At 64.5% G+C, this 57,671-nt stretch carries 36 protein-coding genes and 7 pseudogenes (2 of these 43 cut by a window edge); 22 read left to right on the top strand and 21 right to left on the bottom strand.

Annotated features, from left to right (window positions below; translation table 11 throughout):
- A protein-coding gene (locus ACFX59_RS06305; protein ID WP_387430691.1) for a penicillin acylase family protein crosses the window boundary here: on the bottom strand, nt 1-2,052 show its 5' portion. 285 nt of this gene lie to the left of the window's left edge; 2,052 of the gene's 2,337 nt are visible here — the first part of the coding sequence; the start codon lies at nt 2,050-2,052; the stop codon falls past the left edge of the window.
- A 293-nt stretch (nt 2,053-2,345) separates the two neighbouring features.
- Here ACFX59_RS06305 and ACFX59_RS06310 point away from each other — a divergent pair, with 293 nt between their 5' ends.
- From ACFX59_RS06310 to ACFX59_RS06320, 3 genes are all read left to right on the top strand, one after another.
- Nucleotides 2,346-5,279 (top strand): TonB-dependent receptor plug domain-containing protein, encoded by a 2,934-nt coding sequence (locus ACFX59_RS06310; RefSeq protein ID WP_387430693.1) that lies wholly within the window; start codon nt 2,346-2,348, stop codon nt 5,277-5,279.
- A gap of 150 nt (nt 5,280-5,429) precedes the next feature.
- Nucleotides 5,430-7,697 (top strand): penicillin acylase family protein, encoded by a 2,268-nt coding sequence (locus ACFX59_RS06315; RefSeq protein ID WP_387430695.1) that lies wholly within the window; start codon nt 5,430-5,432, stop codon nt 7,695-7,697.
- The gene (locus ACFX59_RS06320; RefSeq protein WP_387430697.1) at nt 7,694-8,854 is read left to right on the top strand and encodes a serine hydrolase domain-containing protein; all 1,161 of its coding nucleotides are present in this window, start codon (nt 7,694-7,696) and stop codon (nt 8,852-8,854) included. The genes ACFX59_RS06315 and ACFX59_RS06320 overlap by 4 nt, the downstream gene beginning before the upstream one ends.
- Nucleotides 8,855-9,034: 180 nt before the next feature.
- On the opposite strand, the pseudogene ACFX59_RS06325 reads toward ACFX59_RS06320, so the two are convergent.
- Nucleotides 9,035-9,440 (bottom strand): annotated as a pseudogene (locus ACFX59_RS06325) (transposase); the annotation flags it as partial.
- 473 nt (nt 9,441-9,913) lie between these two features.
- Here ACFX59_RS06325 and ACFX59_RS06330 point away from each other — a divergent pair.
- Genes ACFX59_RS06330 through ACFX59_RS06350 form a run of 5 tightly spaced genes read left to right on the top strand, consistent with a single transcriptional unit; the run spans nt 9,914 to nt 16,044 of the window.
- Nucleotides 9,914-10,921 (top strand): hypothetical protein, encoded by a 1,008-nt coding sequence (locus ACFX59_RS06330; protein WP_387430699.1) that lies wholly within the window; start codon nt 9,914-9,916, stop codon nt 10,919-10,921.
- Nucleotides 10,909-12,792 carry a glycosyltransferase family 2 protein gene (locus ACFX59_RS06335; protein WP_387430701.1) on the top strand — a complete coding sequence of 628 codons (1,884 nt, stop codon included), beginning with the start codon at nt 10,909-10,911 and terminating at the stop codon, nt 12,790-12,792. Before ACFX59_RS06330 ends, ACFX59_RS06335 begins: the two co-directional genes overlap by 13 nt.
- Nucleotides 12,789-14,291 (top strand): hypothetical protein, encoded by a 1,503-nt coding sequence (locus ACFX59_RS06340; RefSeq protein WP_387430703.1) that lies wholly within the window; start codon nt 12,789-12,791, stop codon nt 14,289-14,291. The genes ACFX59_RS06335 and ACFX59_RS06340 overlap by 4 nt, the downstream gene beginning before the upstream one ends.
- Nucleotides 14,288-15,241 (top strand): PleD family two-component system response regulator, encoded by a 954-nt coding sequence (locus ACFX59_RS06345; protein WP_387430705.1) that lies wholly within the window; start codon nt 14,288-14,290, stop codon nt 15,239-15,241. The genes ACFX59_RS06340 and ACFX59_RS06345 overlap by 4 nt, the downstream gene beginning before the upstream one ends.
- On the top strand, nt 15,241-16,044 hold the full coding sequence (locus ACFX59_RS06350) for a hypothetical protein (RefSeq protein ID WP_387430707.1): 804 nt from the start codon (nt 15,241-15,243) through the stop codon (nt 16,042-16,044). Before ACFX59_RS06345 ends, ACFX59_RS06350 begins: the two co-directional genes overlap by 1 nt.
- Nucleotides 16,045-16,301: 257 nt before the next feature.
- Here ACFX59_RS06350 and ACFX59_RS06355 read toward each other — a convergent pair whose 3' ends face one another.
- The 5 genes from ACFX59_RS06355 to ACFX59_RS06375 all read right to left on the bottom strand — a co-directional run bounded on the left by ACFX59_RS06355 (nt 16,302) and on the right by ACFX59_RS06375 (nt 22,457).
- A complete protein-coding gene (locus ACFX59_RS06355) occupies nt 16,302-16,745 on the bottom strand; it encodes a sulfatase-like hydrolase/transferase (RefSeq protein ID WP_387430709.1) in 444 nt (147 codons plus the stop codon).
- A gap of 67 nt (nt 16,746-16,812) precedes the next feature.
- The gene (locus ACFX59_RS06360) at nt 16,813-19,110 is read right to left on the bottom strand and encodes a TonB-dependent receptor (RefSeq protein ID WP_387430711.1); all 2,298 of its coding nucleotides are present in this window, start codon (nt 19,108-19,110) and stop codon (nt 16,813-16,815) included.
- A gap of 87 nt (nt 19,111-19,197) precedes the next feature.
- The gene (locus ACFX59_RS06365) at nt 19,198-20,430 is read right to left on the bottom strand and encodes an MFS transporter (protein WP_387430713.1); all 1,233 of its coding nucleotides are present in this window, start codon (nt 20,428-20,430) and stop codon (nt 19,198-19,200) included.
- A 66-nt stretch (nt 20,431-20,496) separates the two neighbouring features.
- Complete coding sequence (locus ACFX59_RS06370) at nt 20,497-21,567, bottom strand: LLM class flavin-dependent oxidoreductase (RefSeq protein WP_387430715.1); 1,071 nt, start codon at nt 21,565-21,567, stop codon at nt 20,497-20,499.
- Nucleotides 21,564-22,457: an aldo/keto reductase family oxidoreductase gene (locus ACFX59_RS06375; protein ID WP_387430717.1), complete on the bottom strand. Its 894-nt coding sequence runs from the start codon at nt 22,455-22,457 to the stop codon at nt 21,564-21,566. Before ACFX59_RS06375 ends, ACFX59_RS06370 begins: the two co-directional genes overlap by 4 nt.
- Before the next feature lie 31 nt (nt 22,458-22,488).
- Here ACFX59_RS06375 and ACFX59_RS06380 point away from each other — a divergent pair, with 31 nt between their 5' ends.
- Nucleotides 22,489-23,619, top strand: coding sequence for a Gfo/Idh/MocA family protein (locus ACFX59_RS06380; RefSeq protein ID WP_387430719.1), 1,131 nt, complete (start codon nt 22,489-22,491; stop codon nt 23,617-23,619).
- Nucleotides 23,620-23,657: 38 nt separating this feature from the next.
- Here ACFX59_RS06380 and ACFX59_RS06385 read toward each other — a convergent pair whose 3' ends face one another.
- Complete coding sequence (locus tag ACFX59_RS06385) at nt 23,658-24,536, bottom strand: LysR family transcriptional regulator (RefSeq protein ID WP_387430721.1); 879 nt, start codon at nt 24,534-24,536, stop codon at nt 23,658-23,660.
- Between the two features lie 194 nt (nt 24,537-24,730).
- Here ACFX59_RS06385 and ACFX59_RS06390 point away from each other — a divergent pair, with 194 nt between their 5' ends.
- Nucleotides 24,731-25,426, top strand: coding sequence for a type 1 glutamine amidotransferase domain-containing protein (locus ACFX59_RS06390; protein ID WP_387430723.1), 696 nt, complete (start codon nt 24,731-24,733; stop codon nt 25,424-25,426).
- A 2-nt stretch (nt 25,427-25,428) separates the two neighbouring features.
- Nucleotides 25,429-25,872 (top strand): annotated as a pseudogene (locus ACFX59_RS06395) (VOC family protein); the annotation flags it as partial.
- A gap of 192 nt (nt 25,873-26,064) precedes the next feature.
- On the opposite strand, the gene ACFX59_RS06400 reads toward ACFX59_RS06395, so the two are convergent.
- Entirely contained in the window at nt 26,065-27,042 is a 978-nt protein-coding gene (locus ACFX59_RS06400) for a FecR family protein (RefSeq protein ID WP_387430725.1), read from the bottom strand.
- Nucleotides 27,039-27,581, bottom strand: coding sequence for an RNA polymerase sigma factor (locus ACFX59_RS06405; RefSeq protein ID WP_387430727.1), 543 nt, complete (start codon nt 27,579-27,581; stop codon nt 27,039-27,041). Before ACFX59_RS06405 ends, ACFX59_RS06400 begins: the two co-directional genes overlap by 4 nt.
- Before the next feature lie 168 nt (nt 27,582-27,749).
- Here ACFX59_RS06405 and ACFX59_RS06410 point away from each other — a divergent pair, with 168 nt between their 5' ends.
- Nucleotides 27,750-31,148: a TonB-dependent receptor gene (locus ACFX59_RS06410; RefSeq protein WP_387430729.1), complete on the top strand. Its 3,399-nt coding sequence runs from the start codon at nt 27,750-27,752 to the stop codon at nt 31,146-31,148.
- A complete protein-coding gene (gene ggt / locus ACFX59_RS06415; RefSeq protein WP_387430731.1) occupies nt 31,148-32,884 on the top strand; it encodes a gamma-glutamyltransferase in 1,737 nt (578 codons plus the stop codon). The genes ACFX59_RS06410 and ggt overlap by 1 nt, the downstream gene beginning before the upstream one ends.
- Nucleotides 32,885-32,995: 111 nt before the next feature.
- Here the strand turns inward: ggt and ACFX59_RS06420 are convergent.
- The 6 genes and pseudogenes from ACFX59_RS06420 to ACFX59_RS06445 all read right to left on the bottom strand — a co-directional run.
- Nucleotides 32,996-33,200: pseudogene (locus tag ACFX59_RS06420) on the bottom strand (integrase); the annotation flags it as partial.
- Nucleotides 33,193-33,600, bottom strand: a pseudogene (locus ACFX59_RS06425) (transposase); the annotation flags it as partial. The pseudogenes ACFX59_RS06420 and ACFX59_RS06425, both read right to left, overlap by 8 nt.
- Before the next feature lie 45 nt (nt 33,601-33,645).
- Nucleotides 33,646-33,891 (bottom strand): hypothetical protein, encoded by a 246-nt coding sequence (locus tag ACFX59_RS06430; protein ID WP_387430733.1) that lies wholly within the window; start codon nt 33,889-33,891, stop codon nt 33,646-33,648.
- Nucleotides 33,892-33,915: 24 nt separating this feature from the next.
- Nucleotides 33,916-34,710, bottom strand: coding sequence for a copper resistance protein B (locus ACFX59_RS06435; protein WP_387430735.1), 795 nt, complete (start codon nt 34,708-34,710; stop codon nt 33,916-33,918).
- 89 nt (nt 34,711-34,799) lie between these two features.
- On the bottom strand, nt 34,800-36,584 hold the full coding sequence (locus tag ACFX59_RS06440; RefSeq protein WP_387430737.1) for a copper resistance system multicopper oxidase: 1,785 nt from the start codon (nt 36,582-36,584) through the stop codon (nt 34,800-34,802).
- Between the two features lie 74 nt (nt 36,585-36,658).
- The gene (locus tag ACFX59_RS06445) at nt 36,659-37,060 is read right to left on the bottom strand and encodes a hypothetical protein (protein WP_387430739.1); all 402 of its coding nucleotides are present in this window, start codon (nt 37,058-37,060) and stop codon (nt 36,659-36,661) included.
- Between the two features lie 372 nt (nt 37,061-37,432).
- Here ACFX59_RS06445 and ACFX59_RS06450 point away from each other — a divergent pair, with 372 nt between their 5' ends.
- The 6 genes from ACFX59_RS06450 (at nt 37,433) to ACFX59_RS06475 (ending at nt 46,545) form a co-directional block, all read left to right on the top strand.
- Nucleotides 37,433-37,888, top strand: a complete 456-nt coding sequence (locus ACFX59_RS06450) for a heavy metal-responsive transcriptional regulator (RefSeq protein ID WP_387430741.1) — start codon at nt 37,433-37,435, stop codon at nt 37,886-37,888.
- 13 nt (nt 37,889-37,901) lie between these two features.
- Nucleotides 37,902-40,331 (top strand): heavy metal translocating P-type ATPase, encoded by a 2,430-nt coding sequence (locus ACFX59_RS06455; RefSeq protein WP_387430743.1) that lies wholly within the window; start codon nt 37,902-37,904, stop codon nt 40,329-40,331.
- A 31-nt stretch (nt 40,332-40,362) separates the two neighbouring features.
- Complete coding sequence (locus tag ACFX59_RS06460; protein ID WP_307098198.1) at nt 40,363-40,575, top strand: heavy-metal-associated domain-containing protein; 213 nt, start codon at nt 40,363-40,365, stop codon at nt 40,573-40,575.
- A gap of 105 nt (nt 40,576-40,680) precedes the next feature.
- Nucleotides 40,681-42,483: an ABC transporter ATP-binding protein/permease gene (locus tag ACFX59_RS06465; RefSeq protein WP_387430745.1), complete on the top strand. Its 1,803-nt coding sequence runs from the start codon at nt 40,681-40,683 to the stop codon at nt 42,481-42,483.
- A gap of 62 nt (nt 42,484-42,545) precedes the next feature.
- Nucleotides 42,546-45,194: a TonB-dependent receptor domain-containing protein gene (locus ACFX59_RS06470; protein ID WP_387430747.1), complete on the top strand. Its 2,649-nt coding sequence runs from the start codon at nt 42,546-42,548 to the stop codon at nt 45,192-45,194.
- A gap of 76 nt (nt 45,195-45,270) precedes the next feature.
- On the top strand, nt 45,271-46,545 hold the full coding sequence (locus tag ACFX59_RS06475) for a S41 family peptidase (RefSeq protein ID WP_387430749.1): 1,275 nt from the start codon (nt 45,271-45,273) through the stop codon (nt 46,543-46,545).
- A 10-nt stretch (nt 46,546-46,555) separates the two neighbouring features.
- On the opposite strand, the gene ACFX59_RS06480 is transcribed toward ACFX59_RS06475, so the two are convergent.
- Nucleotides 46,556-47,365 (bottom strand): IS5 family transposase, encoded by an 810-nt coding sequence (locus ACFX59_RS06480; protein WP_387430751.1) that lies wholly within the window; start codon nt 47,363-47,365, stop codon nt 46,556-46,558.
- A gap of 108 nt (nt 47,366-47,473) precedes the next feature.
- Here ACFX59_RS06480 and ACFX59_RS06485 point away from each other — a divergent pair.
- Nucleotides 47,474-48,254: pseudogene (locus ACFX59_RS06485) on the top strand (IS5 family transposase).
- A 91-nt stretch (nt 48,255-48,345) separates the two neighbouring features.
- Nucleotides 48,346-49,354, top strand: a pseudogene (locus tag ACFX59_RS06490) (IS110 family transposase).
- 509 nt (nt 49,355-49,863) lie between these two features.
- Here the strand turns inward: ACFX59_RS06490 and ACFX59_RS06495 are convergent.
- From ACFX59_RS06495 to ACFX59_RS06505, 3 genes are all read right to left on the bottom strand, one after another.
- Nucleotides 49,864-52,692 (bottom strand): TonB-dependent receptor plug domain-containing protein, encoded by a 2,829-nt coding sequence (locus ACFX59_RS06495; RefSeq protein WP_387430753.1) that lies wholly within the window; start codon nt 52,690-52,692, stop codon nt 49,864-49,866.
- 155 nt (nt 52,693-52,847) lie between these two features.
- Nucleotides 52,848-54,554: a DUF885 family protein gene (locus tag ACFX59_RS06500; RefSeq protein WP_387430755.1), complete on the bottom strand. Its 1,707-nt coding sequence runs from the start codon at nt 54,552-54,554 to the stop codon at nt 52,848-52,850.
- A 154-nt stretch (nt 54,555-54,708) separates the two neighbouring features.
- On the bottom strand, nt 54,709-56,298 hold the full coding sequence (locus ACFX59_RS06505; protein ID WP_387430757.1) for a DUF5597 domain-containing protein: 1,590 nt from the start codon (nt 56,296-56,298) through the stop codon (nt 54,709-54,711).
- A 322-nt stretch (nt 56,299-56,620) separates the two neighbouring features.
- Between ACFX59_RS06505 and ACFX59_RS06510 the strand changes: the two are divergent.
- Nucleotides 56,621-57,110 (top strand): annotated as a pseudogene (locus ACFX59_RS06510) (IS5 family transposase); the annotation flags it as partial.
- A gap of 232 nt (nt 57,111-57,342) precedes the next feature.
- Here ACFX59_RS06510 and ACFX59_RS06515 read toward each other — a convergent pair.
- The coding region annotated (locus tag ACFX59_RS06515) for a DDE-type integrase/transposase/recombinase (protein WP_387430759.1) crosses the window boundary (this coding region is incomplete at its 5' end): on the bottom strand, nt 57,343-57,671 show 329 of its 481 nt. 152 nt of the annotated region lie beyond the right edge of the window.

Raw genomic sequence — 57,671 nt, forward strand, 5'->3', positions numbered from 1 at the left:
GGAGCCGCCCACCTCGATCGCGGGGAAGGCCGCCGCGATCGCCGGAAGCCGCGCAAGCGGATGCGTGATCCGGACCCGATGCAGCATATCCCACCGCCAAGCCTTGGGATCGGGCCCCAGCAGCTTGCCCGCTTCCGTCCAGCCGACGGCGAGCGACTCTTCAATTAGGTCGGGCCGGCCAGCGGCCACACGCAGTAGTTCGGGCGGCTCGATCGCGGAAATCAGGCTGCGCGCGTTTTCTGGGACCAGCGCGCCCAGCATCCGCACATTCAGCGCGCGCAGCACGATCTCGTACAGTGCCGCCGCCCCGCTCGCACCGTCGATCCGCGTATCCCAGCGCGCCAGCATCGCGACCGCCGCCGCCGCTCCGGGCGAAGGCTGGCGCGGTAACATCGCCTGGAAGCGCCGGGCGAGCGACGACGATGTGTCATGCTGCAGCGCCACGCTGTCGGCCAGGCTGTGCCGGGTCTGCTTCGACAGTATGTCGGCAATGCGATCATAGCGTGCGGGATCGCGGAACGAGAAGGCCGGACTCCTTTCGATCGGCCAGCCTGGCGGCAAGTTGTTCTGGTTTGCGGAGGCGAACCAGCCCGCAGCGGGATCGAACACACCGGGCAAGGCGCGGAAATCGCGCATCCCCACCCAGTCGTATTGGCCATCGCCCGGCACCGGCAGCAGGCCATTGCCGCGCTTGCGCTTCGGCCAAAAGCCGATGGCCTGCCACGCATGATGCCCGCGCACATCGGCATAATGGAAATTGGTGGGCGACGGGTGCAGCTTGAACGCCTCGCGCAACCCCGCCCAGTCCTCCGCCAGGTTGATGGCCACCATCGAAAACGCACCCGATCCGCCCGGCTGCATTCCGACCGAGGCGATCGCAGTCGCGCGCGAACGGGCCGGATCGTGCGACACCACCGGCCCCTGCACCGCGTAACGGAGCACCGCCCGGTGCGGCGGCGCGTCCTTCACGGGAATGTCGATCACCTCCCGCTCGAACCGCTTCCAGCCGCCGTCATGGCGGTAACGCTCCGGATCGTCCGGATGGAGCTCCAGCACGAACAGGTCTTGCTGGTCGATATGGAAATTCGTGCGACCGAAGGCGAAGCGGTCGGTATGGCCCTGCATGATGCCCGCCAGCCCCGGCGCCCCGCCGCCGATTACGTCCAGGCCGGGCGCGGTGAGATGGGCGACGTGGCGCGGCCCGAACCCGCCAATGCCCAGATGCGGGTCATTGGCCAGGATCGGACGCCCCGTTGCGGTACGGCTTCCCGCCACCGTCCAGGCGTTCGACCCGGCATTGGTGGCGCTCAACATCTCGTCCCGCTCTCGGGTCGGCGTCTCTCGTCCGAACGGCAGCGGCCCAAGTTGCAACACCCCCATGTCCGCCTCGCTGACCTGTGCCGGGTCCAGTCCCTCCGGCACGGTCATCGCGATCGCGGGGCGCAGCGGGGCCACCAGCCGGTCGAGGTCGAGCTGCCCCATTGCCGCCAGCATGGCGCGGCGAATCTCGTCATCGACATTGCCGACCGAGCCGCCCCGCGCCACCACCAGATCGCGCAATTCCCAACGCATCGGCATCACGCCCAGAATGCGATATTCCAGCGGCAGCAATGTCGGATCGCGCTCCACTTCGGCGATCCGGGCATTGATCCCCGCGACATAGCCCCGCACGCAGTCCAGGACCGGCGACGGGATGCGGGCCAGCTCCGCATCGAGATCGCCGCGATAATGGAACAGCTGCGCCTTGGCGTCATACGTCGCGAACGCCGCGCCGAACGCCTCGGCCATCCGCCCCATTTCCCGGCGATGGGCGAAGTCGATCTGGAACAGCCGGTCACGCGCAACGACATAGCCCTGACCGAAAAAGGCGTCCGCCTTGGTCTGCGCGCGGATATGCGGGATGCCCCAGCCATCGTCCACGATCTCGATCGGTCGCGACAGGCCGGGGACCGTCGCATAGGCGGTCGAGCCGACCGGCCGGGCGATCCCTCGCCAGGGCGCAAGCGCACCTAACGCGGTGGCGCCGAGCAGGAATGTACGGCGAGAGACCATGGCTTCCCCCTTCTCGAACCATGCGGTGTGTCGGATCATCCCGTGGCGCACCCCCGCAAACTCGGTGATGCCCCCTGTCGACAGGACGGCCGGTTCCAGACCATAGGGCGGCCCGACGCGCGTGCAATGCCGCCATAATCCAAGGCTATGGCCCACCCAACGATCGGTAGTCGGACGACCCTTGACCTGGGTCGCGTCTCGCCTGCACCATTCCGGAAGCACGGATCAGCGAAAAGATCATGACCGGCCGCAGGGAGATCACGCTCCAAAGATCGTGAATAGGGGGATTGCATATGACCGACGGATCTCGGCGCCGTCTGATGAGCGCCGGTACGGGCCTGACAGCCTTGTCGATGGCGCTTGCCTTCCCCGCCTTTGCCCAGACGACGCCGTCCCCGCCTGACATCAACGGGACGCAAATCGACCCGGACGACATCACCGTCACCGGCACGCGGATCATCCGCAACGGTTTCCAATCGCCGACGCCGCTGACCGTGGCAACGCAAGAGGATATCCTCAACACTTCACCGACGAACAACATTGCCGATTTCGTCAACCAGTTGCCCGCGCTGGCAGGTTCCACCCGCCCCTCCAATTCGCGGCTGGCGATCAGTTCGGGCCTGGCAGGCATCAACGCGCTCAACCTGCGCGGACTGGGCGAGATCCGCACGCTGGTGCTGCTCGATGGGCGGCGGACGGTGTCGTCCAGCGTTACCGGTCTGGTCGACGTCAACACCTTCCCCCAGGCCTTGGTAAAGAGTGTCGAGATCGTCACGGGTGGCGCATCGGCGGCCTATGGATCGGACGCGGTCGCCGGGGTCGTCAACTTCGTGCTCGACAAGAAATATCAGGGCATCAAGATCCTGGCCGACAGCGGGATCACCGAACGGGGCGATGGTGCTAATTACTCATTCAGCGCCGCCGTCGGGACGCCCTTTGGCCGCGATGATCGCGGTCATCTGCTGCTGAGCGGCGAATGGGCGCATCGCGACGGCATCTTCCGGGTCGACCGCGCATGGAACGCGCGCGGCGTGGTCCGGATCACCAATCCCAATTACACCAACACCAATGGCCAGCCGCAATATCTGATCCGCCAGCCGGTCGGCGTTTCCAACACGACCCCCGGTGGCATCATCCTGAATTCCAGCGGCGGCGTGGCGAACCGGCTACGCGGCCTCTATTTCGGGCAAGGCGGCGCAGCGAGCCAGTATCAATATGGCGCGCTCAGCTTCCCGGCACCGGGCGGAGCCACCGCCCCTTCGCTGACCCAGGGCGGGGACTGGCGCGTCAACGATCAGGGCCGCAATATCGGCCTGGATGCGGACGACGACCGCCGGGGCGCATTCGGCCGGTTGAGCTACGAAGTCGCCAATGGCGTGACGCTGTTCGCCGAGGCATCGTACAACTGGCAAAAGACGCTGTTCAACGCCGGGCCGCAATCGACGACCGGCATCACCCTCACGGCGGCCAATCCCTATCTGCAGGCCGCCCTGGCCAATGCGGTGTCCGCCGGGCTCATCACCCCGGCGGAGCGGTCCGCCGTCACCTCGGTGACGGTCGGCAGCACCGCCGTCGACCTCCCCTACCGGAAGAACAACAGCAGCCGCGACGTTCAGCGTTACGCGATCGGCGGCGAGGGTGAGTTTCAGGCATTCGGCCACACGGCCTTCTGGAACATCTACGGCCAATATGGCGAAACGAATGCGCATGAACAGCTGCGCGACATCATGAACACCGCCAACATGGCCGCAGCGACCGACGCGGTCGCCGCACCGGCGGGCAATGCGCTGGGTGTGGCAGCGGGCACGATCGTATGCCGATCCTCGCTGACCGCGCCGACCAATGGCTGCGTGCCGCTCAACCGGCTGGGCATCGGCGTCGCGAATCCGGCCGCGATCGACTATGTCCTGGGCGATCCCTATCGCGACCAGAAACTGAAACAGACCGTCGCCGGTGCCAATCTGTCGATGACCCCGTTCGCAACCTGGGCGGGCGACGTCAGCGTCGCGGTAGGCGGCGAATATCGCCGGGAGTCGGTATCCGGCTTCGTGCCCAGCCAATATCAGACCGGCTGGTCCGTGGGCAATTTCCTGCCCACCTTCGGCAGCTATCACGTCAAGGAAGCCTATCTCGAAACGGTGGTCCCGCTGGGCCTCGGCCTGGAGTTCAACGGCGCGGTTCGCGGGACCGACTATTCCACCTCGGGTTACGTCACCACCTGGAAGCTCGGCGCGACGTGGCAGCCCATCCCGGACATCCGCTTCCGCGCCACCCGTTCACGCGACATCCGGGCCCCCAATCTCAGCGAACTGTTCGCATCGGGCACGTCGCGGACCAATACGCTGACCGATCCCGCGACCGGGCGAACCACCGTCACCTTCCGCGAAATCACGACGGGCAACCCCAATCTGCGCCCCGAAAAGGCCGATTCGATCTCGATCGGCGTCGTGCTCCAGCCCCGCTTCCTTCCCGGCTTCTCGGCCTCGGTCGACGGCTTCGACATCAAGCTGAGAGACGCGATCGGGCAATTCTTCGCACAGGACATCATCAATCGCTGCTATGAGGGGCGCAAGGACTTCTGTGCCGCCTATGGCCCCGATCCCTCGGGCGACCGGGAGTTGTTCTTCCGGGCCAGCCCGTTCAACTTCGCGCGACAATGGGTGCGTGGCATCGACTTCGACGCCAACTACCGCGTGCCGCTGAGCGACCTCGTCCGTCAAGCCCCCGGCGCGGTGACGCTTCACGGGCTGGCGACGCGATATATCCACAACATCACCGACAGCGGCGTGCCGAACGTGGTGCCGGTCGACATCGTCGGCCAACTGAACGGCACCAGTCCGCCCAAATGGATCTATCGCTTCAACCTGGCCTATGACGATGACGGCTTCTCGGTCACCGGCACGGCGCGCGGGGTGAGCAGCGGGACCTATGGCAACAACTACATAGTCTGCAATGGCAACTGCCCGACCGGGCGCCCCGCCGCGACCGTTTCGCAATTCCCGACGATCGACGACAATTCCATCTCGGGCGCGATGTATCTCGACCTGAACCTGACCGCCAAGATCAAGACGCATAGCGGCGGTCGCGCCGAGCTGTTCCTGAACATCACGAACCTGCTGGATCGCGATCCCATCCTGTTGCCGGAAACCGGGCTTGCGGCGAACAGCACCTATTCAGACCTGCTCGGCCGCGCTTTCCGGTTCGGCATCCGGTTCCAGACCCGCTGAGCCGCCGCAGCGGGGCGTTCACGGCGGCGGGACCGCCGTGATCCGTCCCCGCCGCCCCCCTCCTGTCCGGCGCCGCCATCAGGCCGGCAGGGTGGGCGGCGCGACGACGGCACGAAGCGACCCTGCCCAATCCAGGAAAGGAGGCAAGCCGTGCCGCTGCGGGCATCCGTAACCATCGCCGACGACGAATGGGGCGTGCCGCATATTCGCGCCTCCTCGATCCCCGATGCTTATTTCGGTCAGGGCTATGTCGTCGCCCGCGACCGGCTGTTCCAGATCGATCTCCAGCTGCGGCGCGATCTGGGACGGCTGGCGGAGGCGTTCGGCGGGCGGTTCGTGCCCCATGACCATGCCGCGCGCCTGCTCCTCTATCGCGGCGACGTCGAGAGCGAACTGGCGGGGCTTCCGCCGGAAGTTGTCGCTTGCGCCCGCGCTTATGTCGACGGGATCAACGCCCGCATTGCCGAGCTGGAGCGCGATCCCTCTCTATTGCCGCCGGAATATGACGTGCTGAAGCTGCAACCACTGCGGTGGGACATTGCCGACCTGGTCCGCGTCCGCCGTGGCGACATAGGCAGCGTTACCGACGAAATCCGGCGGGCCCGGCTCGCAACGCTTGGCCTGCTAGACCTCGACACGCTGGTCGCACCGCTGGCCGGGGACCGCACGCCCCAGCTACCCGAGGGGCTCGATCTGGCAGCCGTCTCTCAGGCCGATCTGGGTATCTTGGGCGAGACCGAAGGGCCGCTGCCCCGGAGCGGCACCTTGCCTGCCGGTTACGACCCAGTCGAGGACCGCCTCGACCGCGACGCGCATGGCAGCAGTGCTTGGACAATCTCGTCTGCGCGGTCGGCCACCGGTCGCCCGATCCTGGCCAATGATCCGCATCTCGGTATCGGAGGCTTTTCCCCACGTCATCTTGCCCATCTCACCGCCCCGGGTTTCGACGTGATCGGCGCGGGGAGCCCCGGCATGCCCGGCATCATGCAGGGCCATACCGGCCATTATGCGTTTGGGCGGACCAATTCGCATATCGATCAGGAGGATCTGTACGTCCTGGAGCTGAGCCCGGACGATCCCGAATGCTATCGCCATCGGGGCCAGTGGAAGCGGTTCGCAAGGGCGACCGAAGCGATCCGAGTGAAGGACGCCGATGACGTGGTGGTGACGCTCCGCCATGCCGAACACGGGCCGGTGCTGCTCCACGATCCATCCCGCCTGCGTGCCACGGCCATGGCGTCGGCCTCGCTGCTTCCCGGTGCCAACATGACCTTTGCCATCATCGCGCTCAACCTGGCAGGAAACTGGGACGAAATCGCCGAGGCCGCCCGGCTGCACGTGGCGCCGACCAACTTCCATTATGCCGATATCGACGGCAACACGGGCTGGCGGTTACTGGGCCATGTTCCGATCCGTAACCAAGCTGACGGCCTGCTGCCGGTGCCGGGCGACGGACGCCATGACTGGCAGGGTATTCTTCCCGCCGAGCAGATGCCGACGCTTCTCAATCCGGCGCAGGGCTGGTTCGCGTCGGCCAACCAGTTCAATCTTCCACCGGAATGGTCGTCGACCAAGGGAATGACGAGCTTCACCTGGAACGCGCCTTATCGCTACGACCGGATCGCGCAGGTGCTCGGTGACGCCGACTGTCATTCCGTCGCCGATAGCGTGGCGTTACAGCATGACGATCTCTCGCTGCCCGCGCAGGCCCTTCTGCCGTTGCTGCCGAAGGCGCTCGACGGCATGGCGGCGCGGGCGGCAGCCATGCTCTGCGACTGGGATGCCCGGCTGGGTGCGGACAGCGCCGCCGCCGCTTTGTTCGAAATGCTGTGGATCGAACTCGGCAAAGCCTGCCTCGCCGCGATCGTGCCCGACAGGGCGCGCGAGTTGGTGACATCGATCGATCCGCGACCCATGCTCGCGCTGCTGACTCATCCCGATACGCGCCTCGGCCCCGACCCTGAGGCGGCGCGCGACGCTCTGCTGGCGAAGGCGCTCGGCCGGGCTTGGGAGACGGCGGCGGAGGCGCTGGGCGCCCATCCGGCCGCTTGGCGTTGGGGTGACATTCACCGCGTCGTCCTTCGCCATCCCCTGTCCGGCTTGCCCGCGATCGACGCCGCGCTACCCGTCATCGAGGGCGGCCGGTCAGGGGGCGACACCTTCACCGTGATGGCGCGCGGCTATGTCGGCACCCGCGACTATCACGTCAGCCACGGCGCGAGCGTCCTGATGGTCTGCGATGTCGGCGATTGGGATCGGAGCTGTATCCTGACCCTGCCCGGCCAGTCGATCGATCCGCGCTCACCGCATTACCGCGACGGCTATGCGACGTGGGTGGCCGGTCGCGCACGCCCCTTTCCATTTGGCAGGAAGGCGGTCGACGCACATATTCGCCATGTGACGGAGCTTCACCCATGACGATCGACCGGCGGCGCTTCGTGCAGGGGATGACCGTGGGGGCAATATTCGTCCCGGCTATCGTCGCCGAGGCACGGGCGCCACGCTTCACCGGAGCCTTTGATGAAATCCAATCCTGGGTCGGCAAGGCCTTTCCAGGCGCGGTCGTCGCGATCGGTCTCCATGGTCGGCTGGTGGCGCTGCGCAACTTCGGGCGGATGTCGTCCGCGCCCGATGCGCCGCCCATGCCCCGCAACGCGATCTTCGATCTCGCCTCGCTGACCAAGGTCGTCGGCACGACGACCGCGGCCGAGTTGCTCTATGACCGGGGGCTGCTGGACCTCGACCGGCCGGTGATCGACTATCTGCCGACCTTCGCCGGTACGCCCGGGCATGAGCGGATTTCTGTGCGTCACCTGCTGGGTCACAGCTCGGGCTTGTTCACCACCGATCTTCTCTGGCAGCATAGCCGCAACCGGCAGGAGCTGCTCGCCCTGATCGATCATATGCCGGTGGCATGGACGCCCGGTTCGCACTATCAGTATCGCGACGAGAACATGATCCTGATGGGCGAGATCGTCGCGCGCCTATCGGGCAAGCCGCTCGACCGCTTCCTGCACGACACTGTGTTCGGACCGCTGGGGATGAAGGATACCGGCTTCAACCCTTCCTCTCGCAACCTAGCCAGGATCGTGCCCACCGAGCAGGACAAGATATTCCGGCACCGATTGATCCGGGGCGAGGTGCATGACGAAAATGCCTATGTGCTGGACGGGGTCTCCGGGCATGCTGGGCTGTTCTCCACCGCGCGGGACCTCGCAAAGCTGGCGGAACTCTATCTTCGTAACGGCAAGGGCCTGTTGAAGCCGTCCACCATCGCCGCCTTCACCACTCGCCAGGCCGAACCGCAGGGCACTTCGCGCGCTTTGGGATGGGACATGCCCGATGCCTCCGGTAGCTTTGCCGGGCCGCGCGCCTTATCCGACGCGCTGATCCATACCGGCTTTACCGGCACGTCCATCTATATCGACCGCAAGCGCGATGCCTTCATCATTCTGTTGACCAATCGCGTGAACCCCACCCGCGACAACAAGCGCATCGGCGAAGCGCGGATCGCGATCCACACCGCTATCCTGGCGGCGATCGATGGACTGGCCCCACAGCGCCACGACGGTTGATCCCGGACGATCGCTCAGCGCATGATGTGCGACATGTGCGATCGCATTTGCTGAGATCATCGGAAGCGGGCGACGTTGCGAACCTCCCCGGCCAATATGCCTTTCAGAGGGAGGCCCCCGAGGCATGAGGTTCCCTCGGTGTCTCATCCAGTCTGAGGGGGAACATCCGGCGTTTATTCGGCGAAAATTTTGGCCGCCTTTCCGATACAGCGGGTAAGCACGTTCGTGGTTCGCGCCCCATCCCTCCCTGCTCGGCAGGATGCGCGGCTGCCGCCGTGGGACGCCCGAACATGCGAGACGGTCCCGCGCCCGTCCGGCCATCAGAGCTTTGTTGTCAGAACATTCTGCGAGATATGCCTGTCGAAACTCAGGTCCGCGACGGCTGTTTCAGCGTCCGGTTCTCCTCCTCGCGTTACCTCACGCGTCGCAACCCACCAGCCTCGAGCCCGCCGTACCCCTTTTTCCAGCGATAGAATGTCTGCTCGGAAATCCCCATCGGGCGGATGACCTTGATCACCGGCGTGCTGGTCTCCGCCCGGTTCAGCGCAAAAGTGATCTGCTCTTCCGTGTACCGCGACTTCTTCAGGTCCCAGGTCCTTGGCCGCAGACTTCAAAGGACTGGCAAAGTCTTGCTCAGATCGGGCTGAAAAACTAACGGCATGTCAAAGCGTTGACCCATACCTCTCGGCTCAGCGTCGCGGGCCGATCTTGACCTGCCGCACCGCTTCTCGGGTGGGATGAATTAAAGCGTCATTCCCGTGACAAACCCGTCCCATCATGCATTCTTCCATTTTAAGGAATGTATCAGACCGCGATTTCATGAGATCATATCCAGCGATCAAGGAAAATCGTCTTTAGCCAGTCACTTGGCAATTACGGTGCATCCCAACTGCGCGCGGTCACGGAAAGGATAACCCAATAAGCAGAATTTAACTAACATATGACATTGACGCGCATATGGTTTCCGCATCGCCATTTTGTAGCGCGAGCATCGCTTCGACCCGCTCCGGATCGGGCAACCTCCACGCGCCCGTTCGCCCGCTGCCTTGATCGAAACCCATGTGGACCGCTCTCCATCTTGCGCTGCTGGCGGGTGCCGCCACGCCGTCCGGGGCGACGGAATCCGCGCGCACAGTGATCCGGCGCGACGTGATCGATCTGCGGGACTTGCCCGCGCGCTCCCGATTGTCGGCTCTGACCGTCGACCTGCATGGTCGAGCGGGCAGCGGCGCCCGGCAGCCCTGGGTGTCCATGGCCGTCAACGGCGTTGTGATCGCGCGGACATGGCTGGGGCGTCAGGACAGCGTCACGCTGCGCGCCGATGTGGACGAACGCCTGCTGTCGATGCGCAGCCTGGTCGAAGTGGCCGCCTATGTGCCGCAATGCGAGACGCCCTATTGCCGCGCTCTGGCCGCATCGGTGCGCGTCGTCGGCCCAGTGCGCCAGGACTATGATGCCGCCCGCGCCGACGCCACCTTCGCGCATCTTGCCAGCCGCTATCGGGCCGGCCTGACCCTTTTGCAGGGACCGGACGTCGATCCGGCATTTGGCGGCCTGGTCCGCAATGCCCTGGCCCCCAGGACCCGTCCGTTCGCGGAAGGCGGGGGGCTGGTCTATGTCTCGCGACAGCAGCCGCCCGATTTCATCGCCCCGATACGCTTCGATCTCGGCCCGGTGAGCCTCATCCGTCAGGATGGCGTCACGGTCATCCCGCCGGACAAGCTGGACAGGCTGACCGTGGTGCAGGTGCTGCGGACCGGCGACCACCCGGTGATCTGGGTGCGCCCAGGCCGGGACGTGCCGCGCAAGCTGGATCTGGACAGCGGCGACATCGGTATTTTCGGACCATCGGGAAGGCTGATGGCCTTTTCCTATGCCAGCGACGCGCGGACTCTCCATCCCGCTTATGGCCCCGGCGTCGATGCCGACGGATCGCAGCGGACGAAACGGATCTGGCGCTGGCTCCTCCTGATCGGCTGGGCAGCGGCCAGCGTCGGTCTGGGCCTGGTCTATCGCCGCCTGCCCCGGCGCGTGACGGCGACGGAGGCCCCGGCATGGGCTGCCTGACGATCGGCGATTCCTGGACCGCCGACTTCCTGGTCGAAAACGGCTTCCTCTCGCTCGCGCAATTCGACGAAGCGCTCGACCTGATGGAGCAATGGGACCGGTCGCTGTCCGACGTGGTCATGTCGCGTCGCTGGATGACGCCGCAGGACTTTCATCGCGCGGCGGCGCGGCGCTTCGGCATGACCTTCGTCAACCTTCAGACCGATCCTCCCGACGAGACGCTGCTGATCGAGGCGGAAGTCGAGGATTACATGCGCGAACTGACGATGCCGTGGCGGGTGCAGGATGGGCGCATGGTCGTCGTCACCGCCCATCTGGGCCCGGAATCGGTCCTGTACGCGCGGCGTCGCTGGGGTTCCAATATCGACATGGTCGTCACGGCCAAGTTCGATGTCCTGTGGTCCCTACAAAAGGTCTTCAGCGCCCGCCATTCGCACCGGGCAGTCCACGAACTGGCGGATGCCGATCCGGAAATGTCGGCCCGTACCGTGTTCACCAGGGCGCAGCTGCTGGTCGTCTGGGCCGGGTTGACCCTGTTGTGCCTGGGCCTGGGTTTTGTGCCCACCCCGACCCTGATCGTCGTCAACACGATCACCAGCGCCTTCTATCTGGGCAATTTCGTGTTTCGCGGCGTCCTCGTCTGGGCGGGCGGACGGCGCAGCCACGATCGCCATCGCGCCTTGGCGATGGAGGCGCGACTGCTGCGCGACGAGGATCTGCCGGTCTACACCGTGCTCGTCCCCATGTTCCGCGAGCCGGAGGTGCTGCCGATCCTGGCCGGCGCGCTGCGCAAGCTCGACTATCCGCTGGGCAAGCTCGATATCAAGATCGTCCTGGAAGAAGGCGACGACGAGACGATCGACGCGGCCAAGCGACTGGGGCTGGAGGGCATTTTCGAGATCGTGCGGGTGCCGCCGTCACAGCCGCAGACCAAGCCCAAGGCATGCAACTATGCCCTGCGCTTCGCGCGCGGCGAATATCTGGTCATCTTCGATGCCGAGGACAAGCCGGAACCCGACCAGTTGCGCAAGGTCGTCGCCGCGTTTCGCCGGTCGTCGCCCGACGTCGCCTGCATCCAGTGCCGCCTGAACTATTTCAACGCGTCGGAGAACTGGCTGACGCGGATGTTCACGCTCGACTATTCCCTGTGGTTCGATCTGATGCTGCCCGGGCTCGAGCGGCTGGGTATCCCGATCCCGCTGGGGGGCACGTCGAACCATTTCAAGATCGAGGTCCTGCGCGAGCTTCATGCATGGGATCCCTTCAACGTCACCGAAGACGCCGATCTGGGAATCCGCATGACCCAGAAAGGGTATCGGGTCGGCCTGGTCGATTCGACGACCTATGAAGAAGCCAATGTCTCGCACGCCAATTGGGTGCGGCAGCGCTCGCGCTGGATGAAGGGCTATATGCAGACGTGCCTGGTTCACACCCGGCGCCCGTTGCACCTGATGAAGACCGTCGGTCCGCTGGGGACGCTCGGCTTTGTCAGCTTCCTGGGCGGGACGGTCCTTTCCGGCCTGCTCAATCCCATTTTCTGGGCGGTCTTCCTCTTCTGGGCGGTGACCCAGACGGGGGGCTTCGACATCGTCTTCCCGCCGATGCTGCTCTACACCAGCATGCTGAACCTGCTGATCGGGAACGGCATGTTCATCTACCTGATGATGCTCGCGCCGTTCCGGCGACGCTGGGTCCAGCTGGCGCCCTATGCGCTGACCGTCATGTGGTATTGGGTGCTGCTGTCCATCGCCGCCTGGAAAGGGGCGTGGCAGCTCGTCACCCGGCCCTTCTACTGGGAGAAGACCCAGCACGGCCTGTCCAAATTCACCGCGGCCGAAGTCTCCAGCGCGCTGGAGGAACAGGCGGCATGAGCGGCGTTTCGCTGGCCGGAACCTCGTCGGGGGGCGGGCGCTGGCGATGGTCGGTGCCAGCCGGCATCGGGATCGCGCCGTCGGCGCTTCTCGCCATTCTGGTCGCCCTGGCGGGCTACCGCCTGGCCGCGCAGATCAGCGAACTGGGATTGTGGCACGACGGCACCGCCGAACTGGCGGGACGAGCGGTCCTGTCGGCCGCGGGCCAGTCCGATCCCACCGCGCTCCTCACCAGCTATCCGCCCCTGCCCTATTTACTGCTGATATTGGGCGAGATGCTGGGGCGGCCGCTCGGACTCGATCCGGTCGCGCTGGTCGACGCGGTGCTGCTGGGCGGCCTGGCGGCACGATATGGGGGATCGCTGGCGGAAAGGGGGGCGTCGACCGGCGCCATCATGCTCCTCGTCCTGCTGCTGGCGCTGCACCCCCTGTCGATCTCGGCCCTCACGCAAGGGCCGCAGGCCTTGCTGCTCCTATGGGGCGGCTGGGTGCTGGGGCGCAGCATGATGGATACCCGCACGATCACCGGCATCAACGAGACGATCGCGCTGTCGCTGGCGCTGCCGATGCTCGCCATGACCAGCGCGCAGGGTGCGGCGATCACGATCGGGGCCATCCCCTTCCTGATCTTCGCGGTGCCCCGCGACCTGGCGGAGCGGCATTATCTCGGCACCTATCTGGTGCTGCTGTTCCCGCTGGTCCTGTCCGTCCTGTCGCTGTTCGCGCTGTTCGTCATCATCCTCCACGCCCCGCTGGCGGTCATCATCGGGGATATCTATCACGCAGTGCGCGGCGGCACGCCCCCTGGCTGGGCGATCGCGGCGCTGGCACCGATCGCCACGGCCGCCGTGGCGACCATCGCCGTCCTGCTGTCGACGATGCGGACCGCGCCGCGAGCCCTGCGTGAAAGCGTTGCGGCCGGGCTGGCCAGCCTGATGCTTGCGTCGATCCTCGTCGTGGCGACCGGGATTGCCCGTCATCCTGGGGAAGTCCTGGTCCCTGCCCTGGGCTTTGCCGCCGGGGTTTCTACCCGCTGGCCGGTGGAAAAGCTGTCGCAGGCGGGCCTGCTGATCCTGGCCGGGGCGCTGGTCTCCGCCCCGGTGATCCTTGGCGCCGATGTCAAGGCGAACGGGCTTGTCGCGCAGGCGCTGGCGGGGCGGACCGGCGCGATATCGGCCGATCGTGCGCTGGGCCGCTATCTGGTGGGGCATCGGGACGTCATGATCGACGCCTTGGCCCACCCGGCGGTGGTGGCCGCGCGCGGCAGCGCCGAAGGCCTGCTGACCGATAGATCCCCCGCATTCGGCGTATCGGTGCTCGCGCACCGCGTTTTGACGCCCGCCGTGGCGGTTCGCGCACATCGCCCCGGCGAGAGCGACGACGCCATCAGCCGCAGCATGCCCAACCTGTTCGAGCAGGGGCCGCCCGGCTACCGGCTCGCCTTCGATCAAGGCGGCTGGCGGGTATGGGCACGCCCAGAAAGGTCGAAAATTCCATGAACAGCGCTCGCATTCTGTTGGTCGACGACAGTGCGGAGGCCCGCGACGCGGGTATGCTCGCACTGGCGACGGGAGGATTTGCACGGGTGGAGGGCGCCAGCGACGCCAATCACGCCTATGACCTGCTGGGCATCGACGATGGTCCCGCCCCCCCTGCCTTCGACTGCATCCTGCTAGACATCCTGATGCCGGGCGTCGACGGCATAGAGGCCTGCGCCGCCATCCGGTCCTCGGGCCGGTATCGCGACGTGCCGATCATCATGGTCAGCGGCCAGAACGACGTATCATCGCTCAACCAGTCCTTTGTCGCCGGGGCAAACGACTATGTCACCAAGCCGTTCAGGCCGATCGACCTTCTCGCCCGGACCCGCGCCGCGCTGCGTTTCAAGCGGGAGATCGATCGCCGACGCGCACGGGAAAAGGCCCTGCGCGACAAGACCATGGTGCAGGAGGAATTGCGCGGTTTTCTCCCCGACATGTTGATCGCCAACCGATCGCTTCTCGATGCCGAACTCCGTCTTGCCGCCGACAATGGCGTGGATACGACGCTGTGTGCGCTGCAGGTTCGGGCGCTCGATCCCTATCGCCTGGAACATGGGGCGGCTGCGGCGACACGGCTGATGCGCCAATTGTCGATGGCATTGTGCGACGTGGCCGCACCGATGGGCGCGGTGCTCGGCCTGTTCGACGACGGGCTGTTCCTGTCCATCGCCCCCAATGTCGATCCTGCGGGCATGGTGGCATTTGGCGAGGCCGCGCTGACACGGATCGACGCGATGAAGCTCCCCCATGGCGCGTCGGCCCGCGACCTTCACGTCGCGCTGGATGCCGTGGTCGATATGGCCAGCGGCGACCGGCTGCTGCTGCTGCCCGGCGAGATGATTACGCTGCTCGAACAACAGCAGCGGCGCAGACCCTTCCTCCCCCTCCCCGATATGGACGTCCTCTGATGAAATATGCCACCCGCTCCATCCTGGCCGTCGCCATCGCGTCCGTCGCGCTCGTCCATGCCACGGCGGCCGAGGCATCGGCCTGGACGTTGCCCAAGGGCAAGGGACAGGTCCTGGTGACCGGCGTCTATTCGCACAGCGACCGGGGCTTCGACGCGAACGGCCGGACCATCGACATCCCCGATTACGACAAGCAGGAAGTCTATGTGCTGGGTGAATATGGCGTCACCGACGATCTGACGCTGATCGCCGCGCCGAGTTTCCGGCATGTCGGCATCCAGGGGGCGACCGACGACACCACCGGGCTGGGTTATACCGAGCTCGGGGGTCGTTACCGTATAGCGAGCGGATCGCGCTGGGTCGGCTCGCTCCAGGCGACGGCACGAATTCCGGGAACGCGGCGCCGCGATTCCCTGGCCCAGGTCGGCAGCACCGACGCCGAATTCGACGTGCGGGCGCTGGGCGGCGCGAGTTTCACGATCGGGCGCATGTCCGGCTTCATCGACCTGGCGGGCGGCTATCGCGTGCGGGCGGGAGATCCCCCCAGCGAGTTCCGGGCCGACGCGACCCTGGGCATCCGCCCGGTCAAGCGCGTCCTGCTCTATACATCCGTGTCAAACAGCTGGTCCGACGGGGCCGGCAAGGGCATCTTCAAGGCATATCGCTATCACAATGCCTTCCTGAACGCCGCCTATGACCTGAACGATCGCTGGTCGCTTCAGCTCGGCGGACTGGCGACGGTCGGCGGGAAAAACGCCCTGCGCGAGCGCGGGGGCACCGGCGGCCTGTGGTTCCGGTTCTGAACGCCTTGCCCGCGCACCCCTTGCAACCGGCCGATGCTCGTCCCCTTCAAAGTCTGAACATTCCAAAACAGGGGGTATCAGGGCCGATCGGCGTAGTGCTGGCGGATGCTTGACGCCCGATCGGCTCTCCGGGCACGATGGGGCCGGGGGGCGCTTCGGGGGTAGGCGTCAAGGTGGGGCAGGACGGGGGCCAAGGCGGCAAGCGTCTGGACGGGTGGAAATCGATCGCGGCCTATTCAATTGCGATTGGACCACGGTCATGCGCTGGGCGCGGGAGCGCGACTTGCCGGTGCGGCGGATACCGGGTGGGAAACAGGGCTCGGTCTTCTGTTTCGAACAGGAACTGGCGGCCTGGGCACTTCATCAGGACGATGACGAGGATCGCGGCGAAGCGGCGACCGTCCCGAGAGATGTCTCTGCCTCGCCCCTACCCCCGCCCCCAGTCGAAGATTTCGCAATAGCCCGGTTGGGGCGACGGCCCGGCTGGGCGAACACAGCGCGTTGGAGACGAACGCGCGCGGGAAACGCGTCCCCTCGCGCGCCAGCCGGTCGAGCATGGGCGTGTCACCGAAATGCCGCGCCTTCCTGAAGCCCATGGCGTCGTAGCGATGGTCATCGGTCAGCACGACCAGGATGTCGCGCGGCCTGACGCCCGGCACACGCGGTAGGCGGCGCGGCTCCAGTGCGGCGCCCGCCGCCATCGAATAGAGGCGAACGCACCGCCGGTCCCGGCGAGCAGTACCCCGCGCCGCGTCATGTCCCCGTTCATTAGAAGTCCTTCCGCAGCAGAAGGCCCGCGTAACGCCGGTCGTCGCGCGGCACGAAGCGGACGGTCCCGCCAAATGTGCCGTTGCTCAGGAAGCTGGCATAGGAGGTGTTGGCGATGTTCTTCACATAGGCGCGAAGCTGCCATCCATCGCCGGGCCGGATCAGCGCCACGCTGGCGTTCCAGATGGCAAAGGCGGGCTGGACAGTGTTGGGGGTCTCGGCCAGCGAATATTGCACCTTGCTGCTGAACGACACGTCGCTCTGCAGCTCAAGCGACAGCGCATCCGACAGGGCGAAGCGATAGGCCGCATTCTCGAACAGGCGAACGCGCGGTGCGAAGGGCAGCGGCTGGCCATTGATGTTGCAGCTGACCGGCGCGCCGACCGGGCAGTTGAAGTTGCGGACGGTGGCGTCGGTGAATGCCCCCGACAGATCGACGGTGAAGCCCCGGGCCGGGCGCAGCGTCACGTCCGCCTCGACTCCGCGCGACCGGACCGATCCGGCGTTGATCAGCCGCGTGACCGGCGCGCCGCCAACCGAGTCCGTAAAGTTCGCCTGATAGCCGTCGAAATCGGTCGTATAGACCGCCAGTGCATAGCTGAGCGCGCGGTTGGCGGTGCTGCCCTTGATCCCGGCCTCATAGGAGTTCGACGTTTCAGGGTTCAACGGCACTTCGTCGAGCAGGGTCGTCGCATTGAGCGAACGCATGTTGAAATAGACGTTGTAGGCCGGGCCCTTATAGCCGCGCGAATAGGTGAAATAGGTCTGGGCATGGTCGCCCAGATCGAGTTGAAGCCCGAGGCGGTAGCTGTCGCCACGCGCATCGGTGCGGCCCGTCGCATTGTGATAGGCGCGAACGCCGGGCCGGTCGAGCGACGCCGCGCCGCTGTTCGTCGGGTCGTTGGTCGAGGTGCGGACATGGTAGAAGTCGAGCGTGTCCCAGGTCGAACGATAGCCCGCGATTCCCCGGAAATGCGGGGTGAAGTTGATGTTCGCCTCGCCGAACAGCGCGTAATTGTGATTGGTGATGCCGTAATTGGCGATGCCGGTGGTGTTGGTACGTGTCGTGCCCGACAGCGTGGTCAGTGCCCGCTGGTATCGCTCGTCGGTCCGCGCGCGCAGATAATAGGCCCCCAGCACATAATCGATCAGCCCGCCCTTGGGCGAGGTCAGCCGAAGCTCCTGCGAGAATTGGCGGCTGTTGACCGTGCCGTCATCTACTCCCGACGGAAAAGCGGCCGTCAGCTGGGCGAGACCATCATAATCCTGCCGCTGCTGGTTCAACCATTGCCGCCAGGCGGTGATCGAGGTGACGTGATAGTCGCCCAGCGTCAGTTCGCCGGTCAGCGAGCCGCCATAATTCTCGTCGCGGACGTTGGTGTCGATATCGGTCGCCAGCCGCCGGTTGGACGATGACGCGACGATCCCCTGCCCGGCCAGCGCGGTAGCCAGGGCGGTGGAGTCCGTGATCGCATTCGTCGGATAGGCGATCTGCCGGGTCGAGCTATAGACCGCCGCCACCGTCTCGCGGGTGTTCAGATAGTCGCCGATCGCGGTGATCTTCAGCGCGTCGAAAGGCGTCACCACCAACTTGCCGCGCGCGCCGTAACGGCGCGAGCCATTGGCATCATGACCGGTTGCGACATTGCGAAGATTGCCGTCGAAATCGCTGTAGAGGCCGCCGATCAGCGCCTGGACCTTGCCCGGCACGATCGCGCCCGAGACTCCCGCCTTGATACGATACTCCTGATCGGTCGTTGCTCCGGCCTCGCCAAAGGCGTGGAATTCGTCGGTCGGGTTGCGCGTGACGATGTTGACCACGCCCGCCGACGCATTCTTACCGAACAGGGTGCCCTGCGGCCCGCGCAATACCTCGATCCGCTCGACCTCGCCCAGGTCGAGCGTCGATTGGCCCGGACGGGTCAGCACCACACCATCGAGCACGGTCGATACAGACGGCTCGACGCCGGGCGAGGTCGTGATTGTGCCGATCCCGCGGATAAAGACGGTGCGATCCTTGTTGGACGCGCCGCTGCGGAAGCCGACCGATGGGATCGAGGCTGCGATCCGTTCGAGATTGTTGAGCTGCCGCTCCGCCAGCGTACCGCCCTCCAGCGCGGTGATCGCGATCGGAACTTGTTGCAGCGTCTCATTGCGATAACGCGCGGTCACGACCACCTCGCCGTCAGCGGGCTTTGTGTTGGTTTTAGCGGTGGGCGCATCCTGTGCGGCGGCGGACGTGGCAATGAGGGTAAAAGCGGTGCCGACAAGCAGCACGGACAGGCGTCGATCGATCATCTGGTCCCCTTTCAGATCGACGCGGAAGCTAATGTCCACTTATTACATGGGAAATAAAGAAGCACCTCACCCGTTAGCAGCGTGGCTTTAGCCCCCGGCCTCGATCGGCCTGAGCCGGGGTAACAGCAATTGCACCCAACCAAGCGCTGCCAGATAGGCCACCGCCGCGAACAACAGCAGCGGCAAATAGCCCAGTCCCGCCGCCAGGATCAGCCCAGCGATCTTGGCGATCGCCACCCCGCCCATATTGCCGCAGAACGACCCGAACGACGTCACCCGACCGACCCGGTGCTGGGGCACGATATCGGCGATCATCGCGAAGATGTTGGTGGAAAAGGCCTGATGCCCGGCCAGCGCCAGCGCCATCAGCGATACCGCGACCGGATAGCTATGCGTCAGCAGTGCCAGTGGGATCGGGACGACGGCCAGTGCACCGCCAAACAGCACGGCCTTGCGCGCCGCATTCATCGACCAGCCACGCCCGAGCAGCCGCGTCGGCACCGCTCCGCCGATCAGCGAGCCGATCGCTGCGCCACCATAGGCCAGCGCCAGCGGCACACCGAGCGCGACGCCCGACAGCCCGAATTGCCGATGAAAGAAGTCGGGCAACCAGAAGAGCAACAGCCACCAAGTCGCATCGGACAACAGCTTGGCCCCCGCCACCGCCCAGGTCCGCCGGTCGCGCAGCAGCGGCGCGTCGGGTAACGGCGGCGCGGCGTCGGCCAGCTTGGGCGCGGCAAAGACGATCCCTCGCGCCGCTATCAACCAGGTCAAGGCCCAGCCCAGCCCGACCAGCCCGACCGCGATGAACGTACCCCGCCAGCCGAATGTCAGGCCGAGGACCGGAATGGCCAGCGGCGCCAGGATCGCGCCCAGGCTGTTGGCGGCATTGCCCGCACCGAACCCGGCGGACCGCCAGCGCGGCGGCAGGACGGCCGCGACCGTCTTGATGCCCGTGGGCGTCCCCATCGACTCGGTCGCGCCCAGGGCCACGCGCACCGCGATGAACGCGCCCATCGACCGCGCCCAGCCATGGAGCAAGGCCGCGACGCTCCACGCCGCCACCCCGATCGGATTGGCCCAGCGCACGCCCAGCCGATCCACGATCCAGCCGCTAAACAGGAAACCGACCGCCGCGCCGCCCTGAAACCAGGCGGCCAGCGTGCCGTATTCGTCATCGCTCCAGCCAAGATCGGCGGCGATCACCGGCTTCAGCACCGCGATGACCTGCCGGTCAACGAGGTTCAGAACACCGGCCGTGATGACCAAAGCAAATAACAGCCCGCGATGGCGCGCGCTCAATTCCCCGACATGTCTCATGCCCGCATCATGGCGAGGCGCCGGGCACGGCGGCGAGACAGTTTCTCTATCGCGCCGCCAAGCCGCTCACAATGTCAGCGGGGCATGATCGATCCGTGGGAGGACATGGCGGGCGAACAGGTCCGCCTCCGCCGCATGCGGATAGCCCGACAGGATGAACGCATCGATGCCCGCTTCGCGGTAGGCCTGTAGCTTGGCGAGAACCTGATCGGGATCCCCCACGATCGCCGCACCGCACCCCGAACGCGCCCGACCGATGCCGGTCCACAGATTGGCCTCGACATAGCCGTCGCCGCTCCCCTCACGCAATTCGGCCTGGCGGCGAACGCCCGCCGATTGCGAATCCAGCGAGCGCGACCGGATCGCCGCGCCGGTGGCATCATCCAGCTTGGACAGCAGCCGGTCGGCGGCGGCGCGCGCCTCCGCCTCGGTTTCGCGAACCACGACATGGACACGGTAGCCGAAGCGCAAGCTCCGGCCGCGCCGGGCGGCCCGCGCGCGCAGGTCGGCGACGATGCCGCGCACGCCCTCCATCGTGTCGGGCCACATCAGATAGACGTCGGCGCCCTCGGCCGCCGCCTCACGCGCGGCCTCCGACAGGCCGCCAAAATAAAATGGAGGGCACCGCCCCGATACGGTCGTCACGCGCTGCGGGTCGAGCTTCAGCTTCCAGAACTCGCCGTCATGATCCAGCGGCTTTCCGTCGAGCAGGGTACGCAGGATGTGCATCGCCTCGACCGTGCGGGCGTAGCGGGGCGCGCTGTCCAGCGTCTCGCCGGGCAGGTCGCTGGATATGATGTTGACGGTCAGCCGCCCGCCCAGCATCCGGTCGATCGTCGCGATCTGGCGCGCCAGTTGCGGTGGCCAGCTTTCGCCGATCCGCACCGCCATCAACAACCGCATCCGCCGGAGCAGCGGCGCGATCCCGGCGGCAAAGGCGGTGGTGTCGATGCCCAGCGCATAGCCCGACGGCAGCAGGCAATTGTCATAGCCCGCCGTCTCCGCCTGCAACACGATGTCGCGGCAATGCTCCCAGCTGGAGCGCAACGCCGGATCGGGCACGCCCAGAAACTCGTAATCGTCGTCGCACAACGCCGAGAACCAGCTGATCTCGCATGGGCCAAGCGTATCGGTCATGGCAGGCGCTCTCCCATTCCGGCCTGAAGCACGGCATACCATTCGGCGCGGGTCCACTCCACGCGGTACACCTCGGCCGCCGCGCGGATACGGTCGGGATTTTGCGATCCGATGATCGGGATGATCCGCGCCGGATGCGCCATGGTCCAGGCCAGCGCCGCCGTCGCGGCATCGACGCCCCAACGCCGGCCATGCTCGGCCAGCAGCGCCCCCGCCGGATGATCTCCCGCAACCAGCCGTCCGCCCGCCAGCGGCGACCAGGCGAGCACCGCCATGTCCCGCGCCATCGCCTGATCCAGCGTACCGTCGAACAGCGGCGCCGAATGCAGCGGCGAAAATTCGGGCTGGGTGGTCAGGATCGGCAGGCCCAGAAATGCGGAGAGCGCATCGACCTCGGCCGGGCTGTGGTTCGACACGCCGATCCCGGCGACCTTGCCCGCCTCCACCATGCGGGTCAGCGCGGTGGCGACCTCCTGCGGATGGCTCAGGAAATCGCGACGATGGATCTGGTACAGCTCGACCCGCTCGACGCCCAGGCGCGTGAGCGACGCGTCCAGCGCCCCGGCCAGATACGTCGCGCTCGAGTCATAGGGAAAGCCCGGCCAGATGCCGCCCTTGGTCGCGATCACCATCCGCTCACGCAATTCGGGCGCCTCGGCGAGCACCCGTCCCAATAGCGCCTCGGACGATCCGAACCCGCCATCGTCGACGCCGTAGATATCAGCGGTGTCGAAAAGGGTGATCCCGGCATCAAGCGCCGCCTCGACACGGGCACGCGCCGAGGAGACATCCTCGCCGGTAAAACGCCACATGCCCCAAGCTATCGGGGACACAAGGATTGCACTCTTGCCGAGCGGCCGTGCTTCGCGGGAAAGGCGGATGGTCGTCATCGGGCGTCGGAATGGCATAGGGACACGGGCAATGGTAGCCGCAATTCGATACGGGATCGTCGGAACGGGCATGATGGGCGTCGAGCATCTGCGCAACATCGCGCTGGTGCCGGGGGCGCAGATCGTGGCGATCGCCGACCCGGTGCCGCAATCGCTCGACTGGGCCCGCGACGCGTTGGGGTCCGCAGCGGCGAACGTCACCGCCTATGACAGCGTCGAGGCCTTTGCCCGCGACGCGCGTGTCGACGCGGTCGTCGTTGCGTCCCCCAATCACACTCACCGCACGGTGCTGGAACCGCTGTTCGACATGGATGCGGCGATCCTGTGCGAAAAGCCGCTTGCCACCACCCTCGCCGATGCCCGCTGGATCGTCGAGCGCGCCGCCGGTCATGCCCGGCCGTTCTGGACCGGCATGGAATATCGCTTCATGCCCCCCGCCGCCGCCTTTATCGATGCCATCCATGGCGGGCGCGTCGGCCGGTTGCAGATGCTATCGATCCGCGAGCACCGCTTTCCCTTCCTGCCCAAGGTCGGCGACTGGAACCGCTTCGCAGCCAATACCGGCGGCACGATGGTCGAGAAATGCTGCCACTTCTTCGACCTGATGCGGTTGATCGTCCGGGCGGAACCGGTGCGCGTCTATTGCTCGGGCGCGATGGACGTGAACCATCTCGACGAACGGTATGACGGCCGCACACCCGACATCATCGACAACAGCTTCACCACCATCGATTTCGCCAATGGCGTGCGCGCGATGCTCGATCTGTCGATGTTCGCAGACGGTGCCGAGCATCAGGAGGAAATGAGCGCGACCGGCGACACGGCCCGCCTCGACGTCCTGATCCCGCCCGGCGAACTGGTCTACAGCCCGCGCGTCGGCTTCGGCGGAGACAAACGCGTCGAGCGCACCCGCATCGCGATCGACCCGACGGCCCATGCCGCAGGCAGCCATGAGGGCGCGACCTATTACCAGCACCTCGCCTTTGCCGATGCGGTGCGCGGCGAGGGCCCCGTCCAGGTGTCCGCGGAGGATGGTCTTCGCGCGGTGGCGATGGGCGTCGCAGCGGAAATCAGCGCCCGCGAACACCGCGTGGTCGAGATGCGTGAGGTCGAGGAGATCGTACAGTGTCGTGACCTCGGCTTGCTTGGCCGCTTACCGTGACCGCATCGGGCGCTTGGACCCAAGGTCGGCCGGAGCGGTCATGCCTGCAATGCTCCGATCAGGGCATCGCGGGCTAATGCCACGCGTGGGTGGCGCAAGGAGGATTTGGCCCAGACAAGATAGTATGGGTTGGTCGGCACGCGAACAGGCGCTTCAATTTCGACAAGGGTGCAGGCCGTGCGCTCGGCGCTGGTGAGATAACCGGGCAGCACCGTCCAACCCAGTCCTGCGCATAGACCCGAGCGCAGGACGCGCAGATCAGGTGCGGTCAGGGCCGGAAGCGTTGCTACTTCAATCTGGTTCGCCTCCAGCCAGTTGCGCACCAATGGCCGGTCGAGGTCATAGGCCAGATAGGGCACCGTATTAAGCGCCTCACGCAGCGGCATGCGCGCAATCCGCTCGGCTATGGCGGGTGCGGCCACGGCGCGCAGGTCTTCCTTGCCGATCTCCTGATAGGCGAGCCGCGCGTCTTCGGGCTGGGATGCGGTGATGCCGAGGTGCACTTTATCGTCGAGCAGCATGGCATAAAGCGCATCGCGCCCACCGATATGCAGGCGCAGATCAAGCCCGGCGCCGAGCAACGGCCCGAGCCTTGGCGTGATCATTTCACCGAGAAGGTCGGATGGCGCGGCGATGTGGACCGTGCCCGAAATGCGAACCGACCGCGCGCGCGCCGATGCCAATGCGGCTTCGGCCTTATCGAGGCTGCCGCCAATCGAAGCGGCGAAATCGTCCGCGATCGCCGTGGGACGGACACCGCGCGAATGGCGATCGAAAAGCGGATGGCCAAGTTGCGCCTCGAGTGAGGCGATGTGCTGAGAAACCGCAGGCTGCGTGATGCCGAGCGCGCGCGCCGCGTCGCTCAGCGACCGACGGCGATAAACTTCGATGAAAGTGCGCATCTGTGGGAGGGACATTGCGTTTCCATAAATTGATTTATGTATGGTGGCCATTCCCGTTGGGTTTCATGATGAGCGATCAGGCCTATTTGATCGAGCATCGACGCGACAGACGGATAACTGAGGCTGCATTCTGACAGGCGTTGGTCCGAGCCATCGTTGCAACGGCATCGTCACTCGCCCCCGATCCGGCACGCAAAGGAGCCAAACCGATGACACGCATTCTCATGATCGCCACGTCCGCCGACCGCATGACGCCCGGCACCGAGCCGACCGGCGTCTGGCTCGAAGAACTGACCACGCCCTACTACGGCTTCCGCGATGCGGGCGCCGACGTGACCCTGGCCTCAATCAAGGGTGGCGCGATCCCGGTCGACCAGCGCAGCGTCAACGCCGATGGCGAGAATGATGCGTCGGTCGAGCGCTATCTGAAGGACGAAGCGCTGAAGGCCGAAGTGGCCGACACGCCCGCTTTCACCAGCATCGACACGGCCGATTGCGACGCAGTGTTCCTGCCCGGCGGGCACGGCACGATGTTCGACTATCCCGGCAGCGAGGAACTCGCGCGATTGGTCGAGCGGTTCGACCGCGAAGGCAAGATCCTGGCCGCGGTCTGCCACGGCCCCGCCGGGCTTGTTTCCGCGAAAAAGCCCGATGGCACGCCGTTCGTGGAGGGGCGCCGGGTTGCCGCCTTCACCGACAGCGAGGAGCGCGCCGTGGGCCTCGATCAGGCCGTGCCCTTCCTGCTCGAAACCCGCATGAAGGAACTGGGCGCACACCATGAGGGCGGGCCCGATTTCCAGCCCTTCGCTCTGCGCGACGGCAATCTGGTGACCGGACAGAACCCCGCTTCGGCCACACGCACGGCGGAACTGGTCATGGAAGCCCTCAAGGCAAAGGCCGTCTGATCATGCGCTATCTTCACACCATGCTGCGGGTCACCGATCCGCAGGCGACGGTTCGTTTCTTCGAACTGCTGGGCCTCAGGGAAACCCGGCGGATCGAAAACGAGCAGGGGCGCTTCACCCTTATCTTCCTCGCGGCTGACGAGGATCATCGCGGCGAGGGCAAACCCGGTCAGGCCGAGGTCGAATTGACCTATAACTGGCCGCCAGAAGATGGCAGCCCGGTCGAGACCTACACCGGTGGCCGGAATTTCGGCCACCTCGCCTACCGCGTCGAGGACATCTACGAGACCTGCGCCCGGCTTCAGGCCGGCGGGGTGACGATCAATCGCCCGCCGCGTGACGGATATATGGCGTTCGTCCGCTCGCCCGACGGCATCTCGATCGAATTGCTCCAGCACGGCGAACGCAAGGCGCCTGCCGGACCCTGGGCTTCGATGCCCAACGTAGCGCCCAGCTTCTGTCATTCGTTTAATTCAAGCGATACGGAGGTCCGGCTACGCTTGGTCGCAAGATCGCAGTGGGATGGGGGAATGCGGACCGTGACAACGCTGAAGCCTTCGGTCGATATAGCCTCGATCCGCCTCCCGAAAGTGATCATACCGGATTCCCTGGCTTTCACCTTCTTGCCGATCTTATTGTCAGGGAAACGGGTATTTATGCCCTTCCCTCAACCGCCTCGATATTGAAACCACCTCCTCCGGGCGATCGATAAGGTCGCGAATCGCAGCCGGATTGCCCTGGTCGATGATGCCGTAGACCGGCGTTCGCGCGGCGCGGCGGTCGGTCAGCGACAGTTCGTCGGCCTGGCTGATCGCATAGCGATTCACCTCGTCGATCACCTCTTCCAATGGTTCGCCGTGGAAGACGAGTTGGCCTCGCGTCCACGCAATCGCGTCGTCAACGTCGACCATCTCCGTCTGGCGGATGAAGCCCACGCGGGCGCCCCCCTGCACTGTCGTTCCGAACGCCACGCGTTCGCCCTTACGCGCGAGCTTGGCGACCGACGTGGACCTGTCCTGTGGATCGGCCGAGACGGTGACACGTACCGTCCCGTCGGTGATCGAGACGTCCGCCTCGCGGCGACCAATGGTGACGCCGAAGGCGGTGCCGACCGCAGTAACCGCACCAAACCGCGTCTGCACGACGAACGGACGATTGCGGTCGTGCGCCACCTCGAACAGGGCCTCGCCCTCCTCCAACAGCAGGCCGCGGCGGGCACGGGCGAAGCGGACGCTCAGCGCGGTCTGCGCACCGAGTGTGACGGCAGACCCATCAGCCAGGCGGATCACCCGCCGCTCCCCTCGCCCCGAGACATAGCGGACGACGGTCGCATCGGCGGCGTCCGGCATCCTTGGCTGTGGATTGCCTCCCACCGTCAACACCAACGCCGCAGCGATCGTCCAGCCGAACCACATGGGGCGGCGGGACGGCGTGTGGTTCGCAGCGGGACGCGGCTGCTCGCCCAACCAATCCCAGAACGCCTGCCCCTCGGCGCGGTCGTCGGGATGGAGCGTGTCCGCGCGGTCGCCGAGCAGCGCGTCGAACACCGCCTCGCGGCGCTTCCCCAAATCATGGCGGCCCAAAACGTGGCGGTCCGGGTCGTGGCGTTCGCTCATGGCGCCACCTCGCGCAGATGCGCCAGTCGGTCGTACAGGTGGCTCACGGCATGGGTCAGGTGTTTCTGGACCATCCGCGGACTGATCCCCAGCGCGCGCGCAATATCGCCGGTACCCATTTCGTCGAACCGCCGCATCAGGAAGATCGCCCGCGCCCGAGGGCTTAGTTCGGCCAGCGCCACCTCGAGCGCCTGCTGCAGGTCGACAGCGCGGCGGCGTTCTTCCTGACGTGGCGCGATCGACGGGTGCAGGTCATCGGTCAACGGCACAAGGGCCGTATGCCGGCGCCCCCGATCGGCGATCAGGTTCGCAGCGATCCGGAATAGATAGGCCTGAGGCTCATCCAGCGAACGCTGGCGCGCGGTGGCGATCAGGCGCGTGCACGCTTCCTGCACCAGATCCTCGGCCTCGTGCGGATCGAGGATGCGCCGCGACACGAAGGCGCGCAACGCGGCACGATAGGCCGCGAAAGGCGCGTCGCTACCGTCAGCCTGCCCTCGCCCGTCAACAACGACGGCCTTATTCGCATCCTGCTGCATCCCCCTGCGTCCCCCTCGCCTCTATGACGTGCGTCCACATCATTGGCGAACCGAAAAATTAAGCATTGCAGAAAAATGTCGCGGTCGCGGTTCGCATCTGTGTGGTTGTTGCGTCAAAAGCAGCGGGGGGCAGCGGAAAGCTGCGATACCGATCCGGGGGGACGAACATTGATTAGAACCTATCGGCTGCTGCTGTCCGCGTGCGCGACGGCGATGATCGTACCGACCTCAGTCGTGGCCAAGGAACAGCGCACCGTCACGATCGACGTGCCGGCCGGCCGCCTCGACGAGGCACTGCTGCGGGTCGCACGTCAGGCGGGATTGCAACTCGTCTTCACCGATCCTGCCGTCGCCGACCGGCGCGCACCGCAGATCAACGGCCGCTACACGCCCGGTGCTGCGCTCGACCTCCTGCTCGCGCGCAGCGGTTTCGGCTGGCGCTATACCGGGCCGCGAACGGTGCGTGTCGTGCCGCTCGACACCGCCTCGCTAGCGCCGGTCGCCTTCGTCCAGGCGACGACCCCGGCACCTGTGCATCAGGTCGTCGGCGAACGCCTCGCGCCATCCAATACCGCGATCGAAGCCGCGGTGAACGCCGATGGGGCCGCACCGACATCCGACATCGTCGTTGTCGGTTCACAGATCAAAGGCGCGAACAACGTCGCCGCGCTGCCGGTAACAATCGTCGACGAACAACAGATCGCCGCCACCGCCGCAGTCAGCGGCGACGAACTGTTCCGTTCGATCCCGCAACTGGGCGATGTCACCTTCAACAGCTCGTACCTGCCCAACAGCTCGAACGCGGCGCGCGGCGACGTCGGCTCGGTCAATTTGCGCAATCTTGGTGTCGGCAACACATTGGTGCTGCTCAACGGCCGCCGCGTGGTGAACCACCCGACCAGCCGCGCCGACGACAACCTGGTCCCGGTACTCACCTACAATACCAACGCGATCCCCGTGTTCGGGCTGGAGCGGCTGGAGGTGCTGCGCGATGGCGCCGCCGCCATCTATGGCTCGGACGCGGTGGCCGGGGTCGTCAACACTGTACTGCGCACCGATTTCAACGGCGTGCAGATCGAAGGCCAGACCGGCTATCCCGAACACACCAGCCAGACCGAGAACACCCTCTCGCTGCTGGCAGGGACCGACATCGGCCACGGACGCGGCAACATCACCCTGTTCGCCAGCTATACCGATCGCACCCCGCTGCGCAGTTCGGAACAGGATTACACCGCCTATGACGACAAGAGGCCGCTGTTCGTCGGTACCCGGTTCGCAGGCGCGACCGCGCTCGACGGCCGGTCGTCGATCACCCCCTGGGGCTCGTTCCAGACGGTCGGCAACGTCCAGGTTCGTCAGGGCACCATCGCAATGACCAACGCATCGGGCCAGTTCCACATCCAGCCGCTCACGAACAGCGGCTGTCAGACCAATGCGACTACGGGCCTGAAGAACGGCCTGTGCATCGATGACGGCACCAACACCGCAGCCGCGGACCGCAATCTGCGCTTCGACCCGCGTGCGGCCTACGACACCTACATCATGCCCTCGGTCGAGCGGCTCAACCTGTTCGTCAACGGCCATTACGAACTGACGCCGGGTCTCGAGCTGTTCGGTGAGGCGGGCTATTACAAGGCGACCACCGACAGCATCCAGTCGCCGTCCGGCACGCTCAGTTCGCTGCCGATCATCGTGCCGGCCAGCAACTACTATAATCCGTTCGGCCCGACCGTGCTCAACGGCGCCGCCAATCCCAACCGCCTGCCCGGCATCAACGCGCCCGCCAGCGGCCTCGCGGTCACGCTGTCGAGCTACAACATCGCGGATGCCGGTCCCAACCTCGTCCATGTCGAGAACGACCAGTATCGCGTGCTCGCTGGCCTGCGCTGGGACTGGCTCGGTTTTCAGTGGGAAAGCGCCGCGCTCTATTCGGAGGCGCAGGTCCGCGACACGTCGGACGGGATCAGCTCGACGCTGTTGCAGCGCCAGCTCGCGCTGTCGACGCCCGACGCCTACAATCCCTTCAACGGCAGCGACCTGTCGAACCCCTCGGGGCGCGACACCGCGCAGAGCAACGCCGCCGCACTACAGGCGATCCGCATCAAGACGACGCGCTTCAGCAAGGCGACGCTGGCGCTGGCCGATGTGAAGCTGTCGAACGCAGCCCTGCTGACACTGCCCGGCGGCAACCTCGGCCTCGCCCTCGGCGCGGAAATCCGCCGCGAGACGCAGCTCGACGACCGCGATCCGCGCGTCGACGGCACGACGACCTTCACGGACAGCGTCAGCGGAATCACCTATGGCTCCGACCTCGTCGGCACCAGCCCGTCGCCCGACACCAGCGGCCGCCGCATCGTCGCCGCGGCCTACGCCGAACTGGCGGTCCCCATCGTCGGCCCGTCGATGCATGTGCCACTGGTCCGCAACCTCGAATTCCAGCTGGCCGGCCGGTTCGAACATTACAGTGACGTCGGCTCGGTCGCAAAGCCCAAGATCGCCGGTGCCTGGGACGTGATCCGCGGCATCCGCCTACGGGGCTCCTACGCCGAAGGGTTCAAGGCGCCCAATCTCGAACAGATCAATGCCCGCGTCGTCACCCGCTCGAACACCCGCGTCGACTATGTCCGCTGCGAAGCGCAGCTCCGGACCGGCGCGATCAGCTCCTTCGCCAATTGCAGCCAGTCGTTCGCGATCAGCGCCCAGCGCGCGGGCAATCCGGACCTGAAGCCCGAAACCTCCAACACCTGGAGCGCAGGCGTCGTGCTGGAACCGCACTTCCTCGACACGACGGTCGGCCGGATCACGCTGACCGCCGACTATTGGAACGTGAAGCAGAAGGGGATCGTCGGCATCTTCGGCGAAGGCAATGCGTTGATCGCCGACTACCTCGCCCGCGTCGGCGGCGGCACCAACGCCAATGTCGTTCGCGCGACGCCGACCGCAGACGATATCGCACTCTTCGCCGGATCGGGACTCCAGCCGGCGGGCCGGGTGCTCTACGTCAAAGATCGCTACGTCAATTTGCTGCCGCAGCAGGCGTCCGGCGTCGACCTCGGCTTCAACTGGCGGCTGCCGGACTTTGGTGCGGGGCGGCTGACGCTGTCGGCCAATGCCGCCTATCTCCGCCGCTTCTTCCTCGAACCCTCGCAGCCGATCCAGCAGCTCATCGACGCGCGCGCCGCCGGCACGATCAACGCCGGTACGTCGATCGCCGATGCCGGCGACCTCGTCCGCCAGAACGGCAAGCCGCGCTGGCGCGTGACCGGAACCGCGACGTGGAGCTACCGCCAGTTCCAGATTGGCGGCTTCACGCAATATACCAGCGACGTGGACGACACCGGCCTGATCGATTCGGCGGGCGCGGCCTGGCTGATCCAGGATCAGATGACCTACAACCTCTACGGACAGGTCAGCGTCGGCAACAAACAGGAAGGACGGTATCGCATGCGGATCGGCGTCAGGAACCTTACCAACGCAAAGCCACCGCTGTCCTCGAACGGCTTCCTCGGCTCGCTCTATAATCCGTACGGCCGCTACTGGTACGCCAACATCCGGGCGTCGTTTTGATGCGCATGTGCCATTTCGCCCTTGTCGCGCTGCTCCTGCCATCCCTCGTGGCGGCGCAGGAAGAAGAGCCACAGGCCCGCTCGCCCTCGGGCGGCGACATCGTCGCCTATGACCAGATTCACAAGCCGATCGTTGGACGCGGCGGCATGGTCGTCAGCCAGAACCGGATCGCGGCGGCGGTCGGTGCCGACATCCTGCGCAAGGGCGGCAATGCCGTCGACGCGGCTGTCGCAGTCGGCTTCGCGCTGGCGGTGACGCTGCCCCGCGCCGGCAACATCGGCGGCGGCGGCTACATGCTCGTCCACATGGCGGCGAAGGGCGGCAAACCCGCTCAGGACATCGCCATCGACTATTACGGCCAGGCCTCCCGCCACACGACCGACGATCTGCTGCTGGGCCCTGACGGCAAGGTCGACGCGAAGAAGGTCATGTCGATGAAGGGCATCGCCATACCCGGCACGGTCGCCGGACTGTGGGAAGCACACCGCCGCTTCGGTTCGCTGCCCTGGGGCACGCTGATCGCGCCGGCGATCGCGATGGCGGAAAAAGGTGTCGTCCTGTCCGATGACGAGGCGCAGGCACAGGCCGCGCAGCGCAAGCTGATGGCCGACGATCCCGCTGCGATGGCGACCTTCTTCAAGCCCGACGGCAAGGCCTATGCCGCCGGGGAGACGTTTCGCCAGCCGGACCTCGCCACGACGCTGACGACGATCGCTGCCAAAGGGCGCGACGGCTTCTACACCGGACCGCTCGCCGAAAGGATCGTGGCGGGCATCCGCGCTGGCAGAGGCATCATCGATGCGGCCGACCTCGCTGGCTATCGGGCGATCGTATCAACACCGATCTGGTCGAGCTACCGCGGCAGGCGCATCGCCTATATGCCGCCGACCGCATCGGGCGTCAGCGTCGCCGAGGGCATGAACATCCTGGAGACGTTTCCGGTCGCGGAAGCAAAATGGGGCAGCGTCGCCAACCTCCATTTGCTGTCGGAAACGATGAAGATCGTCTCCGCCGATCGCCGGCTGGTCGGCGGCGGCCCTGACTGGCGAACACCCGCGGTGGGCCTGGCCAGCAAGGGCTTCGCGGCCGAACGGGCGAAGTTGATCCGGCCCGACCGATCGCTCGGCAAGGATGACGTACCCGACGGAAATCCGTACCCTTACGAAAGCCGCGACACGACGCACTTCTCGGTCGCGGACGCTGCGGGAAACGCGGTCAGCAACACCTATACGCTCTCGGCCTCTTACGGGGCGCACGTCGTCGCGCCGGGTACAGGGATCCTTCTCAACAACTCGCTCGGCAACCTCGCCTGGGGCCGGCGCGGCAGCGCGACCGAGCGGCGCGCGGCCCTGCCCGTCGCCAACAAGCGCGTGGGATCGACGATCACGCCGATCATCGTCTTCGATGGCGATCGCCCCTGGCTCGTCACCGGCACGCCCGGTGGCGGCTATATCATCGCGACGATGGTGCAATTGCTTTCCAACGTCATCGATCACGGCCTCAACGTCAGCGAGGCCGCGGAACGGCCGCGGATCAACCAGAGCGGCGGCGATGCCGCATTGGAGCTGGAGGAAGGCTTCTCGCCCGACATCGTGCCGATGCTCGAAGCGAAAGGGCATAAGGTGCGCCGGTCGAACACGATGGGCTCGATCCAGTCGATCATGGTCGATGGCGATCGCTTCCTCGGCGCCGCCGACACCCGCCGCCCCGACGCCGCCGCCATTCCTGTCCGTTAGGAGCATCGCCATGTACCGTCCGCCGAACGCCGGGCTCCCCTGGGAGACGTCGATGCCTGCTCGTCCGATCTTGCGAAAACGGCGCGGCGGTCAGTAACGCCACCGAGGTCGGGTACCAAATTCACGCCGCATCAAACCGCCCCCTGTCACCCATTCATCGACAAGCTGGGCGTACTGGCGGGCACTGAGATGGCCGTTTTGATCGACCCGCTGGGAAGACACAGTCATCCACTGAGCCGCCCCGCCGTTCGAGCTAGGCCAGTAAGCTGGCGCGAGCGCCTGGCACCAGTTCGAACTGAACCGGTCGGGTGGATTTTGGAGCCCTTCTTGCGCTTTGCCCCGTCATAGCCAGCACGCTCGCCGCTTTCCGGCGTGGAGCGCAGGGTGCGGCTGTTGATGATCGCGGCGCTGCGCTCGGCCTTGTCCCCTACGGCCCATCTTAACACAGCCCACAGATCGTCTACCATCGCCTCGAAGCACCCAGCCGCCAGCCAGCGTTGCGTCTGCTGGTATACAGCCGCCCAAGGCGGCAGGGCGTTCGGCATCCATCGCCACGGCGCGCCCGTTTTCACGATGTAGCGCAGGCCGTTGAACACCTCGCGCAGGTCATGCTCCCGCTGACCCGCGTCCTCTCGCTTTAACAGCAGGTACGGCAAGACTAGCGACCATGCCTCGTCGCTGATGTCAGATAGATACGGCTTGCGGCAAACGCTCATCCAACGCCGGATGAATCAACAGCTCTCCCAAGTCCATAACAGCCTCTAGATCATCTTGAGGACAATCCCGAACTCGCGTTTGTCCAGTTTTCCGTCATGGTCACGATCGGCCATATCGAAATGCTCCAACAATTCATGGCCAGCGGGAATTTCGGCTTTGGCAATATATCCATCCTTGTTTTTGTCATATTTGCTGAAAGCCTGATCGACGACGTTCGGCTTCGCATCGGCCATGGCGGTAGTGGGGGCAAGCATGAGTATGATGCCGGTCAGTCGGAGGAATGTCTTCATCGCTAATCTCCTTGGAAAAACTGTTCAGAACCAGCTGTTAAGGCCGAGGACGAGGCGTCCTTCGAAAACGTCACGGCCCGCGAGCCGCCGGTAATCGGCGGTATGACCCGCGGATCTTTCGTAGGAATAACCCAGATAGGGGGCGACGGAACGTGTCGCGCGATACCGCAGGCGTATTCCTGTTTCGATCGAAGACAGCCCCGCGCCCTGCATTCGGCTTCGATCGTTCCTGCCAAAGGTGCGAAAGCCCGCCACGGGTTGCAAGATCAGGCGGTTGGTCAGCAGAAGGTCATATTCCGCCTCGGCACGGAGCATCGTCTGCCCATCCGTACTCAGATATGCCGTCGCCGATATGTCGAACATAAAGGGAGCCAGCCCCTGGATGCCGATCGCCGCCCAGGTCTGATCGGTCTTGTCGAGCCCGAAATCCTGTCGGATTCCGCCCACCACATCCCACCAGGCCCCTTTTGCATGGCCGTAGAGCAACTCGACGTCGCCGCGCGTCTTGCCGCCCTCGCGTTCTCCTGACGATCGCACCCAGAGGCGCTGCACATCGCCGCCCGTCCAGGATGTCAATTCCCAGGCGAGGCCCACCCGGCCATCGTCGTTCCAGCTTTCCAGCCGATCGAGATTGACGAGCGTCACGCGTGGCGCATCATGCGCGTGTTTGCTCATCAGAATCGGGAAGGCGGCCGCCCGATCCGCCTGGGTGGAGACGGGTATGGGGCTTTTGGGGATGCCTGGCATGGTCGGTAAGGGCGATTGTGTCGCGGGCGTCGGGGTTGCCGCCAATGCATCCGACGCCGTGGCCGTCGTCATAGCCCCCTCCCCCGCATGATGATGGTGCTGCGCCGTGGCGGCGGATGCGACAAGCCCGGCAAGGGTTGCGGCAAATATGACGGGCGCCCTCATCGTCCCGCCTCTTCCACCACGACTTCGCGCATCATGCCGCCGTCCATGTGGTATAGAAGGTGACAGTGATAGGCCCACCGGCCCAGCGCGTCGGCAGTCACGCGACAGGACCGCCGTGATCCGGGCGCTATATCCACCGTATGCTTGCGGACCTGGAACGCACCACGGTCGTCTTCCAGGTCGCTCCACATCCCGTGAAGGTGAACGGGATGGTGCATCATCGTGTCGTTGACGAGGACCACCCTCAGTCTTTCGCCATAATTGAACCGCAGCGGTCTGGCATCCATGAAGGGCACCCCGTCAAACGCCCATGCGAAGCGCTCCATGTTGCCCGTCAGGTGGAGTTCGATCGTACGCCCCGGATCGCGGCCATCGGGATCGCCATCCAGACTGTGCAGGTCGGCATAGGTCAGGACCTTGGTCTCGCGATCACGCAGGCCGACGCCGGGATCGGACAGCCGGGGTTGCGCCACCATTGCCTGCATATCGACATAGGTGCTGTTCCGCTCGGTTCGCGGATGACTTACCGGCCCCTTCAGAACTGGGGCATCGCGACGTTCGGCGACGAAACCGGCATAGCGATCCCGCTTGCCGTGCGCCGCGTGATCCATGCCCATGTCCTTCATCGCCAGGATTGGGCGCGGGTCGAGCGGCGGAACTTCGGCTCGCAGGCCGGGTCGACTCGTCAACGTACCGCAGGCGAAGCCGGTACGCCCCATATCCTGGGCGAACAGCGTAAAGGCATCCTGTCCGACGGGCTCAACGATGACGTCATAGGTTTCGGCAACCCCGATACGCAGTTCGTCGACCGTGACCGGATGCACATATTGCCCATCGGCCGCGACCACGGTCAGCTTCAGGCCGGGAATGCGGAAGTCGAAATAGCTCATGTTCGCGGCGTTGATGAGCCTTAGGAGAACACGCTCGCCCTGGCGAAACCCGGCCTCCCAGTTGGCGGCGGGGGTATGGCCGTTCATAAGATAGGTGTAGGTCAGGCCGTTGACGTCCGACAGGTCGGTCGGCGTCATCCGCATCCTTCCCCACATCTTGCGATCCGCCACGGTCGCATCCCAGCCATAATTGCGGATGTCGGACAGGAAGTCGCCGACGGTGCGCCGGAACATGTTGTCGTAGGACGGCATCTTCTTGAGCCGGCTGTAGAGCGCGGCCGGGTCCAGATCGGTCCAGTCGGACAGCAGGACGACATGCTCGCGGTCATAACGATAGGGCGCAGGCGCAACCGGATCGACGATGATCGCGCCATAGAGTCCGGCCTGCTCCTGGTGGAGCGAGTGGCTGTGATACCAATAGGTGCCTGCCTGCCGCAGGTGAAAGCGATAGAGATAGGCCTGTCCGGGATAGATGCCGTCGAAGCTCATTCCCGGCACGCCGTCCATGTTGGCGGGCAATTGGATGCCATGCCAGTGCAGCGAGGTCTGGACGTGGCCCGACAGGCGATTGGTCACGCGCACCGTGACGGTATCGCCCTGCCGCCAGCGCAGGGTTGGGCCCGGCAGGCCGCCGTTCACCGTGATCGCGGGGCGATCCCGGCCGGTGAAGTTGACGCGCGTCGCACCGATGTCGAGCGCAAGGTCGGGGCCGGTCAGCATCTGGGGAGCATGGCTGGCGCGGGGGAAAGTCGCGGTAGCGGCGCTGGCGCGGCCGGCGACGGAAAGGCCCACCGACAGCCCCAGTCCCTGGGCCAGCCCCTGGACGAAGCGCCTGCGCGACACGTCGGGCAATGCCGCCCCTCCGCACCCCGCGGAAGAGAATAAAGTCATGGAAAGCATCCTGATTACGGCCGATCCCCACGAAAGGCGGGGAATGGCGGATCACGTCCGTTTCTTCGGTCGGATCAACCTAGGATGGGAGGGCGCAGCAGAAGCGGACGGGGCGCGCGTGCCACCGCGAAACCGTCATACCCTTCGAAGATGGCAAGGGCGAACACTCCCCGCCGTTCGAAGCTATCGCTACCGAGCAGGAAAACCTGCGGGACTTGCACCGTACAGCAGCCGAACTTGGCCTTATCCGCCTTGCCGTCCTTTGGGGACGGATCATGGCTGGACGTGATTCTCGCATGATCCGTCATGGCAATATCCCGCCCTGCCACTGCCGCATCATGGCAGTTGGCGGTGGCCGTCATCGTCATCGGTATCGCGAGCGTCCGCATCGGGACGTGCGCGGCGGCATTGCCGACCGACCCCATGGTCAGGCCCAGCAAAATCAGCATCCTCACAATGATGGGGAAACCGGCCAAGACACATCCCGAAGCTGCAATTGTGGTGACGAAAACGGTTCTTTTTCGTCCAGAGCACGGCCGACATATCAGGTTGCGCCGGTTTTTCGCAACGCACCAACCAAGATTTCAAGAGAATATTTGCAGGAGACCAACTCTGGACCATAGTCTCGACATTTAGTCATAACACTGAAAAGGGATAATATTCTTCCGTCGCCGCCATGCAAGATCGCGACACGTTCGATACAGTTCACGGTTTTTGCGCACGGCATCGCGGCATGATCGTTCCGCAACCGCGAAATTACCGTTGACTCTGGAGTATGGTCCAAGCGTTAGGCTCTGCCCATGTCGATTCGGAACCCATCCCGGACAGCGCCGCTCCTGACGATCGGGGTGCTTGCCAAGCTGGCAGGCGTGGCGGTCGACACCATCCGCTATTACGAGCGTGAGGGCCTGTTGAAACCGCCGGAGCGCAAGGCATCGGGGTATCGTCAATATGACGAGGCGGCGGTCGAACGGGTTCGTTTCATCCGCCGCGCCAAGAAGCTGGGCTTTACGCTTGGCGAGATCAAGAATCTGCTGCTGCTCGAAACCGACCGGGAGAACGGTGTTCTGGGCGTCAAAATCCGGGCGCACGAACGGATTCACGAACTGGACATGCGCATCGCGGAGATGATCCGGATGCGCGATGCGCTGAAGGAGTTGGCCGAAGCCTGCCCCGGAACCGGCGAACCCGAATGCTGCCCGATCCTGTCTGCGCTGCACGGAGATGCGGACCGGGACGACACGCCCGGCGAAGCGGATGAGCCACCGTCCTGCTGCCATGGTGGAACGCAACGAATTAGCTAACGAGGTCGGTTCAATGTCGGAAGAAAGGGCCGTCGCCCTCAACCTGCCTTTGCGGGGTATGTCCTGTGCGGCATGTGCGATCACGATCGAAAAAATCCTGAACCGGCTTTCCGGTGTCCAGGCGCAGGTGAATTTCGCCACCGAGCGCGCGCATGTCCGCTATGATGGCCGGCAGGTTTCGCCCGCTGACATGGTGGCCGCGATCAACCGCGCGGGCTTCGAGGTGCCGCCCGAAACGGCGGTCTTCGACATCACGGGCATGAGCTGTGCGGCCTGTGCGGCTGGGATCGATGGCATCCTGAAGAAGACCGATGGCGTGGTTGGCGGCGGGGTGAACTTCGCGTCCGCCAAGGCGCGAGTCGATTATATCCCGGGCGTGATCGACGTTGCCGGGATCGCGAGCCGGATCGCCAAGGCCGGTTTCGGGGCGACCGAGGCGCGTGACCTCTCCGCCGATGAATTGGCTGCCAAGGAAAAGCGCGATCAGGCAGCCTGGCGCCGCGAATTGGGAATGTTCCTGGCTTCCCTCGTCCTGACGCTGCCGCTGTTCGCGCAGATGGCGGTGATGTTCGATCCCAGCCAGATGGCACATCTGGTGAAGGGCCATCATGTGGAAATCCTTTCGCGCTGGACCCAGTTCGCGCTGGCCACACCAGTGCAGTTCTGGATCGGCGCGCGCTTCTACAAGGCGGCCTTCAAGTCGCTTCGCTCGGGCACGGCGAACATGGACGTGCTGGTCGTGCTCGGCACCAGCATCGCCTATCTCTACAGCGCGGTGGTGACGCTGTTCGATATCATCGAACTGCACGTCTATTTCGAGGCTTCGGCCTCGATCATCACCCTCATCCTGCTCGGGCGGCTGCTCGAGGCGAATGCCAAGCGCAAAACGTCGTCCGCCATACGCGCCCTCCTCAATCTCAAGCCCAAGACGGCGAAGGTTGAACGCGACGGCGTGATCGTCGAGGTCGATGCTGGAACCCTGCTGGTCGACGACATCTTCGTCGTCGCGGCTGGCGAGAGCGTACCGGTCGATGGCGAGGTTCTGTCCGGGCGGTCGAGCGTCGATGAGGCGATGCTGTCCGGCGAGAGCCTTCCCGTCGCGAAGGAGGCGGGTTCGAAGGTCTTTGCGGCGACGGTGAACCAGAATGGGATGCTGCGGGTGCGCGCGACCGGGGTCGGCGCGGACACGATGCTGTCGCAGATCATCCGCATGGTGGACGAGGCACAAGGATCGAAGCCGCCGATCCAGCAGTTCGTGGACAAGATCGCGGGTATCTTCGTCCCGGTCGTCGTCCTGATCGCGCTCGCCACCCTGGTGGTGGCGTGGATGGTGACAGGCGAGTTCCAGACCGCGCTCGTCAACGCCGTGGCGGTGCTGGTCATCGCCTGCCCCTGCTCGCTGGGGCTGGCGACGCCCACCGCGATCATGGTCGGAACCGGTTTGGGGGCGAGGCACGGAGTCCTCATCCGCAACGCCCAGGTGCTGGAGCGCGCACGCGGCCTGTCGACGCTGGTCGTCGACAAGACGGGCACGCTGACCCAAGGAAAGCCCGAAGTCACCGACATGCTGGCCGCTTCCGACTGGGCCGCGCGGGACGTGCTTCGCCTGGCCGCCGCGCTCGAGCAGGGATCGGAGCATCCGCTGGCCCGCGCCATTCTGAAGAAAGCGGCAGACGAGCGGATCGTACCCGAGGCCGTCGACCAGTTCGATACCGTTCCTGGCAAGGGCGTATCCGGCATGGTCGGCAACCAACGGCTCAGCCTGGGTTCGCCCGGCTGGATGACCGAACTGGGCATGGCGATCGGACCGGAACTCGCAACACGGGTTAACAGGGTTCAGGCGCAGGGCAAGACCGTGGTCGGACTGGCCGTCGACGGTGTCGCTGCCGGCTTCATCGGGATCGCGGACCAGATGCGAACGACTTCGGTAGAGGCGGTACGCAACCTGCGGTCGATGGGCATCGATGTGGTCATGCTGACCGGCGACAATCGCCATACGGCCGAAGCGATCGCGGCCCAAGCCGGGATCGACCGCTTCGCGGCGGAGGTCCTGCCGCAGAACAAGGCCGAGGAGGTCCGGCGGCTCCAGGGGATCGGCGGCACGGTCGGAATGGCGGGCGATGGTATCAACGATGCCCCTGCCCTGGCCCAGGCCGATGTCTCGTTCGCGATCGGTGCGGGCTCCGACGTGGCGATCGAGGCGGCCGACGTCGTGCTCGTCCGCAACGACCTGCGTGGTGTACCGACGGCGGTCGAACTGTCGCGCGCGACACTGGCCAAGATCCGCCAGAACCTGTTCTTCGCCTTCATCTACAACGTGTTGGGCATTCCGCTTGCCGCCTTCGGGCTGCTTAACCCGGTCATCGCCGGAGCGGCGATGGCGATGAGTTCGATTTCGGTGGTCAGCAATTCTTTGCTGCTGAACCGCTGGAGGCCGCGCTGACATCGGTCGCGCTTCATATGAGGAGGAAATCATGAGTTCGGTGCAGATGACGGTTGACGGCATGACCTGCGGGGGCTGCTCGGGCCGTCTCAAGCGAGTGATGGAGGCCGCGGAGGGCGTCGCGTCGGCCGAGATCGAACTGGCGACCAAGCAGGTGGTCGTGGCCTTCGACCCGGCGCTGATCGATCGGCAGGGGCTCGAAACGATCGTGAAGGATGCGGGCTTCACCGTCGTTCCCGCCTGATTGGCTCCCAACCGATGCGAAGGCGGGGCGTGTCGGGGACGACGGCGCCTTCGCATCCCAAACCAACAGCCATCACACTCAACAGCCATGCCGGGGGGCGGGACCATGAGCGACCGACTGGGGACAGCGCCGATCCAGAAGCCGACGATGCGCGCCGCGCTACGGTTGCTGGGTGGCTACTGGATTTCGCGCGACCGATACTGGGCATGGCTGCTGCTGGGAACCAGCATCGCGCTCCGCTCCGGGTCGGTATGGTGCACGTTGCAGTTCTCGTTGTGGAACAAGCGGCTCTACGACGCGATCGGCGTCCGCAATCTCGACGCCTTCTGGTCCGAGCTTCTGTTCGTGGCCGGGCTCAGCCTGATCGCGGTCCTGGTCGATACCTTCACCATCTGGATCAGGATGATCCTGCAGATGCGCTGGCGGGTGTGGCTGAACGACCGGTTCCTGGCCGGCTGGCTGGAAAACAAGAGCTATTACCGGATCGAGCGCGCCGGACAGATCGACAACCCCGACCAGCGCATCGCGCAGGATCTGGCCCTCTACTCCGAAAAGGCGCTCGAATACGGCTTTGAGATCTATCGCCAGCTCGGGGTCATCGTCACGCTTGGCGTAGTCCTGTGGACCGCATCGCGCGCGCTTCACTTCGACATGGGCGGGCATTCGGTGGCGATACCGGGCCTCGCCTTGTGGGTGATGATCCTGTTCGTGCTGGGCGGCAGCGCGATCGTCGAATGGATCGGCCGACCGCTGAACCGGACCCGCTATCGCCAGCAAGCCTATGAGGCGGATTATCGGTTCGATCTGGTCCGGGTGCGCGAATATGCCGAACCGATCGCGCTCTATGCGGGCGAGCAGGCCGAGAGCGCACGGCTGGGCGCCGCATTCGCGCGGGTTCGCGGAAACTGGAAAAAGTTGGTCGGCGATACCAAGCGGGTCATGCTGGGCGTCGACAGCGTCAACCAGTTCGGACAGGTACTGCCCTATCTGATCGCCACTGGCGGCTATTTCAGCGGGCACATGACGCTGGGAGACCTGACCCAGATGGTGCAGGCCTGTCTTCAAATCCGCATCGCTCTGTCCTGGTTCGTCCTCAACTATCGCGAACTGGCCGAGTTGCGCGCGACAAGCCGTCGCATCTGCGAATTCGACGGACTGCTCGCTGGCCGCGCCGGGGCGGCGAAGGGATCTGAGGGGGGCGGCGCCCTGACCATCGAGGCCAGTGGCGACGAGATGCTCCGCACTCGCGACCTGACGCTGGTGACGCCGGAGGGACTCGCATTGACCGATCCGGTTTCGCTGACCATCCGCCCCGGCTCGTCAAGCGTGGTGTGCGGGCCGTCCGGATGCGGCAAATCGACCTTTCTGCTCGCGCTTGCCGGGCTGTGGCCGCACGCACGGGGCAAGATCGAACTGCCCACCGGACCTGCGATGTTCATCCCGCAGCGCCCTTATGTGCCAGGCGGCACGCTGAAAGCCGCGCTCGTCTATCCGGCGTCGCTGGACGATTTTACCGACCGGGATTGTCGCGCCGCCCTCGTCTCGGCCCGGCTGCCTCGCCTCGTCGAACGGCTGCGCGACATGGCACCGTGGCAGAAGTGTCTGTCGCCGGGCGAGCAGCAGCGGCTGGCCTTCGCGCGGCTCTTCCTTCACCGACCGTCGCTGGCCTTCCTCGATGAAACCACGTCGGCGCTCGACCAGGATACCGAGGAGCTTCTCTACCGGCGGCTGCGCGACGCCCAGCCCGACCTGACGATCGTCAGCGTCGCGCATCGGGGATCGGTGATCGCGCTCCACGACCAGATTTTCACCATTTCCCCCGTCGGGGATGCGCCGGTCGTACCGGCATCAGCAGCGCAGGAAACGTTGTCCGAGACGCTCAAAAAGGCGCCGGCAACATCCCGTTGAGGAAAACTCAACACCAAAACAGGGGGTGTAGGACAATGAAATATTGCAATGAATTCCGTCGCATGGGTCAGCTCGTCGCGGGGCTTGCCGTATCGTTCCCGGTTGCCGCCCTGGCGCAAGCCGTGCCGGAAAAGCGGGACGGCGCCGACACGCGCGAAGGTGGCTCGGACATCGTCGTGACCGGCTCGCTGCTGCCCGGCACGGACAAGGAAACGGCGGGACCAATGGTGGTCATCACCGCCGAGGATATGCAGGATAAGGGTTTCGGCGAGGTCTCCGACGCGCTGCGTAGCCAGTCTTTCATGACCGGGGCCATGCGGGACTCCACGCCGGGAACCGGCAACATGCAGGGGGTCAAGCAGATCAATCTGTTCGGCCTGGGGGCCAGCTATACCAAGGTGCTCGTCAACGGCCGGCCGACCGCCAATTATCCGCTCAACAACAATTCGGGCGACGCCGGAAATTTCGCCAATCTGGCGAATGTTCCAATGGCCATGGTGGACCGGATCGAGATCCTGCCGGGAACCCAGTCCGCGATCTATGGCGCGGATGCGGTCGCCGGGGTCGTCAACATCATCCTGAAGACCAGCCTCGACAAGACTACGGTATCGTTGCGCGGTTCGGGCTATAGCGAGGGCGGCGGCCGGGGCATCCGGGCGCAACTGACCGGCGGCGCTACCCTGCCGACCGGCGGCACGCTGACCTATGGGTGGGAATTCAACGATCGCCAGGCCATTCTGGGCATCGATCGGGCCAGGACCGCCTATTCCCCCTTCAAGGACGAGGCCTTCGCCCGTCTGTCGTCCAGCAGCTATTATGATCCGGGCACCGCAGGATGCGCCGCAATGGCCGGGTTGTTCGGCGGCACCATGACGTATCGCGCCGAAGGCGCGGCGCGCTATTGCGGCAGCGACTATACGCGCAGCATGCTGGCCACCTACGACAGCGCGCGGCGCAATGGGAGCGGCTATCTCAGCCTGAGCCAGCCGCTGTCGGGCGACCATATCCTCTATGCCGACCTGACGGGTACGCTGTCGCGCACCGTGTCCAATTTCGGTCCCGTCTATGTCTGGCAGAACTTCCTCGATACCGGGTCGGGACGGACCTATCTTGTCTCGCGCGAAATCGCACCCGAGGAGATGGGCGGCTGGACCACTTCGGCCGCCCGCCAGTTTGGTCGCCAACATGACGTCGCCATCGGCGCGCGCGGGCCGATGGCCCGTGGCGGGTGGCGATATGATTTTTACGGCTCGCGATCCGACTCGCGGCTGAAGCAGAAAACGCTGCTGCCTGTTCAGGCCACGATGACCAGCTATCTGGCGCAGCGATACGGCAATATCGCGCAGGTATTCGTCCCGTTGACTCCCGAGGAGTATCGCGGCTTTTCCGGCACTCAGACGCGCCTCGCCTCCGACCGGATACAGCAGATTCTCGGCAAGGTCTTCAACAGCAAGCTGCTCGATCTACCCGGTGGCAGCGCGGGGCTTGCGATCCAGGGCGAGATCGGGGACGAGAAATGGATCGACACTCCCGATGCTGGGTATCAGGCGGGACTCTATTTCGGGGGAGCGCAACTGGCCTCGCTGGGGTCTCGGCGTCATGCCGGGGTCGCTGGCGAACTGGCGCTGCCTGTACTGCCCTGGCTGAGCGGCAGCTTCGCGGCGCGCTATGACGGTTATGGCTATGTCGGGAAATCGATCGGCCGGGCAACCTGGAAGGGCGGCGTGGAACTGCATCCGGCCGACAGCCTGGTGTTCCGAGGCGGCATGGGCACCGCGTTCCGCGCGCCTGACATGTCCTATCTGTTCCTCGGCCAAAGCACCGGGAACAGCAACAATTACGACCTGTACCTGTGCGACCAGATGGGCGTATCGAGAACGTCCAACAGTTGTCGCTACATCATGCGCAACACCTCGTCGGGAAATCTTGACCTGAAGCCCGTGACCGCGCGGTCCTGGACCGTTGGCGCGAAATGGTCGCCGACCAAGGCGCTTCGCCTGAGCGCGGATTTCATGAATATCGCCATCCGCAACGAGGTGCGGGCGCTGACGGTCGCGAACATCCTGTTCGACGAAGCCGCCTGTCGCGAAGGACGCGACGTTTCGTACCTGTCCAGCTGCGACTATGCCCGGTCGCTGGTCAAGCGCGATCCCGCGACGGGCCGCGTGACCGACATCACCCGCGGCTTCTTCAACGTCTCCACCAAGCAGACCCAGGCACTGATGATCGCCGCGCAATATACGCTGCCTGCGGCGTCGATCGGTACATTCCGTCTGGACGCCAATTACAATCGGACGCTGCTGTTCAAGTCGCAGGCGGACTCGGTGTCGCCGATCGTCGACCAGCTGAAGAACCCCAATAACGGCGGCATCTTCAAGGATATATTGAATGCCAGCGTGACACTGGACCGTGGGCCGTTCAGCGGGACCGTGTTCGTGAACCGCTATGGCGCCTCGCCCAACTATGCGCTGCTGGTCGGAGGCCCGACCTCGACCAGCTATGGAACACCCGGATGGGACAGCGGATGGACGCTGGTGAACCTGAGCGCGCGATATGACCTGGGTGCAGGCCTGAACGTCAGCGGTGTCGTGAACAATGTTGCCAACCGGATGCCGCCGTCCAACAATTGGCAGGGCTTTCCCGGTTACAATGCATCGCTGTTCAACGTCTATGGCCGCAGCTTCATGCTGGAGGTGAGCAAGTCGTTCTAAAAAGCAGTGGTTGTTCCGCCCCGACCCAACGAACGCGGGGCGGAACGGTGCGGATCGACACAGGGGGCAGGTTGGAATGAAGGCTCGGGTCGCCGCGAACGAACGACATCTATACGATCTGGACCATCTCTTGCGTGAAATGGGGCGGAGCTTCACGCAGCTCTACCATGCGCGTCGCAAGTTCGGCGTCGATATCGTGCGGCAGGCGGAATCGCTCGCCGCGACGATCGCTGCGGCGGACCGAGCCTATGACGCGCACGAATTTCACGCCCTTCTCGACCGATTCATCTTCACGCCGGGCGTCCAGCGAGCCGGCAGCCGGTCCTGGCACGCGATGCCGAGCAACGTCGGCGTCCTGCCGCGGGAATTCTACTTCGAATTCTTCCTGCGGACCCGGTCCGCGGTAGGAGGCTATGATGCCTATGTCGACAATCTTCTGAAGAGACCGGAGGTGATTGAATTCTACACCGGGATACAGGATGGACCGGATCGCATCGAGGAGATCGGCTGCCTTGCGCTCCAAAGCCGGCAGCGCCTGTATGAAAGGCCATCGCATGGTCGCCTCCCGACGGTGACGACCGATATTCCGATCGCGGGAAAGGTCGCCCGCGTCGCCATCGACAACATGGGTCCGAACATGGCCCAGTATCCCGATTTCTATTCGGCGCTGGAAGAACGTCTGTTCGATTTCTATCAGACGATCGCGACGTTCGGGCATCTCATCTTCGACGTGCGGGGTAATCCGGGTGGCTTTACCCCGTTCGTCGAACGGATGCTGGTCGGCCCGCATTTGAGCGCCCCGGTCGAATTGAGCGGGTTCGTTCTATTTCCCCGGTATGATGCGGGCGATCATGTCCATCTGTGCACCGAGGCCTTTTATCCGATGGACCGCTATCCTCGGATAGACCTGTCCACGATGGTCGGGCGGGGAATGCTCCCGGCGCTGGACGCCGATGACGAAGCCATGCTCGACGCGGGCGCGTACAATCATTGGATGACATTCTCGCCGACCGGCCGCCGAAGTCCCTTTGCCGGAAAGATCTGGATCCTGATCGATGAGGTGACGGGCTCCGCATCGGAAGTATTCGCGATCCTGGCACGTCAGGCTGGCATCGCGCAGATTGTCGGAGAACAATCGGCGGGCAACCATTCCAAGTCGCGGGGACAGGGCTCGCTGCTCTTCATCGCCCTCCCCTATTCCGGGATGGTCGTGACCTGGGATCCGGTGTATTTCACCGACGCTGCGGGCCGTCACGCCCATGAACATCATGTCCTTCCCGATCATGAAAACCGGCCTGGACTGGATGCGTTGCAAACCACCCTGGCAATCATTTTGGAAAGCGAAGGCTGACTAGAGGCTGTTATGAACCTACGGCGAGTGCGGTAGCTTGTTTCATCATGATGGAGGCGAAAGCGACGACATGAAGTCCGGCAAGTGTTTGAGCATAGCGTTCATAGTCCTTGACGAGACGGCGGAAACGGGTTGCCCAAGCGAATGACCGCTCCACGATCCCGCGCTTTGGCAGGAGAACAAACCCGCGCTTGGCCTGCGGCAGTTTGACGACTTCGAGCGCGATGCCATGCTTGTCTGCTGCATCGGCGGCCCGCCCGCCGGTATAGCCCTGGTCCACCCAGGCCAGCTCGACCGTGTCGCCGGTGACCGCCTGTACGGTGCGGGCGAGCCGCTCGAACTCGCCGCGATCCTCGGTGCTGGCTGGCGTGACATGGAGGGCCAGCAGATGGCCCAGCGTATCGACGGCCATGTGGATCTTCGAGCCCTTCTTGCGCTTGGCCCCGTCATAGCCGGCCCGCTCGCCACTTTCGGGCGTCGATCGAAGCGTCGGGCTGTCGATGATCGCAGCGGTCGGCTCGGCCTTGTGCCCCGCTGACAGCCGCAGCACCGCGCGCAAGTCGTCCACCAGCGCCTCGAAGCAGCCCGCCGCCAGCCAGCGCTGTGTCTGCTGGTACACGGCTGCCCAGGGCGGCAGATCGTTCGGCATCCACCGCCATGGCGCGCCCGTCTTAACAATGTAGCCAAGGCCGTTGAACACCTCCCGCAGGTCATGCTCCCGCTGCCCGGCATCCTCGCGTTGCAGCAGTAGGTACGGTGCAACCAGCAACCATTCCTCATCGCTGACGTCAGATGGATACGGCTTGCCGCAAATGCTCATCCCACCTCGGATGGATCAGCAAACCTCTCAAGTCCATAACAGCCTCCAGGATCAGGACCCATTGATATGAGGCGCGCGATCTGATTCAGGCTCCGAGAGGAGACTGGAATGAGCGACCTGTACTGGCTGACGGATGATCAGATGGAACGGCTTCGGCCGTTCTTTCCGAAGAGCCATGGTAAGCCTCGGGTGGACGATCGTCGGGTGCTGAGTGGTATCGCATTCGTCAATCGCAACGGGCTGCGCTGGCGAGATGCACGCAAGGACTACGGCCCGCACAAGACGTTGTATAACCGTTGTAAGCGCTGGGGTGAGGCAGGCGTGTTCACGCGGATGGTGGAGGGCTTGGCTACGGCGGACGCCGAGCCGAAGACGGTCATGATCGACGCGACCCCGGCCTTCGCCGGGGCAGGCTTTACCTGAAGGTGCACCGCACGGCATCGAGCCTGCGGGTTAAAAAGGGGATCTCGGCCGCCTGTTCGGGCGCACCAAGGGCGGCATGAACACCAAGCTCCATGCGGTCGCCGACGCGAACGGACGCCCGTTGAGCTTCTTCATGACAGCAGGCCAGATCAGCAACTACACCGGCGCGGCAGCGCTGCTTGATGATCTACCAAAAGCACAGTGGCTGCTCGGTGACCGCGGCTATGACGCCGACTGGTTCAGAGACGCCCTGCATGCCAGAGGCATCCAGCCCTGTATCCCAGGCCGAAAATCTCGCAATGAACCCGTCAGATACGACAAGCGCCGCTACCGGCACCGCAGCCGCATCCAGATGATGTTCGGCCGCCTGAAAGACTGGCGCCGCGTCAACACCCGCTACGACCGCTGCCCCACCGCCTTCTTCTCGGCCATCGCTCTCGCGGCCACCGTCATCTTCTGGCTGTGATCAACGAGTCATCGTGTAATTTGTGGCTGCTTTCTCGGGCCGGCTGAGCGGCGCACCTTCTGGCTGTCGGACCTGAAGGAAGGAAGCAGCCATGAAGCGCTATGCCGGAATAGACCTATCGATGGAAACGTCGCATGTCTGCATTGTCGATGCCGAAGGGCGCAAGGTCGCCGCGCAATGCGTGGACAGCACGCCGGAAGCGATCGCCTCGCTGCTGGAACGCCATGGTCCAATGGAACGCGTGGTGATCGAGACCGGCCGGATGACGCCGTGGGTCGCGCGGGGCTTGCACGCGGTGGGCGTCGTGATCGTGTGCATCGATGCGGGCCAGGCCCACCTGAGCCTCAAGGCGATGAAGGCGAACAAGACTGATCCGCATGATGCGGCGGGCCTCGCACAGTTGGCCCGGACCGGCTTCTACAAGCAAGTGCACCTCAAATCGCCGACGTCGCATGGCGTCCGCTCGGTAATCACCGCCCGCGCGCACCTAGTGGAAGCTCGCGTCCGGCTCGACAACACCATCCGTGGGCTCTGCGCCACCTTCGGGATCAGGCCGGGGGCTGGCCAGGGCGAGCGGTTCCTCGCGCGGGTGCAAGCCACCATCGCTGTCCCGGGTCTCGGCGAGGCGGTGGCCGCGCTGCTCCGGGAGCGGGTCGGCCTGGTTGATGAGATCCGCCAAATGGACCGCGAACTCAAGGCGATCAGCATCGCCTCTCCGGCTTGCCAGGCCCTGATGAGCATCCCGGGCGTCGGCGTGCAGACCTCGGCTGCGTTCGCTGCCGCCGTCGATGAGGCAGGCCGGTTCAAGCGGTCACGAACCGCCGGCGCCTACTTCGACCTCGTCCCACGCCGGCATCAGTCCGGCGAGCTCGACTGGACCGGCCGGATCAGCAAGCAGGGTGACGGCACCGTCCGCAAACTGCTCTACGAAGCGGCCAACTCGATCCTGACGCCCGCGCGGCAGACCTTTGGGCTCAAGACTTGGGCGCTGAAGATCGCAAAGCGGCGCGGCCTCAGGAAAAGCCCGGTTTGCGCTCGCCCGCCGCCTTTCCGTCATCATGCATGCCATGCTGCGTGACGGCACCTTGTTCGAGGCCTGAAATACGGTAAGCTCCCCTTCGCCAACGGTGATGCTCTCCAGCTGACCCGATGGCGGTGTCCCGCGAGGGAACGCAGGGACGGACGATCCGCGAAGGTTATCAGATGGGCTGCCAAGCCCGCTCCGAGTCAATGCGACGTTCGGTCTTGTGAGACCCGATACAGCACCACCGACCAACAGGTCTGCGAGTGCGGACAGATCCTTGAGACCCTCAAGGGACAACCGCCGAGTGGACGCAAATTACAGATCCTAACCCTAGGGTCCGCGCTCTTCTTTATCTGACGAGCCAACCAATTAAAGGTATGGTTTTCGGGAAGCAGGTCATAGCCAACTCGGCGCCCGGCAAGGATGCCGCAAGGTCGATCAGTGCGGCATGACGGCTTGAAATCTGGACAGGCAGGCGCACGAATATCGTGCCGATCCGCTCAGGTGACGACAAGCTTGTCGCCCGGGGCGGCAGCGCTTGCACGCTACCGCCCCGCGCTTGCAGTCAAGGGTCAATGTCACTTCTCAGAACTTCGCGCTGATCCGAGCGTAGGTGAACCGATCCGACAGATTCAGACCCGCGCAGCTCAGACAGTTGGGCGCATTCGTCGCCAGCACGTTATTCATGCCCAGGCTCAACGTGAAATTCCGGTTGGCGAACGGCAGGTTCCAGCCGATCTGCGCATCCAGATACGTCACGGCAGGCACGTTGGAATTGTTGAACCCCGGCTCTCGCGCGCTGCCCAGATACCGGGCGATGACCGCGACGGAGTAATCTCGGCTCTTCCAGTCCAGCGTCGCCAGGCCCTTGATCCGCGAGTAAACCGTGCCGCCCTGCTGCGTGCCCTGAAGCTCGGTCTTTTCCGTACCGGTCGCCGTCGGCAGCGTGACCGAATATTCCAGCAGGTAATTGGCCAACGCCGTCAATCCGATGGTACCTGAACCAATCTGTGGCGAGCGGTAATTAAGCGTCAGGTCAATGCCGGCGCTCTTGAGCGACGAGATGTTCTGCAACAGGCCGCGAATCTGCGTCACCTGTCCACTGGCCGAGCGCGTGACACTGGCACAACTGACGGGATCGTTGATGTTAGCGCAATTCGCCAGCAGCACATCCGCACCGACTGAGGCAATCGCGTCATCTACGCGGATCGTGTAATAATCGACCTCGACGCTGAAACGGCTCGCAAGCCCCGAAGAGATCATGAAGCCGGGGCTGTAGACGCCGCCGAAAATCCAGCTCTCCGACGTTTCCGCCCGCAAATTCCTGTTGCCGCCGGTCAACACCGGCAGCGTCGTATCGCTTTGAATATACGATCCGTTTGCAGGCACCCCGCGGGAAATGCAATTCCGCCGAACAGTTTCCGAAACCCCGCTATGGTTGAAATCCGAGCACGGATCGACCGCACCGCCGTCGAACCGGGACGGCGTGCCGAACAATTCGCCGATGCTCGGCGCGCGGAACCCCTGCGCCCATGTGCCGCGCAGCCGCAGGTCGTTGAACGGTTTCCAGTTCAGCCCGGCCTTCATCACGGTCTTCGCGCCGCTGGTCGAATAGTCCGAACGGCGAGCCGCGAAGGATCCTTCGAGCAGGCGCAGCATTGGCAGATCCTTGAACAAGGTCGCATTCAGCTCGCCATATAGTTCGTGCACCGTGAAGCGCCCGGCGGAGGGCTGCGCGGGAATGTCCGAACCGAGGCCCGCCGCCACAATCGGATCGGGCGTGAATGACCCGGTCTGCTCGCGAAATTCGTAACCGGCAGCGACGCTGACGTCGCCCGCAGGCAGCCGGAACAGCGGGCCGCTGATGTTGAGGGTCGCATCGGTCATCGTCTGGTCGCTGCGATCGCGCTGCGTAAACGCAACGTAATCGAGCATCGCCTGCGTGATCGTACCTTCACCGCCGAAGAGGTTGAGCGGCACGCAACTGCCGGTGCACGCGCTGATCGGCCCGACCGCGCGGGCGAGATTCGCGGCATTCACGTTTCCGTGTGCCACCTGCTTCGCGTTGTTCTCGGAATAGACGCCGTTGACATCCCAATACCACGTGCCTGGGCCGAACTCGAACTGCCCTTCAAGCGTGGCGCCCATATACATGGTGTTGACGGTCTGCCGGTAATTGCGTGGGCCGTTCTCCGTGAAGCGGCGGGCTACGCGCTGGTAATTGGCGGGACTGCCGTTCGTCCCAGCATTCAGTGTTATGCCGAACGGATTGTAGGGGTTGGTCGCGTCGATCGACACAGTGTCGAGCAGATTGCCGTTGCCCGCATCGGGACCGAGTATGACCGGCAGCGGCGCGGCCTGATTTTCCGACGTGCGGCGGTTGTAGATCACCTTCCCCAACAGCCTCACCGAATTTCCGAGATCGGCTGAGAAATTGACGAACGCGCCGATCCGTTCCTGCGGTGTCAGGACGTAGTTCGGTGGCACGTAATTATAGCGGTCGGAATTCGTGAATGCCTTGAAATCGCTGTTCGCACCGGTCGGATCGGCGGGGTCGAAGCGCGGCGACGCGATAGGATTGCTCTTCAGCGTCAGCGCCAGCGTTTTGCCCGTCGACGGATTGGTGAAGATGAAACGCCCATTGGGGGTCGTGCCACTGCAGTTTGAATCGCAACTGGTCGCTCCAGGTGTCGGGAAGCCGGATGCGAAGATCTTGTCTTGTTTGACGAAATTGCCGCCCGCCACAACCGAGACCGGCCCGCCGCTACCACCATTGCCCCAGTTCACCTGATAATTTTGCGTGGTTCCGCGGCCGCTGCCCCAAGTGCCGACATAGGCACTGCCGATGAATCCCTTCTGCCGGGTCTTGGTGATGATGTTGACCACGCCCGCGACCGCATCCGATCCGTAGATCGTGGATGCGCCGTCGCGCAGGACGTCGATCCGCTCGACCATCGAATCCGGAATGGCGTTGAGATCGACCGCGCCGGGAATGCCGCTGGCGGCCGCGCCATTGATGAAGCGCATGCCGTCAACCAGCACCAGTGTACGGCGTGAACCGAGATAGCGGATGTCGATTTCACTCGATCCTGCACCGACACCGCCACCATCGGGCGGATTGCCGTTGTTGCCGCTGCGGTTGAAGCTGGAATTCAGGCCGCCGCCATTGCTCGGCAGGCGCTGGAGGAAATCACCGACCGACGACGTGCCGCTGCGCTCGATATCGGCGCGGTCCAATATCGTGACCGGTGCCGGATCGTTGAGCGGATCGCGACGGATGCGCGAGCCCGTTACCACGATCGTGTCCGCAGTTGGTTCCGCCGTATCCTGCCCCATTGCCGGTGTCGGCATCGCCGATGCCATCAGCATGAGCATGAAACCGCGCCGTCTGTCGAAGTACCGCATATTCGCCATGATAAGCCCCCTTCTCTCTGATGATTTTCCTAGTCGAAGCGCCCTGTTCCGAGGGCGCACTGAACCCTTCCGACCACGAAGCCTCGCGCCGGTATTGTTTTATGGTGTTCGATCTTCTTGGCCGCGGGTCTGGCGCCCGCTCCGGCTACGTCCGCTTATTGCGGCTTCGGCGGTATGACTTCGTCATGGATCAGCGCGACCGGCAGGATGCCGGCGCTCATCATCCGGCCCATAAAGTCGCGCATGACGAAAGGTTTGCGCGCAGTATCGTCGGCGCGCACGGCATCGGCTATCAACCCGTCGATTTGCAGCTTGCCGATGATGTAACTCGGCCCGTAACCGGGTTGGCGCGCATAGAGGAGCTGCTCGAACGCGACGAGCGGGCTTTCCGGGTTGGACCAGCCGCGCGGCGTCCATTCCGCATGAAACTTGCCTGCTTGCGCAAGCGTCATCTCATTGGACTGGACATACAGAGAGGCGAGGCCCCGCGCCGCACGATTTGCCAGCATGATCCAGACCAGTTCGCGGCCATGCGGGATGTTGTCATACATTCCGGCCTGCATGACGATCTCTTCAAATGCCGTCGCCAGACCTTCCGACCTGTTAGCAAAGATATTGTAGAGCGGCGGCGTGCGGCGGATCGCGCTTGCGCTGGGTTGATATTTCAATCGCGCCAGATCGATCCAGTGCGACGCATGTGTCACGAGCGGCAGCGGGTCTTGCGACGTTACGTGCGAGAAGAAGTCGCGATGGTCCGGCGGAACATAGTCCGGTGTCTGCGCCGCCATCGCCGAACGATATTCCGGCCTGGCTTCGGCGAAACCTTTGCTTTCCATGAACGCACTGAAGAAGGCCGTCTTCTCCGCCGCCATCCTGCGGTACGCGGCCGGATCGTCCGCCGTTCGCACCGGTGGTACGTCGCTGTTGCGCAACTCCTCGAGCGTCAGGGAGGAGATGGCCCGGTCCAGTTCCCGGCGCAACAGCAGGACCTGCTGATCCCAGTCATACGGCAACAATTCCACATTGGCGACGTACCAATTATAATTGTCCTTACCGACGCCGCTCGGGCCGGTCTTGCCCGGCGCCTGCTCGGCGATCCATGTCGCGAAGCGGTGCGTCGCCCTGCGGGCCGCTCGGATCGCCTGCAGCAACGCAGGCTTCGCCCCGGTCATCGTCGCGGGAAGGCGCCCATCCAGCGTGCGCATCGTGAGAGTGCCCGCCTCCAGCGCGGAAAGGACCGCGCTCTGCTGCCTGAAGGCCGCGCCGCCATAGACCCACAGGTCGCGGGCATTGCTGCTTTTCAAATTCTCCCGCGCACTCTCCAGCAGTTTCGGCACCGACGCCAGCATCGCCGTCAGCTTCGCCTGTTCCTTTACGTCCAGCGGAAACTTGAAATCATACAGGTTGATGTTCGGATAGGCGTAAGGCCCCTCATGCGCCGGCACATCGCTCCAATCGGCGAAGACCGTCGCATAGAAGGTGGGGTCGCGTGACCAAGGATGCAGAACCCGGAAATCGAAATCCATGCCGTTCATTTCGGCTTGGACCAGCCTGTAGTCAGCTAGCGCGTCGACCGGCCAACCCACCGTATCGATCGCCTTCAGTCTGGCCATGAAGTCCGGAAGCGCCGCCTTCTTTTCCGCCATCGCCGCGTCGCTATAGTCCGGCAGATAGCCGTTGAGCGCCGGGGTTGCGAAGGCGCGCCAATCTACGAAAAGCTCGGTTAGCGCTTCGTAGTTGGCGGGCCTCTCCCCAACAGCAGATCTGGACGCGTTCGCCGGTGGCGTAACCTGCGCAAGCACCGCCTTCGCAGGAGAAAGGGGCGCCGTCAGATAGAAGATGATTATGGCTAAGCGTTTCATATCACCCCCCGACAAATCGAGTTGCGTATTACAGCATAGTCAGAAATACATCATATAGTATACTTTTGATCAAGTGGATTTGTTCGGGATTGTAACATAAGGATTATATTAGCTTTCCCGGTGCCTTGCGTCCTCACCGGTACGGAAAGCTCTTTTAAAGCGGCGCGACTCGTACCCGCAGCAACCTCGGCTCGTGGCCAAAGTTGAGACCGAAGTCGGTTTCGTCGCCGTTCAGCCAGCGAGAAACCTGCCACGCCCCGTCCACGAAACGTCCCTCTTCGACGCGCATGAGTTGGCCGCGCCGGCCATCCGACGACACCCGCTTGAATTCCAGCCGCGCATCGACACCCGAAACCAGAAAACTGCCGTCATTCATGGCGAGCACGAAGGCCCGTCCGGTCTGCTCCGGGGAATTGGGGACGATCGCGGGCGTATCGCCCCATGCCGGCGGGCCGAACGCGACATCGACGCGCCAGCCATCCGCCAACGGGATCGTCTGGCGCGCCTGCCCGGGCTCCTCGACGACGGCCTGAAGCCGATGGTCGAAGCCGCCCCGTGCGATCAGATCGCGGATTGGATCGAGCAGCGCGAAATTCACCCGGTGCGCGGCCGCCGCAGCATCGGTCGTCGGCCCTTTCGCATCATCGATGCCGAAGACCGAGAAGCCGATACCGCCATGGTTGAGGACGTAGAACAGATAGGGCGCGATCTTCGGGTCGAAGCCCGTTTCCGAAACCCAGGACGGATTATCCGCACGGGCATATTGCCCCAGCACCTTGCGATACTCGGCGGCATCGCTCGTGTAGACATCGGTACCGATGAAGTCGATCGACGGTGTCACGCTGCGCCACACATCGAACATATTCCATGTCGCCCCGCCGCTCGGATAATCGCCACCGGGACGGCTGAAGCCCTTGTAGCGCATCCAGACGTTCACGTAGGTGGGCAACGGGTAGACAGCTTTGCCCGCTGCGGCGATCTGCTCGATATAGCGCGCCGTCGCCCAGGCGTTGAACGCCTCGTCGGCGTCCGGGCCGAACACGGTCCGCCAGTCGCCCGGCGCTTTGCCGAGCCGCGTCGTCACCGCCGCCGGCACCGTCGCGCGAAACGCGGCCTCCGCCTCCGCACCATGGTCGCGCACCGCGCCGATCGCACCCGGTTCGTTCTCGACCTGCACCATGATGACGGTGTGGCGCTCGCCATCCACCTTCTTCAGATGCGCCAGCAACGCCGTATAGGCAGAGCGGTCCGCGTCGAGATTGGCTTGCGAATGCGGGGATAGGACGTCTGTTGGCAGACCGCGCTCGTCGATCGTTCGCGGATAGCGGGCGGGGTCACCCTTCACCCATTCCGGCACGTAATGCATTTGCCCGTTCTTCCACGTGCCGAACCACAGGAAGACCAGACGCTTGCCGGTTTCCCGTGCCTTCGCGATCAGGGCGTCGACGTTGGTAGTGTCGAAGCGTCCCTTTTGCGCCTCAAACTGCTCCCAATAGATCGGCACCTCGATCGTGTTAGGTGCGAGTGCCTCAGCCGCGCGCCACGCCTCCGGCAGCATTGCCGGCCAAGCGCTCGAATTGTGCAACTGGGCGGCCAGAACGAAATAGGGCTTGCCGTCCACCAACAGCATGAACCGGTCGTCGCGGCGCTCGATCCGGGGTATCGGCTCGGCGGCGGCGGACGCCACCATCGCCGACACCACGGCAAGCCCGGCTATTGACGAGGCAAATCTGTTGAAGCGCATACCATAGATCCCCTGCTCTAGTTTCTACCGGGCGCCACCGCGTTCAGGCCGGGCGGACTGCCGAAAGCATATCGAACGCTGACCGTTCTACGCTGGTGATCATATCTCGAAGTTCATAAGAACCGTTCTAAGCGGCGAAGCTACACCACTCAGTTCTTGGCTGTCGATCTTTTGGTATACTATATCTTCAAATGGCTGAGTTGTCCATCGCAATTCGTTGTCCTTGCCGGAGAGTCGTCGGTACAGCGCCGCGATGTTGTCTGGGAGAGTTGTCCAATGCAGGCGTACTAAGCTGCTGCCGGTTCTGCGATCACGAGGTTAGGTGATGATCGACGTGACCTACCTCAAAGCGCGCCGCACGGCATCGAGCCTGCGAGTAAAAAAGGGGGCTTCGGCCGCCTGATCGGACGCACCAAAGGAGACATGAACACCTAGCTCCATACCATCGCCGATGCGAAGGGCCGCCCGTTAAGCTTCTTCATGACGGCGGGCTAGGTCAGCGACTACACCGGCGCGGCAGCGCTGCTCGACGATATGCCCAAGGCGCAATGGCTGCTCGCCGACCGCGGCTACGACGCCGACTGGTTCAGAGACGCGCTCCAAGCAAAGGACATCCAGCCCTGCATCCTGGGCCGGCGATCCCGCAACGAGCCCGTCAGGTATGACAAGCGCCGCTACCGGCGCCGCAGCCGCATCGAGATCATGTTCGGCCGCCTCAAAGACTGGCGACGCGTCGCGACCCGCTATGATCGCTGCCAATCGTCCTCTTCTCCGCCGTCGCCTTCGCTACCACCGTCATCTTGTGGCTGTAATCAACGAAACCTAACCCCAAGTAAGATCGCTCCCTCAAGTATTATGTTAACGCTAAGGGTAAAGCTTTGCTCTCAATCAAGATGGTCGGTTTGGCATTTAGTTTTGGATGAAGTATCTCGGTCAAGCTTTTCATGGGAAGCTGGCGAAGTTCGCGCGACAGCGCCACCGTTCGTCGCAAGTCCATATCCGTGCAGAAAATCAATGATCTAGCCCCCGTTTCACCGGACAGATTTAAGCGGTTGCAAAAACCAGTGCGCGATGTTGGCGCGGCGAACGCATTTTGAGCCCTGAATGGGGGTGGTTATCGTTGTAGTCCTCGATCCACCCGGCCAGCGATGTCAACGCGTTGAATGCATTGGGGAGCGGCGAGACGCGGACGTAATCGCGTTTGAGGGTATGCACGAAGGCCTCGGAGATGCCGTTGGATTGCGGGCTTCGGACAGGCGTGAAGCAGGGCTTGAGCCCGAATTGCCGGGCAAAGGTCCGCGTTTCGCGAGCGGTATAGGCCGAGCCGTTGTCCGACAGCATCTCGATCGGCGTGTTCGCACGCATGGTGCCGA

The organism is Sphingomonas sp. NCPPB 2930 (assembly GCF_042867205.1).
GTDB lineage: Bacteria > Pseudomonadota > Alphaproteobacteria > Sphingomonadales > Sphingomonadaceae > Sphingomonas.

Bases quoted from the DNA above. Each gene is read 5' to 3' on its own strand.
- ACFX59_RS06465 (WP_387430745.1), top strand. From the start codon at position 40,681: ATGAGCGACCGACTGGGGACAGCGCCGATCCAGAAGCCGACGATGCGC.
- ACFX59_RS06365 (WP_387430713.1), bottom strand. From the start codon at position 20,430: ATGAGACATGTCGGGGAATTGAGCGCGCGCCATCGCGGGCTGTTATTT.
- ACFX59_RS06480 (WP_387430751.1), bottom strand. From the start codon at position 47,365: ATGAGCATTTGCGGCAAGCCGTATCCATCTGACGTCAGCGATGAGGAA.
- ACFX59_RS06310 (WP_387430693.1), top strand. From the start codon at position 2,346: ATGACCGACGGATCTCGGCGCCGTCTGATGAGCGCCGGTACGGGCCTG.
- ACFX59_RS06360 (WP_387430711.1), bottom strand. From the start codon at position 19,110: ATGATCGATCGACGCCTGTCCGTGCTGCTTGTCGGCACCGCTTTTACC.
- ACFX59_RS06380 (WP_387430719.1), top strand. From the start codon at position 22,489: ATGGTAGCCGCAATTCGATACGGGATCGTCGGAACGGGCATGATGGGC.
- ACFX59_RS06385 (WP_387430721.1), bottom strand. From the start codon at position 24,536: ATGTCCCTCCCACAGATGCGCACTTTCATCGAAGTTTATCGCCGTCGG.
- ACFX59_RS06430 (WP_387430733.1), bottom strand. From the start codon at position 33,891: ATGAAGACATTCCTCCGACTGACCGGCATCATACTCATGCTTGCCCCC.
- ACFX59_RS06320 (WP_387430697.1), top strand. From the start codon at position 7,694: ATGACGATCGACCGGCGGCGCTTCGTGCAGGGGATGACCGTGGGGGCA.
- ACFX59_RS06340 (WP_387430703.1), top strand. From the start codon at position 12,789: ATGAGCGGCGTTTCGCTGGCCGGAACCTCGTCGGGGGGCGGGCGCTGG.
- ACFX59_RS06460 (WP_307098198.1), top strand. From the start codon at position 40,363: ATGAGTTCGGTGCAGATGACGGTTGACGGCATGACCTGCGGGGGCTGC.
- ACFX59_RS06435 (WP_387430735.1), bottom strand. From the start codon at position 34,710: ATGACGACGGCCACGGCGTCGGATGCATTGGCGGCAACCCCGACGCCC.
- ACFX59_RS06335 (WP_387430701.1), top strand. From the start codon at position 10,909: ATGGGCTGCCTGACGATCGGCGATTCCTGGACCGCCGACTTCCTGGTC.
- ACFX59_RS06400 (WP_387430725.1), bottom strand. From the start codon at position 27,042: ATGAGCGAACGCCACGACCCGGACCGCCACGTTTTGGGCCGCCATGAT.
- ACFX59_RS06455 (WP_387430743.1), top strand. From the start codon at position 37,902: ATGTCGGAAGAAAGGGCCGTCGCCCTCAACCTGCCTTTGCGGGGTATG.
- ACFX59_RS06500 (WP_387430755.1), bottom strand. From the start codon at position 54,554: ATGAAACGCTTAGCCATAATCATCTTCTATCTGACGGCGCCCCTTTCT.
- ACFX59_RS06330 (WP_387430699.1), top strand. From the start codon at position 9,914: ATGTGGACCGCTCTCCATCTTGCGCTGCTGGCGGGTGCCGCCACGCCG.
- ACFX59_RS06505 (WP_387430757.1), bottom strand. From the start codon at position 56,298: ATGCGCTTCAACAGATTTGCCTCGTCAATAGCCGGGCTTGCCGTGGTG.
- ACFX59_RS06355 (WP_387430709.1), bottom strand. From the start codon at position 16,745: ATGGCGGCGGGCGCCGCACTGGAGCCGCGCCGCCTACCGCGTGTGCCG.
- ACFX59_RS06495 (WP_387430753.1), bottom strand. From the start codon at position 52,692: ATGGCGAATATGCGGTACTTCGACAGACGGCGCGGTTTCATGCTCATG.
- ACFX59_RS06470 (WP_387430747.1), top strand. From the start codon at position 42,546: ATGGGTCAGCTCGTCGCGGGGCTTGCCGTATCGTTCCCGGTTGCCGCC.
- ACFX59_RS06475 (WP_387430749.1), top strand. From the start codon at position 45,271: ATGAAGGCTCGGGTCGCCGCGAACGAACGACATCTATACGATCTGGAC.
- ACFX59_RS06375 (WP_387430717.1), bottom strand. From the start codon at position 22,457: ATGACGACCATCCGCCTTTCCCGCGAAGCACGGCCGCTCGGCAAGAGT.
- ACFX59_RS06440 (WP_387430737.1), bottom strand. From the start codon at position 36,584: ATGACTTTATTCTCTTCCGCGGGGTGCGGAGGGGCGGCATTGCCCGAC.
- ACFX59_RS06345 (WP_387430705.1), top strand. From the start codon at position 14,288: ATGAACAGCGCTCGCATTCTGTTGGTCGACGACAGTGCGGAGGCCCGC.
- ACFX59_RS06405 (WP_387430727.1), bottom strand. From the start codon at position 27,581: ATGCAGCAGGATGCGAATAAGGCCGTCGTTGTTGACGGGCGAGGGCAG.
- ACFX59_RS06350 (WP_387430707.1), top strand. From the start codon at position 15,241: ATGAAATATGCCACCCGCTCCATCCTGGCCGTCGCCATCGCGTCCGTC.
- ACFX59_RS06370 (WP_387430715.1), bottom strand. From the start codon at position 21,567: ATGACCGATACGCTTGGCCCATGCGAGATCAGCTGGTTCTCGGCGTTG.
- ggt (WP_387430731.1), top strand. From the start codon at position 31,148: ATGCGCATGTGCCATTTCGCCCTTGTCGCGCTGCTCCTGCCATCCCTC.
- ACFX59_RS06390 (WP_387430723.1), top strand. From the start codon at position 24,731: ATGACACGCATTCTCATGATCGCCACGTCCGCCGACCGCATGACGCCC.